This window comes from Gluconobacter sp. P5E10 (assembly GCF_018812145.1).
GTDB lineage: Bacteria > Pseudomonadota > Alphaproteobacteria > Acetobacterales > Acetobacteraceae > Gluconobacter > Gluconobacter cerinus.
This window is the reverse complement of the sequence record NZ_JACRVZ010000003.1, coordinates 403344-459903: the sequence shown is the minus strand read 5'-3', so window position 1 is coordinate 459903 and position 56560 is coordinate 403344. Positions and strand designations below refer to the sequence as shown.

At 56.7% G+C, this 56560-nt stretch carries 55 protein-coding genes, 4 tRNA genes and 1 other RNA gene (2 of these 60 only partly in view); 21 read left to right on the top strand and 39 right to left on the bottom strand.

Annotated elements, in window-relative coordinates; genetic code table 11:
• The 4 genes from leuB to KP707_RS08650 form a co-directional block, all read left to right on the top strand.
• Positions 1–180 carry the final stretch of a 3-isopropylmalate dehydrogenase gene (leuB, locus tag KP707_RS08665; RefSeq protein WP_086633647.1) on the top strand. The gene continues 930 nt to the left of window position 1, outside the view, so the window shows 180 of its 1110 coding nt (coding positions 931–1110); its start codon lies off the left edge, out of view; its stop codon occupies positions 178–180.
• 165 nt (positions 181–345) lie between these two features.
• Positions 346–1548 (top strand): pyridoxal phosphate-dependent aminotransferase, encoded by a 1203-nt coding sequence (locus KP707_RS08660; protein ID WP_211502814.1) that lies wholly within the window; start codon positions 346–348, stop codon positions 1546–1548.
• A complete protein-coding gene (locus tag KP707_RS08655) occupies positions 1545–2756 on the top strand; it encodes a pyridoxal phosphate-dependent aminotransferase (protein ID WP_211502813.1) in 1212 nt (403 codons plus the stop codon). Before KP707_RS08660 ends, KP707_RS08655 begins: the two co-directional genes overlap by 4 nt.
• Positions 2757–2797: 41 nt before the next feature.
• The gene (locus KP707_RS08650) at positions 2798–4486 is read left to right on the top strand and encodes a M3 family oligoendopeptidase (protein ID WP_211502812.1); all 1689 of its coding nucleotides are present in this window, start codon (positions 2798–2800) and stop codon (positions 4484–4486) included.
• A 49-nt stretch (positions 4487–4535) separates the two neighbouring features.
• Here the strand turns inward: KP707_RS08650 and KP707_RS08645 are convergent, their stop codons facing one another.
• The gene (locus KP707_RS08645) at positions 4536–5060 is read right to left on the bottom strand and encodes a thioredoxin family protein (protein ID WP_373687791.1); all 525 of its coding nucleotides are present in this window, start codon (positions 5058–5060) and stop codon (positions 4536–4538) included.
• A 72-nt stretch (positions 5061–5132) separates the two neighbouring features.
• Between KP707_RS08645 and KP707_RS08640 the strand changes: the two genes are divergently transcribed.
• Positions 5133–5471 carry a hypothetical protein gene (locus KP707_RS08640; protein WP_052750061.1) on the top strand — a complete coding sequence of 113 codons (339 nt, stop codon included), beginning with the start codon at positions 5133–5135 and terminating at the stop codon, positions 5469–5471.
• 4 nt (positions 5472–5475) lie between these two features.
• Here KP707_RS08640 and KP707_RS08635 read toward each other — a convergent pair whose 3' ends face one another.
• Positions 5476–5904, bottom strand: coding sequence for a DUF423 domain-containing protein (locus tag KP707_RS08635; protein ID WP_211502810.1), 429 nt, complete (start codon positions 5902–5904; stop codon positions 5476–5478).
• Positions 5905–6020: 116 nt separating this feature from the next.
• On the opposite strand from KP707_RS08635, the gene KP707_RS08630 reads away from it, so the two are divergent.
• The 3 genes from KP707_RS08630 to KP707_RS08620 all read left to right on the top strand — a co-directional run bounded on the left by KP707_RS08630 (position 6021) and on the right by KP707_RS08620 (position 8015).
• Positions 6021–6614, top strand: a complete 594-nt coding sequence (locus tag KP707_RS08630) for a DUF4142 domain-containing protein (RefSeq protein WP_211502809.1) — start codon at positions 6021–6023, stop codon at positions 6612–6614.
• A gap of 16 nt (positions 6615–6630) precedes the next feature.
• On the top strand, positions 6631–7194 hold the full coding sequence (locus tag KP707_RS08625) for a cob(I)yrinic acid a,c-diamide adenosyltransferase (RefSeq protein ID WP_064273085.1): 564 nt from the start codon (positions 6631–6633) through the stop codon (positions 7192–7194).
• Between the two features lie 236 nt (positions 7195–7430).
• Positions 7431–8015: a hypothetical protein gene (locus KP707_RS08620; protein ID WP_203547551.1), complete on the top strand. Its 585-nt coding sequence runs from the start codon at positions 7431–7433 to the stop codon at positions 8013–8015.
• Between the two features lie 3 nt (positions 8016–8018).
• Here KP707_RS08620 and KP707_RS08615 read toward each other — a convergent pair whose 3' ends face one another.
• From KP707_RS08615 to KP707_RS08605, 3 genes are all read right to left on the bottom strand, one after another.
• Entirely contained in the window at positions 8019–9914 is a 1896-nt protein-coding gene (locus KP707_RS08615; RefSeq protein ID WP_211502808.1) for an OPT family oligopeptide transporter, read from the bottom strand.
• Between the two features lie 73 nt (positions 9915–9987).
• The gene (locus KP707_RS08610; RefSeq protein WP_211502807.1) at positions 9988–11688 is read right to left on the bottom strand and encodes an alginate export family protein; all 1701 of its coding nucleotides are present in this window, start codon (positions 11686–11688) and stop codon (positions 9988–9990) included.
• Complete coding sequence (locus KP707_RS08605; protein WP_064273425.1) at positions 11672–12262, bottom strand: hypothetical protein; 591 nt, start codon at positions 12260–12262, stop codon at positions 11672–11674. Before KP707_RS08605 ends, KP707_RS08610 begins: the two co-directional genes overlap by 17 nt.
• Positions 12263–12363: 101 nt before the next feature.
• Here KP707_RS08605 and ispH point away from each other — a divergent pair, with 101 nt between their 5' ends.
• The 4 genes from ispH (at position 12364) to KP707_RS08585 (ending at position 14951) form a co-directional block, all read left to right on the top strand.
• Entirely contained in the window at positions 12364–13365 is a 1002-nt protein-coding gene (gene ispH, locus KP707_RS08600; RefSeq protein WP_046901354.1) for a 4-hydroxy-3-methylbut-2-enyl diphosphate reductase, read from the top strand.
• Positions 13366–13371: 6 nt separating this feature from the next.
• On the top strand, positions 13372–14322 hold the full coding sequence (locus tag KP707_RS08595) for a homoserine kinase (RefSeq protein ID WP_211502806.1): 951 nt from the start codon (positions 13372–13374) through the stop codon (positions 14320–14322).
• On the top strand, positions 14315–14767 hold the full coding sequence (gene rnhA / locus KP707_RS08590) for a ribonuclease HI (protein ID WP_046901356.1): 453 nt from the start codon (positions 14315–14317) through the stop codon (positions 14765–14767). Before KP707_RS08595 ends, rnhA begins: the two co-directional genes overlap by 8 nt.
• Positions 14768–14875: 108 nt before the next feature.
• A tRNA-Asn gene (locus KP707_RS08585) sits at positions 14876–14951 on the top strand.
• A 130-nt stretch (positions 14952–15081) separates the two neighbouring features.
• Here the strand turns inward: KP707_RS08585 and KP707_RS08580 are convergent.
• Positions 15082–16308 (bottom strand): MFS transporter, encoded by a 1227-nt coding sequence (locus tag KP707_RS08580; protein WP_211502805.1) that lies wholly within the window; start codon positions 16306–16308, stop codon positions 15082–15084.
• 61 nt (positions 16309–16369) lie between these two features.
• Here KP707_RS08580 and gpt point away from each other — a divergent pair, with 61 nt between their 5' ends.
• The 3 genes from gpt (at position 16370) to KP707_RS08565 (ending at position 17109) form a co-directional block, all read left to right on the top strand.
• Positions 16370–16885: a xanthine phosphoribosyltransferase gene (gene gpt / locus KP707_RS08575; protein WP_086633629.1), complete on the top strand. Its 516-nt coding sequence runs from the start codon at positions 16370–16372 to the stop codon at positions 16883–16885.
• A 50-nt stretch (positions 16886–16935) separates the two neighbouring features.
• Positions 16936–17012 (top strand) — tRNA-Pro (locus tag KP707_RS08570).
• Between the two features lie 20 nt (positions 17013–17032).
• Positions 17033–17109, top strand: a tRNA-Arg gene (locus KP707_RS08565).
• A 44-nt stretch (positions 17110–17153) separates the two neighbouring features.
• Here KP707_RS08565 and KP707_RS08560 read toward each other — a convergent pair.
• From KP707_RS08560 to rnpB, 24 genes are all read right to left on the bottom strand, one after another.
• Complete coding sequence (locus KP707_RS08560) at positions 17154–17564, bottom strand: Ivy family c-type lysozyme inhibitor (RefSeq protein ID WP_202207291.1); 411 nt, start codon at positions 17562–17564, stop codon at positions 17154–17156.
• Between the two features lie 28 nt (positions 17565–17592).
• Positions 17593–18153 (bottom strand): isochorismatase family protein, encoded by a 561-nt coding sequence (locus tag KP707_RS08555; protein WP_211502804.1) that lies wholly within the window; start codon positions 18151–18153, stop codon positions 17593–17595.
• Between the two features lie 95 nt (positions 18154–18248).
• Positions 18249–19592, bottom strand: coding sequence for a hemolysin family protein (locus KP707_RS08550; RefSeq protein ID WP_046902044.1), 1344 nt, complete (start codon positions 19590–19592; stop codon positions 18249–18251).
• 86 nt (positions 19593–19678) lie between these two features.
• Positions 19679–21715, bottom strand: a complete 2037-nt coding sequence (gene ligA, locus KP707_RS08545) for an NAD-dependent DNA ligase LigA (protein ID WP_211502803.1) — start codon at positions 21713–21715, stop codon at positions 19679–19681.
• The gene (gene recN / locus KP707_RS08540) at positions 21712–23430 is read right to left on the bottom strand and encodes a DNA repair protein RecN (RefSeq protein WP_211502802.1); all 1719 of its coding nucleotides are present in this window, start codon (positions 23428–23430) and stop codon (positions 21712–21714) included. The genes ligA and recN overlap by 4 nt, the downstream gene beginning before the upstream one ends.
• Before the next feature lie 45 nt (positions 23431–23475).
• Positions 23476–24369 (bottom strand): outer membrane protein assembly factor BamD, encoded by an 894-nt coding sequence (locus KP707_RS08535; protein WP_046901363.1) that lies wholly within the window; start codon positions 24367–24369, stop codon positions 23476–23478.
• Positions 24370–24437: 68 nt separating this feature from the next.
• On the bottom strand, positions 24438–25475 hold the full coding sequence (lpxC, locus tag KP707_RS08530; RefSeq protein ID WP_211502801.1) for a UDP-3-O-acyl-N-acetylglucosamine deacetylase: 1038 nt from the start codon (positions 25473–25475) through the stop codon (positions 24438–24440).
• A 135-nt stretch (positions 25476–25610) separates the two neighbouring features.
• A complete protein-coding gene (gene ftsZ, locus KP707_RS08525) occupies positions 25611–27155 on the bottom strand; it encodes a cell division protein FtsZ (protein WP_211502800.1) in 1545 nt (514 codons plus the stop codon).
• Between the two features lie 58 nt (positions 27156–27213).
• Positions 27214–28611 carry a cell division protein FtsA gene (gene ftsA / locus KP707_RS08520; RefSeq protein WP_211502799.1) on the bottom strand — a complete coding sequence of 466 codons (1398 nt, stop codon included), beginning with the start codon at positions 28609–28611 and terminating at the stop codon, positions 27214–27216.
• Entirely contained in the window at positions 28608–29552 is a 945-nt protein-coding gene (locus KP707_RS08515; RefSeq protein ID WP_211502798.1) for a cell division protein FtsQ/DivIB, read from the bottom strand. The genes ftsA and KP707_RS08515 overlap by 4 nt, the downstream gene beginning before the upstream one ends.
• On the bottom strand, positions 29552–30463 hold the full coding sequence (locus KP707_RS08510; protein ID WP_211502797.1) for a D-alanine--D-alanine ligase: 912 nt from the start codon (positions 30461–30463) through the stop codon (positions 29552–29554). The genes KP707_RS08515 and KP707_RS08510 overlap by 1 nt, the downstream gene beginning before the upstream one ends.
• On the bottom strand, positions 30460–31374 hold the full coding sequence (gene murB, locus KP707_RS08505) for a UDP-N-acetylmuramate dehydrogenase (RefSeq protein ID WP_211502796.1): 915 nt from the start codon (positions 31372–31374) through the stop codon (positions 30460–30462). Before murB ends, KP707_RS08510 begins: the two co-directional genes overlap by 4 nt.
• Positions 31371–32807 carry a UDP-N-acetylmuramate--L-alanine ligase gene (gene murC, locus KP707_RS08500; RefSeq protein ID WP_046901369.1) on the bottom strand — a complete coding sequence of 479 codons (1437 nt, stop codon included), beginning with the start codon at positions 32805–32807 and terminating at the stop codon, positions 31371–31373. Before murC ends, murB begins: the two co-directional genes overlap by 4 nt.
• A 40-nt stretch (positions 32808–32847) precedes the next feature.
• A complete protein-coding gene (murG, locus tag KP707_RS08495) occupies positions 32848–33945 on the bottom strand; it encodes an undecaprenyldiphospho-muramoylpentapeptide beta-N-acetylglucosaminyltransferase (protein ID WP_211502795.1) in 1098 nt (365 codons plus the stop codon).
• On the bottom strand, positions 33942–35135 hold the full coding sequence (locus tag KP707_RS08490) for an FtsW/RodA/SpoVE family cell cycle protein (protein ID WP_086633620.1): 1194 nt from the start codon (positions 35133–35135) through the stop codon (positions 33942–33944). Before KP707_RS08490 ends, murG begins: the two co-directional genes overlap by 4 nt.
• A gap of 5 nt (positions 35136–35140) precedes the next feature.
• Positions 35141–36487 carry a UDP-N-acetylmuramoyl-L-alanine--D-glutamate ligase gene (gene murD / locus KP707_RS08485; protein ID WP_211502794.1) on the bottom strand — a complete coding sequence of 449 codons (1347 nt, stop codon included), beginning with the start codon at positions 36485–36487 and terminating at the stop codon, positions 35141–35143.
• Positions 36484–37575 carry a phospho-N-acetylmuramoyl-pentapeptide-transferase gene (gene mraY / locus KP707_RS08480; RefSeq protein ID WP_064273099.1) on the bottom strand — a complete coding sequence of 364 codons (1092 nt, stop codon included), beginning with the start codon at positions 37573–37575 and terminating at the stop codon, positions 36484–36486. Before mraY ends, murD begins: the two co-directional genes overlap by 4 nt.
• Positions 37575–38951: a UDP-N-acetylmuramoyl-tripeptide--D-alanyl-D-alanine ligase gene (gene murF / locus KP707_RS08475; protein ID WP_211502793.1), complete on the bottom strand. Its 1377-nt coding sequence runs from the start codon at positions 38949–38951 to the stop codon at positions 37575–37577. Before murF ends, mraY begins: the two co-directional genes overlap by 1 nt.
• Positions 38948–40399, bottom strand: a complete 1452-nt coding sequence (locus KP707_RS08470) for a UDP-N-acetylmuramoyl-L-alanyl-D-glutamate--2,6-diaminopimelate ligase (protein ID WP_211502792.1) — start codon at positions 40397–40399, stop codon at positions 38948–38950. The genes murF and KP707_RS08470 overlap by 4 nt, the downstream gene beginning before the upstream one ends.
• Positions 40400–40407: 8 nt before the next feature.
• Complete coding sequence (locus KP707_RS08465) at positions 40408–42375, bottom strand: penicillin-binding protein 2 (protein WP_211497253.1); 1968 nt, start codon at positions 42373–42375, stop codon at positions 40408–40410.
• A gap of 85 nt (positions 42376–42460) precedes the next feature.
• Positions 42461–43261: a hypothetical protein gene (locus KP707_RS08460; RefSeq protein ID WP_211502791.1), complete on the bottom strand. Its 801-nt coding sequence runs from the start codon at positions 43259–43261 to the stop codon at positions 42461–42463.
• Positions 43258–44229: a 16S rRNA (cytosine(1402)-N(4))-methyltransferase RsmH gene (rsmH, locus tag KP707_RS08455; RefSeq protein ID WP_046901378.1), complete on the bottom strand. Its 972-nt coding sequence runs from the start codon at positions 44227–44229 to the stop codon at positions 43258–43260. Before rsmH ends, KP707_RS08460 begins: the two co-directional genes overlap by 4 nt.
• The gene (gene mraZ, locus KP707_RS08450; RefSeq protein WP_211502790.1) at positions 44226–44696 is read right to left on the bottom strand and encodes a division/cell wall cluster transcriptional repressor MraZ; all 471 of its coding nucleotides are present in this window, start codon (positions 44694–44696) and stop codon (positions 44226–44228) included. Before mraZ ends, rsmH begins: the two co-directional genes overlap by 4 nt.
• 286 nt (positions 44697–44982) lie before the next feature.
• Positions 44983–45386: RNase P RNA component class A (rnpB, locus tag KP707_RS08445), an RNA gene on the bottom strand.
• A gap of 75 nt (positions 45387–45461) precedes the next feature.
• Between rnpB and KP707_RS08440 the strand changes: the two genes are divergently transcribed.
• A complete protein-coding gene (locus KP707_RS08440; RefSeq protein ID WP_211502789.1) occupies positions 45462–46454 on the top strand; it encodes an alpha/beta hydrolase in 993 nt (330 codons plus the stop codon).
• A gap of 9 nt (positions 46455–46463) precedes the next feature.
• On the opposite strand, the gene KP707_RS08435 is transcribed toward KP707_RS08440, so the two are convergent.
• Both KP707_RS08435 and zwf read right to left on the bottom strand, forming a co-directional pair.
• Positions 46464–46922 (bottom strand): hypothetical protein, encoded by a 459-nt coding sequence (locus tag KP707_RS08435; protein ID WP_046902046.1) that lies wholly within the window; start codon positions 46920–46922, stop codon positions 46464–46466.
• Positions 46923–46928: 6 nt separating this feature from the next.
• Complete coding sequence (gene zwf / locus KP707_RS08430) at positions 46929–48398, bottom strand: glucose-6-phosphate dehydrogenase (protein WP_211502788.1); 1470 nt, start codon at positions 48396–48398, stop codon at positions 46929–46931.
• A gap of 270 nt (positions 48399–48668) precedes the next feature.
• On the opposite strand from zwf, the gene KP707_RS08425 reads away from it, so the two are divergent.
• On the top strand, positions 48669–48935 hold the full coding sequence (locus KP707_RS08425) for a GapR family DNA-binding domain-containing protein (protein ID WP_007283547.1): 267 nt from the start codon (positions 48669–48671) through the stop codon (positions 48933–48935).
• Positions 48936–48993: 58 nt separating this feature from the next.
• Positions 48994–49584, top strand: coding sequence for a hypothetical protein (locus KP707_RS08420; RefSeq protein ID WP_211502787.1), 591 nt, complete (start codon positions 48994–48996; stop codon positions 49582–49584).
• A gap of 24 nt (positions 49585–49608) precedes the next feature.
• Here the strand turns inward: KP707_RS08420 and proB are convergent, their stop codons facing one another.
• The 4 genes from proB to rplU form a co-directional block, all read right to left on the bottom strand.
• Positions 49609–50745 (bottom strand): glutamate 5-kinase, encoded by a 1137-nt coding sequence (gene proB, locus KP707_RS08415; RefSeq protein WP_211502786.1) that lies wholly within the window; start codon positions 50743–50745, stop codon positions 49609–49611.
• Entirely contained in the window at positions 50742–51752 is a 1011-nt protein-coding gene (gene obgE / locus KP707_RS08410) for a GTPase ObgE (RefSeq protein ID WP_064273106.1), read from the bottom strand. The genes proB and obgE overlap by 4 nt, the downstream gene beginning before the upstream one ends.
• Before the next feature lie 77 nt (positions 51753–51829).
• Positions 51830–52096, bottom strand: a complete 267-nt coding sequence (gene rpmA / locus KP707_RS08405; RefSeq protein ID WP_046901385.1) for a 50S ribosomal protein L27 — start codon at positions 52094–52096, stop codon at positions 51830–51832.
• 26 nt (positions 52097–52122) lie between these two features.
• The gene (gene rplU / locus KP707_RS08400; protein WP_046901386.1) at positions 52123–52437 is read right to left on the bottom strand and encodes a 50S ribosomal protein L21; all 315 of its coding nucleotides are present in this window, start codon (positions 52435–52437) and stop codon (positions 52123–52125) included.
• Positions 52438–52723: 286 nt separating this feature from the next.
• Between rplU and KP707_RS08395 the strand changes: the two genes are divergently transcribed.
• A tRNA-Ser gene (locus tag KP707_RS08395) sits at positions 52724–52813 on the top strand.
• 155 nt (positions 52814–52968) lie between these two features.
• A complete protein-coding gene (locus KP707_RS08390) occupies positions 52969–54177 on the top strand; it encodes a phage integrase central domain-containing protein (RefSeq protein WP_211502785.1) in 1209 nt (402 codons plus the stop codon).
• 16 nt (positions 54178–54193) lie between these two features.
• Here KP707_RS08390 and KP707_RS08385 read toward each other — a convergent pair whose 3' ends face one another.
• Entirely contained in the window at positions 54194–54379 is a 186-nt protein-coding gene (locus tag KP707_RS08385) for an AlpA family transcriptional regulator (protein ID WP_211499001.1), read from the bottom strand.
• A gap of 177 nt (positions 54380–54556) precedes the next feature.
• Here KP707_RS08385 and KP707_RS08380 point away from each other — a divergent pair, with 177 nt between their 5' ends.
• A complete protein-coding gene (locus tag KP707_RS08380; protein ID WP_211499000.1) occupies positions 54557–55066 on the top strand; it encodes a hypothetical protein in 510 nt (169 codons plus the stop codon).
• 51 nt (positions 55067–55117) lie between these two features.
• Here the strand turns inward: KP707_RS08380 and KP707_RS08375 are convergent, their stop codons facing one another.
• Both KP707_RS08375 and KP707_RS08370 read right to left on the bottom strand, forming a co-directional pair.
• Positions 55118–55837 carry a hypothetical protein gene (locus KP707_RS08375; protein WP_211507067.1) on the bottom strand — a complete coding sequence of 240 codons (720 nt, stop codon included), beginning with the start codon at positions 55835–55837 and terminating at the stop codon, positions 55118–55120.
• A protein-coding gene (locus tag KP707_RS08370) for an AAA family ATPase (RefSeq protein WP_211502783.1) crosses the window boundary here: on the bottom strand, positions 55834–56560 show its 3' portion. Its footprint extends 92 nt past the window's final position; the window shows 727 of its 819 coding nt (coding positions 93–819); its start codon lies beyond the right edge, outside the window; the stop codon is at positions 55834–55836. The genes KP707_RS08375 and KP707_RS08370 overlap by 4 nt, the downstream gene beginning before the upstream one ends.

Here is a 56560-nt window from a genome sequence, read left to right as displayed (position 1 = left end):
GCGATGCTGCTGCGTTACTCGCTCAACCGGGCTGAAGATGCGGAACTGATTGAAAAGGCAGTGTCCAACGTGCTGGCAAGCGGCCTGCGCACCGCTGACATCATGTCTCCAGGCATGGCTCGCGTTGGTACGGATATGATGGGACAGGCTGTTCTGCGTGAAATGGAAAAGCTGGCCTGATTTTATCTTAAATTGTTTCTGCTTAAGGGCCGGGTAGTTCCATAAAGGAGCTGTCCGGCTTTTTTTGTGCATAAAAAACGTGTCAGTCATGTGCCGATGGGCTGTGGTCAAATGAGGGCGGACGGCGCTAGGGTCTCTGCGCGATAAAGCCACCGGGAACCCATCATGTCTCTCATTGCCGACCGTCTGAACCGTATCCTGCCGAGCCAGACGATTGCGATTACCCAGAAAGCCCGTGCCCTGAAGGCAGAGGGCCGCGATATTATCAGTCTTTCAGCTGGTGAGCCGGATTTTGATACGCCGGATTTCGTCAAGCAGGCCGCCATTCGGGCCATTCAGAATGGCGAGACGAAATATACGGATGTCGCGGGTACGATGCCGCTCCGTGAAGCAGTCGCTGCCCGGCTGAACGCTGATTTCGATCTGGATTACCGCGCCGAGGAAATTTGCGTTTCGACTGGTGGCAAGCAGGTTATTTATAATGTGATGGTTGCAACCCTGAATGCGGGCGATGAAGTCATCATCCCGGCTCCGGCCTGGGTGTCTTACCCTGATATCGTCTCACTGGCCGACGGAACACCTGTCGTAATCCAGACAACGGCTGAGAACGGTTTCCGCCTGACGGCTGACCAGCTTCGCGCTGCCATTACGCCCAAGACGAAATGGCTGATGCTGAACTCGCCCTGTAATCCGACAGGGGCAGCTTATGACGAGCATCATCTCAAGGCGCTGACTGAGGTTCTGTTGGAGCATCCGCATGTGTGGATCCTGACAGACGATATGTACGCCAAGCTGATGTATGAAGGCGCCGTCGCCAAGACGTTTGTGCAGGTCGAACCGCGTCTGCGGGACCGAACGGTGACGATGAATGGCGTGTCCAAGGCTTACGCTATGACGGGCTGGCGGATTGGTTTTTCGGCAGCGCCTGTGGAATTGACGCGCCAGCTGATCAAGCTGCAAGGACAGAGCACGAGCAATCCATGCTCCATTGCTCAGGCTGCGGCCAAGGAGGCTGTTTCAGGCCCGCAGGATTTCATTGGGGAAATGGTGAGCGTTTATGAGCAGCGCCGCAATCTTGTGGTGTCCATGCTCAATGAAGCACCTGGCTTGAGCTGTGCAAAGCCGGAAGGAGCGTTTTACGTCTTCCCATCCATCGAGGGAACGCTTGGAAAAACGAGTAAGGGTGGTTATCTGATCGACAGTGACGAGGCCTTTGTTACGGCTCTTCTTGATGAGACGGGCGTTGCCGCAGTTCACGGAAGTGCTTTCCTGACGCCTGGATATTTCCGGATTTCCTATGCCACCAGCACCGAGCTTCTGAAGGAAGCCTGCACCCGCATTCAGCAGTTCTGTCAGGGCCTGTCATGACGTTTCGTATTGCATCCCGTCTGGTAACACTCCCCAAGCCAGCTACTATTGCTATGGCAGCGCGAGCCCGCGAATTGCGGGCGGAGGGTGAAGACGTCATTTCACTTGCCCTTGGACAGCCGGATTTTCCATCACCGCCAGAAGCCATTGAAGCGGCTTATGCAGCCGGGTTGGCTGGTGATACGGGTTATCCTCCCATTCCGGGCCAAACGGCGCTGATTGACGCCATTATTCATAAGTTCAAGCGGGATAATGATCTGACGGTCACATCTGACCGTATTATGGTGGCCAATGGTGGCAAGCAGGTCATCTATAATGCTTTTGCGGCAACGCTGGATGACGAGGACGAGGTTATCGTTCCTGCGCCTTATTGGGTCAGCTATCCACTGATTGCCCGGATGCTGGGTGGGACGGCTGTTGAAATTCCGTGCCCGGAAGAAAATGGTTTCCGGCCGGATGCAGCGACAATCAAGGCTGCGATAACGCCTAAAACCCGTTGGCTGGTTCTCAATTTTCCGAACAATCCCACCGGTGCCATCCTTGAACGTCATGACCTTGAAGCCATTGCCGATGTCTTGCGCGAGGCGCCGCATGTTCTTGTCATGTCTGATGAAATTTACGAGCACCTGACGTTTGATGGTCGCAGGCATCTGTCCATCTTGCAGGTAGCGCCTGATCTGGCAGACCGCATTCTGGTCATTAACGGTATGGCCAAGGCTTATGCCATGACGGGCTGGCGCGTCGGTTTTGCCTGTGGTCCGGTGCCGCTCATCAAGGCGATGATTGCAGTGCAGGGGAACACAACGTCCGGTGTTTGCACACTTGCTCAGGCAGGCTCTGCCGCCGCGTTGAAAGGTGGGCTGGATCGTATTCAGCAGATGCGCGAAACTTACCAGCGTCGTCGGGATACGATGGTTGAAGCGCTTCAGGCCATTTCAGGACTGACATGTGCCGTTCCGGAAGGCGCTTTCTACGTTTATCCAGGTGTTGGCAGATTGATTGGCGGCACTTCTGCCAGTGGGCGATTGCTGGATACGGATGTGGCATTTGCAGAGGCCTTGCTTGAAGAGGCTCATGTTGCGACCGTTCCGGGAACAGCGTTTGGCTTCAGCCCCTATCTGCGCCTCTCATGCGCGGCGTCCGATGACCAGCTTGCGGAGGCATGTCGCCGCATTGAAGGGTTTGTAAAAGGTATCCGCAAAACCTGAGAAGCATGGACGGAAACGGAGCGGAGTGTCAGAATTGGATCATGACACAGACAATCCCTCCGTTCTCTGCCCTGTCTTTCCCTCGTCCAGACGAAGCGTCTCTTAAGGCGCGCTATGCGGACATTTCGTCGCTGCTTGATCGCGGGCAGCGCGAAGAGGCTCTCAAGGCTTTTGATGCCGTTCGGCGAGAGTATGAATCCTGGGCCTCCCACGTTCATCTCCAGTTTTCCCGCAACACGCAGGACGAGACGGCGAAAACGGACCGTGACTATGCGGATCGCCTCTCGCCTGTTGCGACGGACCATGAAGTCATCATCAAGAAGCGTCTGCTGGGAGACCCTGATCGTGCCGGTCTGGAAGCGCTCCTGACGCCACATGTGGTTCATTTGTGGGAAGCCGACACCACGACGTTTGATCCTCGGATCAGCACGGATCTGGAAGAAGAAGCGCGCCTGACGGGCGAATACACGGCGCTTCTGGCCTCGGCGAAAATTGCCTTTGATGGTAAGGTTCTGAACCTGTCAGGGCTTGTACCATATTTGCAGGGGCCGGATCGGGACGTCCGCCATGCTGCCGAGCAGGCCCGCTGGGCCTTTTTTGAAGAACACGGCGAAGAACTGGATACGCTTTATGGGCGTCTGGTTGAGCTGCGTGACCGGATGGCGAAAACGCTGGGATTCGAGAACTATATCGGGCTGGGTTACCGCCGGATGCGCCGGACAGATTACGGCCCGGAGCAGGTGGCATCCTTCCGGGAAAAGGTTCTTAGTTCAGTTACCCCATTGGTTCAGTCACTGCTGGAACGCCGTCGCCTTAAAATGGGATGGGACAAGGTCTGGGCTTGGGACGAGGCACTGATCGATTTGCAGGGGAATCCGGAGCCAGCAGGAGATCATGATCTGCTCGTGGCTCGGGCAGAGGGCATGTTCCGTGCGCTCGACCCCAAAGGCGAAATGGGTGATTTCTACGTTCAGATGCGGGATCTCGGATATCTTGATCTGAAAAACCGGGATAACAAAGCGGGCGGCGGATTCTGCACGTCATTCCCGACCATTGGCAGCCCTTATATCTTTGCCAATTTCAATGGCACCCATAACGATATTGGCGTGTTTACCCATGAGATGGGGCATGCCTTCCAGAACTGGAAAAGCCGCGATCAGGACTGGGTCGATCAGCTCTGGCCGACCATGGAAGCCGCCGAGATTCATTCCATGGGCTTGGAATTTCTGACCTGGCCGCAGATTGATACGCTGGTCGAAGACGGGGCAGGGGACCGGTATCGCCGGATGCATCTCATCGATGCGCTTTCATTCTTTCCCTACGGTGTCTGTGTCGATCACTTCCAGCATGAAGTATATGCCAATCCGCAAATGACAGCGGCAGAACGGCACGAGACCTGGGCACGCCTGGAGAAAATGTACATGCCCTGGCGGGACTGGGGCGATCTGGCTTATCCGGCAAAAGGTGGCCGCTGGCAGGCCCAGCTCCATATCTATCGTCTGCCATTTTATTACATTGATTATGCTCTGGCTCAGTGCTGTGCACTGCAACTCTGGCTTCGTTCCCGTATGAACCGGGAAGCCACGTTCGAGACATATCGCAAGCTGTGCTCGGAAGGCGGCTCCAAGCCGTTCTCACAGCTTGTGGCTGATGCTGGTCTGGTATCCCCGTTTGAGGAGGATGCTTTGGCGGAAGTCGTTCATGAAGCCGAGCAGGAACTCGGAATCTGAGGCAACGGTTCTGGCTCTGAAGGGTAACTTCAGAGCCAGAATGAACGGTTTATCCGCGGCTGTTCCACTCGGAAATGAGGTCAAGAACGGCCTGTGGGGACATGCTGCGCGCATTTCCGAGAGCTTTGGAGCCGTCGCCGTTCAGGGCCTTTCCATTTGGCGTCACGATGATGACTGTCGGAACAGCCTTGATCGTCACGTCGTATTTCTGGGCCAGATCGAGATTGGTGTTAATGCGCCCGACATTCACCGGGACGATTACAAACTGGCTGTCCAGCCATGCCTTGGCGTCGGGCAGGGCAAAAATGCCGGAGAGCATTTTGCAGTCCGGGCACCAGTTGCCGCCGAAATCGAGAAGCACCTTACGGCCCGTTTTGGCAGCGAGCGCAAAGGCATCGCGCACCTGCTCCTGGGCGACGGACGTGTCTGGATAGGGTGTTGCGACCGGCGGGGCTGATGTTTCCGTCAGTTTGGGCGCAGGCGTACTTGCAGCCTGTGCTGAAAAAGGTGCGGAAAGCGCCAGACCCAGTCCGGCGGCGGCAAGAAGGGAAACGCGCATAAAAAAGGCTTTCATTGATCGAGTGGTCTGCATCACATAACGCAGTGTCACAGCAAAACGATTAAAGCCTACTTCATTCGGAAGGTCATGCTTTTGATAACGCAACACGGTTCACCTTCATCGCCCTCCGCTCAGCAGGGTGCAGAAGTCAGTATTCTGGAGACGCTCCTGAGGACCGTCGTCCTCGTTGGGCTTACCCTGGCACTTGCCGCTATCTTTCGTTTCTGGGAACCTGCCGTAAAGCTTTCTCAGAAGACGGCGGCGACGCATGCCTGGCAGTCGCTTTACAGCGTGTTTCATATTGAAACGGCGCTCGGGCGGGAACAGCTCATTCTTGTGGGTATTATTCTGTTCTGTTTTGCCGTGGCCCTGGTTGTTCAGGTGGCCGGGCTTTTTGCTCTTAAGATGATCAGAAACAGATCCTGAAGTCTCAGGCTGAGCGCCTTCTTAGTCCGGACAATGCTGCAAGAAGCCATGCTAAAATCAGCAAGGTACCGCCATAGGGGGCTATGCGGGCTACTGAGAGTGTCCCGATTTTCAGATCAAAAAGCGCGAAAAGCGTGACGGAGACACAGAAGAGCAGCGTGCCTGCCAGCATCGTCAGACATGCAAGACGTGCCAGGCGTAGCGTCAGAAAGCGCGCTCCTAGTGAAAGCGCGCAGAGTGCGATGGCGTGCCACATGAGGATGTCCACCCCGGAGTGCAGAACAGCACGGCCATTGGGGATGGCAAACATATGGTCCGGGAGGTGAGAGGCAAGCGCCCCGAGAACCACTCCGGATGCGCCTTCGACAGCTCCTGCAATGAAACAGAAGCGGAAGGGACCGGAAAAATCATGCGTGCTAGAATTTGCGGACATGGCCTGAATGTATCATGAGTGGTGCCGAACATGAATGGACCGCTTGAAGCCGGGACCATTCAGCCAGAGTGGCTGGGACATTGTCCTGGTCTCGCAGATGGAAGGAATGTCTCTTCATGACAGTTACTGCACGCTTCGCAGCTCTTGCCTCGATTGCCATGCTGGCAGGCCTGAGCGCCTGTAATGCTCCGGATGCACCGCCAGCACCAGCGCTGCCGTCTGCTGCATCAACCTATACGCTTTCGACGGCGGATGCCGCATTTCTTCAGCAGGTCGATGCCATGGATCTGACGCAGGTGAGCATTGCGACCCTGGCTGCAACGCATAGCAACAGCGATGTTGTGAAGGCTTTCGCTGCAACGGTGGTTAGTGATCACACGACCAACCGCAAGGCTGTTGCCAAGGTGGCGAGCGACGCCAACCTGACCGTCACTGACAAGCTGAATGCTGGCGACGAGGCGCACGTTGCATCCTTCGGTCATCTGTATGGCGCTGCTTTTGATCGTGTTTTCCTGCGTGAAATCGTGAGCGTTCAGACGCCTGCTCTCAGCAGTGCTCTGATAACGGCATCGCAGTCTGGCGGAACGGCCGATATCAAGACGCTGGCATCAGACACCACGAAGATGCTCAAGGACCATACGACTCGTGCGCAGGACCTGAGCGGCGCGAAGACTGTTAAAGGTCATCATCATCACTTCGGTCGTCACTGAGCTTTAGAGGGCAATTATGACGGGTGTTCGGCTTGATCGTATTGTAACGCGTGGCGGCGACTCAGGGCAGACTTCACTGGGAGACGGAACGCGTGTCTCAAAAGCCTGTCCGAGAATTGAGGCCATGGGGACGGTCGATGAGCTGAACGCTCTTCTTGGTTTGCTCGATTGCTCTCTAAGATCAGAGGAAAGTATACGAGACCTTTCCTCTGATATTCGGAAGATACAGTCCTGCCTTTTTGATTTAGGGGCAGATTTATGTATTCCGGACAAAGAACGTCCTCAGAGTCTTACAGTAAAGGCTGTTAGTTGGCTGGAAGAACGCATTGAAGACATGCGCCTTCAGCAGCCGGCGCTTAAAAGCTTTATTCTGCCTGGCGGTTCTCTTGTTTCTGCACATGCTCACATGGCCCGGACTGTTGCGCGGCGCGCGGAGCGGCGGATTGTGATTTTGGAGCATGGTCCTCAGGAAGGGCTCAGGTTTCTAAACCGTCTTTCTGATTATTTCTTCGTTCTTGCACGTCATGCCAATGCTCACGGAGCAGATGACATTCTCTGGCAACCGGGTCAGTGGCAGTAAAAGAAAGATGAATACAGTCTTATTGTGTTGATGACAGGACATATAAGATCTGATAAAAGAATTCAGTCTGACACACCGGAATGAGTTAGAAACCCGGCAGTGTCGACTTTCATTTCCTTGTCAGGACATGCTTTTTTCTGATCGGCTTTACGCCTTTCAGAGCCTCCGTCATTCTAGGTGGGCATTCTGATCAGGTGACATAGAACAAATTTTATAATTGGTTGAAAAAACGAAGAATGCAGGACGATCAGCAGGTTAGTGAAGACAAACTGCGAGAGGCGCTTGCTCGTCTGGGATCAGGATCTTCCCGTCCCCAGAAGGCGCGTCCCATCACGCCAACAACAGAACGTCGCCGTCGCTTTGTGCGAGATGGTCAGGTTGTTGTTGAGCATCAGGCCAGCCGTGGATTTGCACAGCGTAGCAATGCTCCGAGCCAGGACGACCAGGACGAAATTGAACGTCTTCGCCAGTCTGTAAAGCGTGAGCAGCGTCGCTGGGAAGAAGCAGAGCGTTATCTGGCTGAAGCCCGCACGCAACTCAAAACATATGAAACGCGTGAAGCTCACGCCAAAATCCAGATTACGGAACTCAACCGTCATCTGCGTGAACATCAGGACCAAATTCAGTCTCTGAAAGCACAGCTTCACCAGTCCCGTGAGCAGGCTGCTGAAGCAGCCCGCCGTTCGCCGCGTCCTGTTGGACGTCCGCGTAAGGAAGTGCAGGACGAAGCTGTAGTGAAAAAAGTCGAGAAGGCCGCTGTTGAGGCCCCGGCTGTTCTTCTCGATGAGCCGGAACCTGTTCAGTGGTGGGTAAAGGCCTGAAGTTCAGGCTGTCGGGCGTCTTACAGAGCGCCCGAACCATATCATGATGCCTAAAAACACAGCCCAGCCTAATCCTGACCGAACCATGTCAGGAATGGGCAGGGCCAGTGTTTCCGTGCTGCCTGTGGCACCTACAAGGGCTGCCACGGCTACACCAACCAGACTTTCTCCCACAATAAAGCCCGATGCGATCATTGTACCCTGTTCTTTAGGGGACTTGCGCAGCAGCCAGCCGAGGCCTGCTCCAATCGCGATCGTCACGGACACGTTGGCCGGCAGGTAAATTCCCATACCAACGGCTAGAGGCGGCAGAGCGAGATTACGTCGCTTCAGAAGAATATCCGCAATAACCAGTACAATCCCGATCACCGCCCCGATTTCCAGCATCAGCCAGTCGAGGTTGTGTGAGAGAATGCCTGTCGCGATGGCAGCCATGAGCGCGGGTTGTGGTGCTGCGAGAGCTCGGGTCGGATCCATATCCGCGCGGGGCATCGCTCCAACAAATCCATAGGCCTGATAAAGTGTCTGCAAGACCCATGGAATAACCACAGCACCGACAGCGCATCCTATGAGGAGAGCAACTTCCTGCTTCCAGGGAGACGCACCGACCAACTGTCCGGTCTTGAGGTCCTGCAGGTTATCATTCGATACGGCAGCAGACGCCGTGATGGCAGACAGTACGAATAGTCCGAATGCAATAACCGTTGGGCGTTGGTCGGGTGAAAGAACGCCGCCACTTTCCAGTCCCCAGAGTGTGACGGAAATGGCAATGATCGCGATAATTCCGACGCCCGAAATCGGGGAAGACGATGATCCGATAATGCCCGCCATATAACCGCAGGCACTCGCGACCAGAAAGCCGAGACCGAAACAGGCGCCCAACCCCAGAACAACGAGCGTCACAAGGGATGCACCGTGTGGCATTGCGGGCCATAGGAACTGGGTAAACAGTCCAGAAAGAACGAGAGCCAGCCCGATGCTCAGGCCGATCAACGTGCGCGGCGCGAGATCCAGGTCGCTCTCATCCTGTGACGCGCGATGCTTAACGGACAGAGATTCTTTCAGTCCGATCGCAACAGGTTTGGCCAGTGCGAGCAGCGTCCAGATTGCGGCAACGGCAATTGTTCCGGCGCCGATGAAGCGCACTTTATGAAGCCACAAACCTGTCGCCGCGGCCATAGGGTCAGCGGCCGGGTTCAGATGTCCCAGGATGGGAACCATAACGCCCCAGCCCATCAGAACACCCAGCAGCATGGCAATGCCACCGCCGATGCCGACAAGATAACCTGTTCCTAGAAGTGCGAGGGAGAAGCTAATATCCAGACGAAACACGGACGCGCCGAAGCTCGTAGCGGCTGAAACGCCGTCGGACAGTAGCCTGAGCCCTGATGTCGCCAAAGCAACGGCAGCGGAGACAAGGCTTCCTTTTGTCAGGGAACGCAGGCTCTCGGCATCGCCTTCCGGAGAAGAGGCTCTCAGGATTTCAGCGCAGGCTGTGCCTTCCGGATACGGGAGGTCAGAATTCTTCACCAATGCCCGACGCAGCGGGATCGTGAAGATGACGCCGGTCATGCCTCCTGCAAGTGTTAGGAGGAGTGAGACAAAATATGGAAATTCGTGCCAATACCCGACCATGATGAGGCCAGGCAGCGCTGCGAAGACGCAGGAGAGTGTTCCTGCCGCAGAAGCCTGCGTCTGCACCATATTGTTTTCGAGCATCGTCCCGCCGCCCATCAGGCGGAGTACGGCCATTGAAATGATGGTCGCGGGAATAGAGGAGCCAAAGGTCAGGCCGATCTTCAATCCCAGATAGACATTTGCTGCCGTGAAGACGACGGTAATCAGGGCACCCAGAATAATGCCCCGCAAGGTCAGTTCGCGGCTGTCCATAAGTTTCATGGTGGGGCGATCCTGTGATGTCGCGTTGTTTTTTCGGGCATTACGCTGCGGAGGCCCGCACCGCAACCATTCATCAAAAAGCAAATGACAGGCTGGACTGATAATAGAGCCCGCTTTTTGCCCCGGCATTTTTCAGATCATGCGATGCCGCAAACCACGCGACGACATGTGTCCAGTTCCAGTGTCGAGATACGGCCCATGTCAGCAGACCATTAGGGGCTACGCCTATGAAGTGGCTGCGAAACCTGGGGAAATTATAAGCCGAACTGATTGAATAGACGGAAGACGCTGTGGTCTCCCTCCATAGAATCGGGACTTTGATCCGCAAAGACACCTTACCGTAGGACCCCACGACAATGGGGGATAGATTGATCAGGTTCGCTGCGCCAATGTAGCCCGTGTAGTCCAGATACGGATTCTGCGGGGCAAAAGGCGCACTGTAAGTCCCGACTGTTCCGGTACGACGGTTTTCATTGCCGCCGGAATAGACGTCCGTCTGAATTCCGAAGAAGGGTTTGAGAGGCAGATTGGAACGTCTGTATCCCAATGTCGTATTCACGGAATAAGCAGAGACCTGGCGCCGGGCAGTGGTTCCGTATTGGGTGAAATTGCCTTGCTGCCACAGGACGCCAATGGCGTATTCCAGTTGCTGGGCTGTGCCGTACCACCGAAAACCGAAATTGTTACGATTTGTCGCGCCCGTTACGGAGCTGATTTTACTCGCACTGACCAATGGGACAGAGCCTGTCTTTCCACCAAGATGGAAGCCAATCCAGAACAAATCGAGATAGGACTGAACACGCTGTTGCCCTAGATGAAACGCTGGGACGTCAAAGGTTGTGTTGAAACCATAGAGGCGAGTGTTCCAGTCCTGCGTGTCGTGGAACATGGCTGTTGGTGTGATGTCCGTCGCAACGAAGTCATAGAGATCGAACCGGACATGCGGGAAAATCGCGTAAGCGCGCGGTCCGTTCCAGGTAATCTGGATATTCGGGGGCTCCCGGTCATACAGGACATAGGATGGCGCATCGAGAAACTGCTGCCTTCCAAACATCAGGCCCGTCTTTGCTGTGCCAATCGTGCGTTTGTATTCGATAAAGGCCTGATGCAGGTCCAGACGCTTACGGTAAGTGCCACCATAGCCATATCCGTTCCAGCCTGCGGCCGTACCGTTTACGAGCTGCGCGAAGATACGCCAGTGTTCTCCGATATGGAGGTCGGCCCCCAACATATTGCGCGTAACAAAGCGGCCTGATCCGGAATGGGTATTCGTCCCCAGCATCGGATAGTCATTGTACCAGTTGCGGAGGCGGGTGCGTTCGGACAGGGACAGCCAGATTGTGCGTTCATTATTCAGAGCAATGAACTTCAATGGATCGAAAATGTCGCTCTGGTGGCGCTTGTCACGCAGGTATGACCAGTCTTCCGCCCATGGCGCGACACCATAGCGTCCGACAGGCCCAAAGCCCGCACCTTCGCCGTTGCCGCGATTGAATCCACCCCATCGGGGCTGGCGTCCGATCGGCGCAACATTCTGGCTCGGCGTCAGGCGGCGTGGCTGTTCCAGGAACCCTGCATGGGGAAAGTTCTGGATTTCCGGACGTTCTGCGTGATGGACCTTGATCCTTTCTTCTTTCGATGCCGAAACGTCAGGAGTCGCAGAAAAGGCTGAAGACCCAAAGCCTGCCAGGCAAGCCAGGGTCGTTTTCAGCGTAATCCGGATTTTGACGTCAGGTGAAAGAGAAGGAAAAAGGCCCTTACTGCGTCCGGCCACGGAACTTTACGACGGGGAGGTGCTGCTGATTGTAAGTCAGCTCATCCTTGGTCAGCTGATAGCCGATTTCGAGCGTGTAGGGATTTTCCTGAATATTTTTGGATGCAGGAAGATCAACAAGGCGCAGATCCGTACGAACAGACTGGTTGCTGACATTCGGTTCCAGCTTGAATGTGTCCGTGAAGACCTTCTTATCCACGATTTTTCCGTCACGCATGATGACGATGAAATAGGGGACGTCGATGGTGCCGGTCTTGGAGGCAGGTCCTCGCGTCAGGTTCATTGCCAGACTGACGCGGGTACGAATCATCTGCTGGTCTTTGGGACCTTTGGGGCCACGTTCGCAGTCCCCTGAAATGGCGGTGAGCTGTGCATGGCTGACCAGATTTCCGATGTCCGGATCTTTTCCGTCATAGACAAACCGGTCTGCTGCGGCGCTGGGAATATCCGTGACCGGGCATGTGGGGGCAAAGAAGCCCGGATTGGATTCGTCACATCCCGCGAGTGTTGAAATCGCGACGACGGCAAAAGCCGGGACAAACAGGGACGTGGCAAGGCGCCGAAAGGCTGGCATCTGCTGTAGAAACTCCCACAAAGCGGCCCGGACGTTGCGACATGCGTCAATCCGGTCGATACTGGTCCTACATATCGAACTCCGCCCGCTTGGGGAACACCATGTCAGATCAGACAACTCTTGCACCTGAAGGTGCTGCACACCAGAAGACGCTCCGCGTCCTGCTGGCCGGGCCTCGCGGCTTCTGCGCCGGTGTGGATCGTGCCATCCGTGTCGTTGAAGAAGCGCTGCGCCGCTATGGCGCGCCCGTCTATGTGCGTCACGAAATCGTCCATAACCGCACTGTGGTTGAAGGACTGGAGGCCAAGGGCGCCATTTTCGTTGAGGAACTCGACGAAGTGCCGCCCGACGGGCATGTCGTTTTCTCAGCGCATGGCGTGCCGAAGTCAGTTCCAGCCGAAGCGCAGCGCCGCAATCTGCTTTACCTAGATGCAACGTGCCCGCTGGTCTCAAAGGTGCACCGTGAGGCAGAGCGTCACTTTGCAGGCGGTGGCCCAGAGCAACTCCATATTCTGATGATCGGTCATGCCGGCCATCCGGAAGTAGTGGGCACAATGGGCCAGCTTCCGCCGGGCGCTGTCACGCTCATCAACGATGCTGAAGAAGCCCGTACGATCCAGCCAAAGGATCCGGCGAAGCTGGCCTTCATCACGCAGACGACGCTGTCCGTGGATGATACGGCTGAGATCGTTGATATTCTGCGGACTCGCTTCCCGCTGATTGAAGGCCCGAAGCGCGAAGACATCTGCTACGCGACGACCAATCGTCAGGAAGCTGTGAAGGCCATTGCGCCGGAAAGCGATCTGGTGATCGTGATCGGTTCGCCAAACTCTTCCAACTCGCAGCGTCTGCGGGAAGTGGCCGAGCGTTCTGGTGCCCGCCGCGCACTTCTGGTGCCGAAGCTGGAAAATCTGGACTGGTCTGTGCTGGAAGGCGTTGAAACGCTCGGCATCAGTGCAGGTGCGTCCGCTCCGGAAAGCCTCGTGCAGGAAATGGTGACGGCGCTTGCTGCGAAGTACACGCTGAAGATCGAAGAGCGAATCATGAAGGAGGAAAACATCAATTTCCGTCTTCCAGGTCCGCTTGCTGGTGAGGACAACTGAGTCTTCATGGCCGTCTATACTGAACTGGCGGCCGAGGCGCTTGAAGCGTTTCTTGGCACATATGACATCGGTGCCCTGGTTTCTTTCCAGGGCATTGCCGAAGGCGTCGAAAACAGCAACTTCCTCCTCCAGACCACGGAAGGGAAGTTCATCCTCACGCTCTTTGAACGGCGGGTCAAAGCGTCTGACCTTCCATGGTTTCTGGGGCTGATGCAGCATCTGTCGGGGAAGGGCATGAACTGCCCGCAGCCCGTACAGGCAAAAGACGGAATCGCTCTCAGGGTATTGGCAGATCGGCCTGCGGCGATCACCACGTTCCTTCCGGGGCAAGCTGTCCTTCAGATTACGGCATCTGCCTGTCATGCACTGGGACAGGTCCTCGCGACATTCCATAAGCTAGGGCAGGGCTACACAGCGGAACGCCCTAATGGGCTGTCTGTGGAAGCCTGGCGCCCACTCCTTGAGAGCTGTCAGGGCAGTGGGGATGACCTGCTGCCGGGTCTCACGCAGGAACTGTCCGATGCACTGTCACGGATTGAAAAGTCTTGGCCTGCTGCGGGCAGTTTGCCTCGTGGGCAGATCCATGCAGACCTCTTTCCCGATAATGTCTTCTTTCAGGGCGATCAGGTCTCTGGGCTGATCGATTTCTATTTCGCCTGCACGGACCTCTTTGCTTACGATCTGGCAATCTGTCTGAACGCCTGGTGCTTTCGCGATGAGAAGGTTTTCGAACCTGCTTTCGCTCACGCCATGATCGAAGGTTACGAAAGTGTCCGCAATTTAGAGGTGGCTGAAAAGGAAGCTTTGCCAGTTCTGTGTCAGGGGGCTTCAATCCGGTTTCTGCTGACGCGCCTCTATGACTGGATCAATACCCCGGCTGATGCACTGGTGACCCGCAAGGATCCACTGGCCTATCTGGGGCGTCTCCGACATTTTTCAGGTGTCGCCCATGTCTGATGCGAGCGCGGATCAGCTTCCGGTGGAGATCTGGACGGATGGTGGATGCAAACCCAATCCCGGCCCAGGGGGTTGGGGAGCACTGCTTTGCTTTAAGGGCAAGGAGAAGGAGCTATGGGGCGGCCATCCGGAGACGACCAATAACCGCATGGAACTGACGGCTGCGGCTGAGGCTCTGGAAGCTCTGAAGCGGCCGTGTCGGGTCACGTTGCATACAGATAGTGAATACCTCCGGAACGGTATCACGCGGTGGCACAGTGGTTGGGTACGGCGGAACTGGCGTAATTCAGCTGGTGATCCTGTTGCCAACATGGATCTGTGGCAGCGCATTCTCGATGCAGCCAAACCTCATGAAATCGAATGGCTCTGGGTGAGGGGACATTCTGGTGATGTGAACAATGAACGTGTGGATGTATTGGCAACCCGGGGACGGGAAGAGCTCTGAAAAAGTCATGTTTTCTGCGGGTTACTGAAGAAAGTTCAGAAAAATGCAGAAATATGAAAAAAGGGGCTTTACCGACCCCGGCGGTTGGACTAAATACCTCCTCACCGGTCCCGAATAGCTCAGTTGGTAGAGCAAGCGACTGTTAATCGCTGGGTCGTAGGTTCGAGTCCTACTTCGGGAGCCACTCTTTCTTCTTGAAAGATTTGGTTCGGTACAGTGAAAAGCCCCTTACGGGGCTTTTTTCATATCTACTGTACTGATTGACCATCACCGGACGCTTGATGCCGTTCCGGTGATGAGTTCGTGGGATTTGCTCAGAGTTCTTCTGGTCTGACGTCTTCCAGGCGATCAAGTGCCCACAGGCTGGGAAAGAGGCGAATCCATGTTGCCGCGACAAGAATTGTTCCTACGCCGCCTGCGATAACAGCTGCTTCTGGCCCGATGGCTGTTCCCAGCATTCCGCTCTCAAATTCGCCCAGCTGGTTGCTGGAGCCGATGAATAGCGAATTTACAGCGGAGACCCTTCCGCGCATGGCGTCTGGTGTAGCCAGCTGAATGAGTGACGACCGGACGACAACACTGATGACGTCTGCTGCTCCTAGAACAATCAGGGCGACGACTGAAATCCATGTGATGTGCGAAGCGCCGAATACGATGGTCGCGATTCCAAAAACAATCACGGAAACAAACATCGTAATTCCAGCACGGCCCCCAAGTGGATGGCGAGACAGCCAGGCCGATGTAAAGAGCGCTCCGAGGGCGGGGGCTGCGCGCAGAAAGCCTAGCCCTATTGGTCCCACATGGAGAACGCTATCCGCATAGACTGGGAGCATGGCAGTGGCGCCGCCAAGAAGAACGGCAAACAGATCCAGGGAAATTGCACCAAGAAGGTCGCGGCGTCTGTTTAGAAAACCAAGACCCGCAAATACAGAGGCGAACGTTACAGGTTCTTTTGATGCGACCTTATGGCGCAATTTCAGAGCCAGCGTTCCTAGAAACGCCAATGCGAATCCAAGCGTTGCAAGGCTGTAGCAGATGACTGATCCGAGCCCGTAGAGAAGGCCGCCCAGGCTGGGTCCCACAATGGATGCCGTCATGAACAGCGAAGACATCAGGGCCTGCGCTCTGGGCAGAAGCTGAGGGGGGACAATCGCTGGAAGAAACGCCTGCTGGCACGGCATCTCGAAGCTGCGTAGCGTGCCGTAGAACGCTGCAAAAGCGTACACATAGGCCGGGGTCAGGCAATGCATGGCTGCGATGGCGGCAAGGGCACCCGTGCTGAGCACTTCCAAAATTTGGCAGATCAGCACCACGCTGCGACGATTAAAACGGTCCGCGACATGTCCGGAGATGAATGTCAGGGGAACCATCGGTAGAAACTGTGCAAGGCCCAGATAGCCCAGCGATGATACGCTATGGGTCAGGGCGTACATCTGCCAGCCGATGGCAATTGTCAGCGTCGTAGCAGAAAGCTGGGAACAGATTCGGCTGATAATCAGTGGGCCGAGGCCGGGAAGGGCCCGTAATGCTGGTTCAATCATTCAGGCACATTAGTCACTTCCGGCGTGCAAGTTTATTGCAAAATTCCGAGCCGGAAGGCAGATGAGAGACATGAATGCTACATCCACACCCAAACCCGTAACGTACGCAACCGTCACCTGGGACCAACTCCATCGTGACGCCCGTACTCTTGCTGCGACGCTCATGGAAAAGCACGGTCCGTTCCGCGGTATCGTGGCGATTACGCGTGGTGGCCTGATCCCCGCAGCTATTCTCGGTCGTGAAATGGGCTGCCGCCTGATCGAAAGCGTTTCTGTCATCAGCTACGCTGGTGAAGAAGGCACGCAGCACCAGCCGAAGGTTGTGAAAGCACCAACCGCCGCAGGTGATGGTGAAGGCTTCCTGATCGTCGATGATCTGGTTGATTCCGGCATTACGGCTCAGTTCGTGCGTGAAATGCTGCCCAAGGCTGTTTTTGCCTGCCTGTATGCCAAACCAGACGGAAAACCGCTGACCGATCACTATGTCACGGAAGTCGCTCAGGACACCTGGGTGCTGTTTCCGTGGGATACGGCACCACTTTTTGTGCCTCCGCTCGTAAGAAATGAAAAAGATTGAAAAAACCCTATTGCGTCCGGAACTTATACCACCTAAGTTCCGCCTCGGTTCGGGGCGTGGCGCAGCCTGGTAGCGCGCCTGTTTTGGGTACAGGAGGCCCCCGGTTCGAGTCCGGGCGCCCCGACCAGTCTTTGAGGTTTCTTTACTGCGCCCTTAGCTCAGTTGGATAGAGCAACAGCCTTCTAAGCTGTGGGTCGCTGGTTCGAATCCAGCAGGGCGCGCCAGCCTGCTTAACAGCAGCGCCGCGCGCCTAGCAATTTTCAAAAAATTAGTTGGCAGGATTATTCTTGCTATAGGCATCTCGAAGAACCTTTTCCATTGCGGGTTCTGGTGATCCGAGAAGAGTCTGCTTCAAGGCGCTGTTAGCCTTGATCGACAAAAGCCCCCATGCCCCTGAATGGTCGTTTGCCATGACGATTTCGAGCTGCTGCGCCGCACAGTCGTGGGGTTTGCACATGTGACCCAGCGCATAGCGTTTTCCATCCTGAGAAAAATATTCCACAGGCGTTGATGTGCCCTGTCCTGATACGACCCAGGCCGGCAATGTAATCATGCTTTTATAGGCCTCCTTGAAGCCCGAACGGCTCAGGAGCTCCTGTGTCGTTGGAACTTCTGCAGACGCAAGTGAGGTGGAGAGTGCGATAAGGGGTAACATCGCTGCGAATAATTTCAGTTTCATATGTAGTGTCCTCTCCAGCCGAGATCGTTCAGTCAGACAAAGTGATTCCGTTGCTCCTCAGTTTCTGGAGGAGGGCGCTTTGGTCCGCGTTGATGCCACGGCAGGCCTCAAGCGCGATGTCTGTCCTAAAGCCACAGCGCATGGCATCCTCAGCAGTTGCCGCGACACAGAAATCAAGCGCCAGGCCACAGATCACAACATGGTTGATGGAAAGGCCGCTGAGGAGCGCATTCAGGCCGGTAGAGGTGACATGGTCATTGTCGAAGAACGCTGAGTAGCTATCCCGATTCTGCGCCATTCCTTTGTGAATGATATGGCTGATCGGGCTAAGATCTAGGGACTTTGGAAAATCGGCACCTGACGACGCTGCAACACAATGTTCGGGCCAAGGTCCGCCGTGTGACGCGAAAGAGCAGTGATCTGCGGGATGCCAGTCCTGAGTGGCAATTACAGCCCCAAAGCCAAGATGGGACAGGGCATTAACCTGGGCAATGATTTCATCACCTCTAGGAACAGCCAAGGCTCCATGAGGCAAAAAATCATTCTGGACGTCGACGATAATCAGAGCTGAGTGCTGAAAATCAGGCAAAGGAGCAATCTTCCGAAGCTGAGGCAGGAGCCATGTCCTGCAGAACGCATTGCGCGATCTTAATCAGCCTCCATGCTTGGAAGAAAGGTTTCTCGTTAGAGGCGTGTCACCAGAAGCTGGTTAATCCGGAAGCCTTCAACGTCCACAACTTCGAATCGGAAGCCTGAAGATTCGACGCTATCGGCCTTTCGGGCCATGCGACGCAGCCGATTCATGACGAAGCCACCAACAGTATCGAAATTCTGGGCATCATCGAAAATCGGGATATCCAGTTCGCGAATAACGTCACCGATCGGTGCTGCGCCATCGATGAGCCAGGAGTTGGCATCGCGGCGAACAATGGCCTGCTCCTCAAATGGGCTGACGAGACCATCCATCAGAGCGCCCATGATATCCTTGTAGGTGATGAGGCCCACGACCAGACCATATTCATTCACAATCAGTGCAAAGCCTGCGGAATGAGCGTCGAATTGGGCAAGAGTTTCCCAGAGGTTCAGTGTGTCCGGCAGGGACAAGACATCCCGGCGCATCTTGAAGATCTGGCTGGCGACGGGCGTCAGGCTCTCCTTGGATTGTGGCTCATCCACAACCGCAACCAGAACGTCTTCTGCGCGAATAGACCCGATCACGCGATCCAGTCCGCCATCGCAAAGGGGATAACGGGAGTAGGGACGCACGCGAACCTTGTCCCGCTGGCTCTCTGGTGTCTCCTGAACGTCCAGAAAGACGATCTCATCACGCGGGGTCATGGCGGACGTCACGGAACGATCCTGAAGGCCCAGAACATTCTGAATCATCTGATGTTCTTGCTCCAGCAGGATACCAGAGGCTGTGCCTGCAGCGAGAATAGCGCGCAGATCTTCAGGCGTTACAGGCTCGACGGTGGCCGCGGCTGGGATTTTCATAACGCGCAGAAGCACATCCGATACGCGCGAAAAGACCCAGACCGCAGGATACAGAACCTTCAGCGCCAAGGCAGGGAACCACCCAACCTTAAGAGCGATCCGATCCGGTGCATTCATTGCAATCCGCTTGGGAAGCAGATCCGCGAACAGGACGAAAAGTCCCGTAATAAGAATGAAGGAGCAGGCCGAGCCGCCCTTGGCCGAAAGAGACGGCGAAAAGCCCATGAGCTGAAAGCCGTCTGCGATGGGCTCGCTCAACATCGATTCGCTGATGATACCGCCAAGAACGCCAACGGCATTCAGGCAGATCTGCAGGACGGTAATGACCTGCCCGCTGTTGCGACGGAGCTTCAGAAAGGCAACGGCTCGTGGATCGCCGGCTTCTGCTTTCGAGCGAAGCCTGACGTCACGAGCTGCGGCGAAGGAGATCTCTGAAAGAGAGATCAGGATGGAGACCGCGATCAGGACGACGGTCGCGAGAAGGCCCAGCAGGAGAAGAACAATCATGTGCTGGGTGTAAGAAGAAACTTGCATGCAGGCGGCATCATACTCCGAAGACACCAGAACACGCCAATTATCTTCGGGTGGCAGCCATGCAGGTCCTCAATGTCTTAAAACTGTCAAATCCCTGCCAATGTTCTCCAACCGGCTTCATCAACAGTTTCGAGCCCCAGATCAGCAGCCTTCTTTGCTTTTGATCCTGCTTTTTCTCCCAGAACAACCAGAGACGTCTTTTTGGAAACACTATCGGTTACCTGTGCCCCAAGCCGCTCCGCGATCGCTTTTGCTTCAGGGCGCGTCATTGTGGTCAGGGTGCCGGTGAAGACGATGGTTTTGCCCGAGAGGTGGCCTTCGGACGGTGCTTCTTCTGCTTCAATTGTGTGAAGTTGCTGCCGCAGATCATCAAGAGTTTCGACGTTGTGGGCTTCTGAAAAGAATGCGACCAGTTCGTCTGCAATCGCACCACCAACGCCCATGATGGAATCTAATGCTTCCCGCTCTTCGCTGCCCGCGTTTGCGGCTACCATTGCGTCGCGCCAGGCTTCAAAGGTGCCGTAATGCCGCGCAAGAAGCTGGGCGTTACGCTCCCCGATCCGGCGAATTCCAAGACCGAAAATGAGCCTCGCCAGAGATATGGTCCGTCGCTCATCAATTGCCTGAAGGAGATTCCTGACCGAGAGCTCTCCCCAGCCGTCCCGTTTTTGAAGTTCATCCTGATGTGCGCTCAGGCGAAAAATATCTCCTGGGCGCAGGACGTAGCCGGCGGCATGAAATTCTCGGATGCTGCGGTCTCCGAGACCGTCAATGTCGAACGCGCCCCGTGACACCATATGAATGAGGCGTTCCACGACCTGTGCCTCACAGGTCAGTCCGCCGGTACAGCGGCGCACTGCTTCTCCATGAACACGCTCAGCCAGTGATCCGCAGACCGGGCAATGATTAGGGAAGACATATCGCGGGCTGCGTGGCTCATCGCTTTCCACAACGCCCAAAATTTGTGGAATGACGTCTCCGGCACGTTGAAGGCGAACCAGATCGCCATCACGAACGTCCTTACGAGCGATTTCGTCTTCGTTGTGCAGGGTTGCGCGCGAAACAATCACGCCACCAACATTAACGGGCTCCAGATGAGCCACAGGGGTCAACGCGCCAGTTCGTCCGACCTGAATTTCAATCCGCAGCAGCCGGGTGATGGCCTGTTCAGCCGGGAACTTCCAGGCGATGGCCCAGCGCGGTGCACGACCTGCAAACCCCAGCCGGTTCTGGAGGGCTATATCGTTCAGTTTGAAAACAATGCCATCGATATCATAATCGAGGCCGGAGCGATCGAGAGCGAGCCTGTCCACATACGCGGGGATATCCCGGGCATGTTCGATCAGTTTGGACAGAGGATTAACCGTGAAGCCCCAGCGTGTCAGGGCCTCAAGATATCCTGAATGGGTTTCGCTTACAGCGGACGATGCGTAACCCTGAGCGTAGGCGAACAGGGACAAGGGTCGGCTGCGTGTGATTTCCGGGTCTAGCTGCCGCAGAGATCCTGCTGCGGCATTTCGCGGATTGGCGAACGGTTTGATTCCGCGCTCTGCCTGTTGCTCATTCAGGGTCAGGAAGTTCTTCTTTGAGAGGAAAACTTCACCACGGATTTCTATGACATCTGGCGCATCATCAGGGAGAGTGTGCGGAATATCCTTGAGCGTCAGCAGATTAGCCGTGACGTCTTCACCCTCAATACCGTTTCCGCGCGTGACGCCCCGGACGAATTTTCGATTTTCATACGTCAGATTGATAGAGAGGCCGTCAATTTTGGGCTCGGCGACAAATTGAAGAGCCTGAATGCCGTCGTCATCCAGTCCCAGAAAGCGACCGGCTCGGGAAACAAATCCTTCAAATCCGTCCGCCCCAAAGACGTTATCCAGAGACAGCATCGGAACAAGGTGACGGTGCTTTCCAAAAGCCGAATCGGGTAGGGCGCCTACGCGATCGCTCGCTCCTCCCTCACGGCGAAGCTCAGGGTTGGCGTCTTCCAGTTCCAGAAGCTCACGCCGGGCAGCGTCATATTCTGCGTCAGAAACCTCCGGATCGTCCTTGCCGTGATAGGCCTCGTCCCATCGGGCGAGCAGGGTCTCAAGTTCGGCGTGACGATCGGCAGAATTCATGCGGTCTGTTCCAGAAGGCTATCTGCGGCGCCGCGTGCCGCATCAGTAATGACGTCACCCGCAAGCATCCGGGCAATTTCTTCGCGGCGGGCTTCACGGGAAAGAGGCTCTGCAAGTGTTTCAGTGCGCTCGTTGCGGATGCGCTTGGCAATGCGCAGGTGATGGTCACCTCGTGCGGCAACCTGCGGGCTATGCGTTACGACCAGGACCTGTACGTCCTGTGCGACCTTGTGCAGCCGGTCGCCGATTGATGATGCGGTTGCGCCGCCAACGCCAGAATCTACCTCGTCAAAGACCAGTGTTCCAACATCAGAGCGCTGGGCCAGCACAACCTTCAGCGCCAGCATCAGACGCGACAGTTCACCGCCAGAGGCCACTTTGGCCAAAGGACCGGGCGCCTGACCGGGGTTTGCCGCGATAAGAAAAGAGGATTGCTCCATGCCGCGGCTGTTCCATTGTTCGGGTGCGAGCGGGAGCAGGGAGACAATGAAACGGGCACGTTCAAGTTTGACCGGCTTCAACTCACGGCTGACGGCCTGCTCAAGTTTCTGAGCAGAGTGTTCGCGCGCCTTGGACAGAGCTCTCGCAGCTTCTTCATAGGCCAGTCGAGCTTCTGTCAAAGCGATTTCAAGTCGTGACAGTTCGGCGTTACCCGAATCCAGCGCAGCCAAACGGCTTTTCAGGGACGCCAGAAAGGACGGCAGTTCAGCGACCGAGACGTTATGTTTTCTGGCTTCGGCCCGCAGGGAGAAAAGACGCTCTTCTGTCTCTTCCAGCAGCCGTGGGTCGCTCTCCGTATCGGCTGCAAGACGCGTTAGCAGCATTTCTGCTTCTGCTAACGCTTCCTCGGCTTTTTCCAGCGCATCCAAAGCTTCCTGAGCCTGCGCCTGATGAGTGGAGGTGCTGCCCTCAGTTTCTGCAGAAGACGGCAGTAGCCGGACCAATGCTCTACTGGCAGACCGCAAAGCTGCGGAAGGGTTTGATGAGCGTCGGTCACGCGGCGTGAGTTCAGAAAGGGCTGCGGCAACAGCCTCTCCGCGACGTTCATCTTGCTGAAGACTGACACGTAGCGCGGCAAGCGACTCTTCTTCGCCTTCCTGAGGAGCCAAAGTCGAGAGGTCATCAACAGTTGCGCGTAGCCATTCTTCCTCGCGCGCAGCAGCATCCATTTCGGAGCGTGCCTTTGCGAGGGCTGTGCGAGCATTGGCCCATTGATGAAATGTTGCGGCAGTTCGCGCCAGAAGGTCCCGTTTGACGCCGAATGCATCCAGCAAATTCAGGTGAGTGCTCTGATCGGCGAGGCCCATCTGCTCGTGCTGGCCCTGGATTTCCACGAGTTGAGACGCGATACGCCGCAGCAGGCTAATTCCGACAGGCTGATCCGAGACATAAGCGCGTGAGCGTCCATCAGGCGTGACGATGCGGCGCAGCACCAGAGGCTCCGAAGCTTCTTCCAGTGCGATTCCCTGTTCACTCAGGAGAGTAAAAACAGGATGCCCGGACGGAACTTCAAAGATGGCAGCCACACTGGCTTGCGCTGCCCCGGAGCGGATCAGTCCAGCATTGGCACGGTCTCCGAGGGCAAGGCCAAGGCTATCGAGCAGGATGGATTTACCAGCACCGGTCTCGCCCGTCAGAACGGTGAGACCTGCGGCCAGGGTCAGATCGAGCTTTTCGATCAGAACGACGTCACGGATCGAGAGATGGGTCAGCATGACGGGAATGTTGTGTGTAGTGAGGCGTGTTTCAAACGCCTCACATCAGAATACGCTATGCCAGGCGCGGGAAAAGAATCCACGCGGCTTGCTGGACGTCTTGGTCGGCTGCTTGAACTCACTGGACAGCAGCTTGTTATCCCGCAGATTTGCATAGGCATAGCGGTACCACTGACTGTCTGGATAGTTGTAACCCAGCACGGATGCCGTCTGTCTGGCCTGATCCTTGAGACCGAGAGCCAAATAGACTTCCACAAGACGCTCCAGCGCTTCAGCCACGTGGTTCGTGGTCTGGAAATCCTGCACGACACGCTGATAACGCGTCATCGCGGCTTCATAGTTGCGCTGCTGCTGATACCAGCGGCCAACCAGCATTTCCTTACCTGCAAGATGATCACGGCAAAGATCAATCTTCAGCTGGGCATCACGTGCATAAGCTGTCTGCGGGAAGCGGGTAATAACCTCTTCCAGAGCATCAAGGGCTTCAACCGTTCCCTGCTGGTCACGCTGCACGTCAGCGATCTGCTCATAATAGCAAAGCGCGCGCAGATAGAAGGCATAGGCCGCATCAGGGCTGGTCGGGTGGAGCTGGAGATAACGCTCAAGCTGCTGAACCGAAAGCGCATACTCACCTTGCAGGTAGTAGGCATAGCCTTCCATCAGCTCGGCATTGCCGGTGAAGCCGGAATACGGATAGTTCTGCTGAAGCAGCTCGAATTCGCCGCCCGCCAGTTCATATCGGCCGGAATGAAGAGCATCGATACCGTAATTATACAGCGTCTCTGCGTCAGCAGCCTTTGGAATGACCGGCTTCTCATGCTTGTGAGAAAGCAATGAACAGCCTGACAGAAGCAGCAAACCGCTTACGGCCGCAGCCTTCAGAACAAGACCCCGTCCGTTCCAGGACACTTCGAAATGATGCTGAGTGCTGCTTGCCATACCTGCTCTTCCCGTGAAGCCCGTCTTATATCACGGGAATGCGGGGACGAAAGACCCGCCATTTAACCTTAGGCTGCGACGCGTGTGCGACGATGGCCGCGTGCCGAAACGGTAGGGGTCTCTGCTTCAAAACGCCAGTTTTTCTGATCTGAAAAAACGCTGCGCAGAAGCTCGTTATTGATCTTGTGACCAGACTTATGGCCGATAAATCCCGCTTTCAGGCGATGCCCGCAGCAATAGAGATCACCGATAGCATCCAGAAGCTTATGCCGGGCAAATTCCCGCTCGATTTTCAAGCCCGCTGGATTAAGGATGGTCTTGCCGTCCACTACAACAGCATTGTCGAGAGACCCGCCACGGGCGAGGCCGATACTTTGAAGATACTCAATGTCTTTGCGGTTCACAAAAGTACGGCAGAAAGACACTTCTTCCAGAAAACGCGCCGGATCGAGCTGCATGGCATAGCGCTGACACCCAATGGCTTCAGCATCAAAATTTAACGAAATTGCAAGAGAGAGACCGCGTTGAGCCGGGCGTAGCTCGGCAAAAGCCCCGTTGTCGCCCTCAACTCTCACGTTTCGAAGAATTTCAATAATTTTTCGTGGCGTATTCAGCGTTTTCTTGCCCGCGCATCGCAAGAGGAAGGCAAAGGCATCTGCCGAACCATCCAGAACAGGCAGTTCCGGCCCGCTGACTGAAATGAGCGCATTATCAATTTCCATGGCGTTAAGCGCCGCCATCAAATGCTCAATGGTCGCTACACGTAAAGCAGGATCGTCTTTGCATGCGACAACAGTCGAGAGTTTGGTGTCGATAATCCGGTCATAGAGAGCGGGAAACGAAGGAGAGCCGGGGTAATCGCTCCGCTGAAAGCGAATACCTGTATCCGCTTCGGCTGGAGAAATTTCCAGATCGACATCAAGGCCACTGTGAAGGGCGATGCCTCGGCAGGATATGGGAGAATGAAGGGTTGTCTGCAGGTTCTTCAAATCGGGACGCTCAGAGAAAAGAGGCGTCTGCGTGCTGTCAGACGCGCTGGAAAGTAGCGGGCGGACCTTTCGATCTGCTGGAACCGACTTTCCATGATGCGCTGGCGTAACCTGCATGAATCCCCCGACGATTTAGACTGGCTTATAATAAAACCCAGTCATCGCCGGAGTGCCATTCAATGATTGTTGCCGGATATTACCTGACTGCTTTCCTGCGATGCGCAAGATTTTGCAGGAAAGCAGTTTGCTTATTCAGCGACGGAGATAGGTGGGAATATCGAGCGTGGAATCATCGCTACCGTCAGACGGCGCTTGGTTATGGCGCTGGTCGGAGGGGTTATGATGATCCGTCTGCTGATATGCGTCACGGCTGTTCTGTTCCGTGCGCGGTGCTTGCGGGGCTACTTGCTGCGGAGCCGGACGGCTCCGGAAAGCGCCTGTCATAAGGCCGAAAATGCTGCGTGGGGCTTCTGGAGCTGGTGCACGTGGCGGCTCGGAAAACAGGCCAGCGCGCGGGGAGCGAGGTGCTGCATCGTCCTGCGGGGCTGCGACGTGCGGCTGCTGAGGGGCCGCATGTGGCGGTGGTGCAACCGGGCTTTCTGCTGCTGGTGGGGGCGATGCAGGCTGCTGTGACGCGTTCGGGTCAAGGTTGAAGTTCGGGCGTGGCGGCCCACCTGCGTAGGTTGATCCCGGCTGAAACGTCTGGGGTGCCTGGCGGCTTTGAGCAGACGTATCACGTGGAGCCGAGGCAGATGGGGCCTGCTGCGGAGGCGACGCAGGGGTTGTTTCTGTGTTGCCCGGATCGTTTCTGGACTGGGTGTCGATGCCCGTTGCCACAACGGACACGCGAATACGTCCGTTCATGTTTTCATCGATCAGAGCACCAAAGATGATGTTGGCTTCTTCGGCAACTTCTTCACGAATGCGGTCGGCAGCTGCGTTCACTTCGTAAAGTGTCAGATCTTCGCCACCTGTGATGTTGATCAGCAGACCGCGGGCGCCAGCCATGGACGCATCTTCAAGCAGTGGGTTGGAGATGGCGCGCTCCGCAGCGGCAACGGCGCGATCTTCACCATCATCTTCCGTGGTGGCTTCACCGGTGCCCATCATGGCCTTGCCCATCTCTTCCATCACGGCCTTCACGTCCGCAAAGTCGAGATTGATGAGGCCCGGAGAGACCATCAGGTCCGTAATGCCGCGAACACCCATGTTCAGGACGTTGTCAGCCATTTTAAAGGCTTCACGGAACGTCGTGTTCTGGTTTGCGGAATTGAACAGGTTCTGGTTCGGAATAACAATCAGGGTGTCGACGTGCTTTTGAAGCTCGGCGATACCGGATTCAGCAGCCAGCGTGCGGCGGCGACCTTCAAAGTTGAAGGGCTTCGACACCACACCAACTGTCAGAACGCCACGTTCACGGGCCATGCGCGCGATAACCGGGGCCGCACCCGTACCCGTACCACCGCCCATACCGGCTGTGATGAAGACCAGATTCGCCCCTTCGAGCTGACGCTCGATTTCCTGTGCAGCTTCTTCAGCAGCTTCGCGGCCGATTTCCGGCTTGGCACCTGCGCCGAGGCCGCGTGTCAGATGGGGGCCAAGCTGGACGCGGCGTTCAGCCTTGGAATGGGCGAGCTGCTGCGCATCCGTGTTGGCAACAACGAACTCGACGCCCTTGAGCTCCGAATCGATCATGTTGTTGACGGCATTCGTGCCACCACCACCAACACCGACGACGGTAATGCGCGGGGCCAGTTCAACGTGAGAGTTCGGGGTCGGGGTAAGGTTCAAAGTCATGATCAGGTCCGGAACTGCGAGGAAGCAACGGAAAAAAGGGCGTTATTTTCTGTGTAGCTCATCCACGGTCGCGGATGAACCCCACGAGACGTTTCAGAAGGCTGCCAGATCGAGGTTCCGGGGTTGAAATGTCCCCAAAGTCACGATCTGCGCCCGCTGCCCAGGCCAGAAGCCCCGCAGCGGTGGAAAAACCGGCCGAAGCTGCAGCAGTCTCCGGCAGGCCATGAACGTTTAGCGGTTTGCCCATGCGAACCGGCCGGGCAAGAATGCGTGTTGCGACAGGCACGATGCCTTCCATCAGGGAAGCTCCGCCTGTCAGAACGACACGCCCGTTGGCGAGACGTCCCAGGCCTGCATTGTCCAGAGCATGGCGCACAAGTTCAAGTGTCTCTTCAACGCGAGGCTGAATAACGGAGATCACTTTCGAGCGCGGAATACGGGCCAAACGGTCCCGGCCTTCCCCAATGAGGGGCACGGACAGGATTTCGCGTTGATCATCGGATCCAAGTTGTGCCGCACCATACATGGTTTTCAGGCGCTCTGCAGTTTCCAGAGACGTCGAAAGAACGCCCGCAATATCACGGGTAACATGAAGGCCACCAACAGGGATTTGTGCCGTATGGATCAGTCGGCCTTCACAGAAAACTGCGAGAGAGGTGGTTCCTCCTCCCATTTCCACGACGGTAACGCCCAGATCACGTTCTTCGTCAGCCAGTACGGCAACGCCAGAGGCAAAGGGGCTGGAAACCAGTCCGTCGAGTTTGAGCTCTGAATGCTGGAGAACGGTATCCAGTGTGCGGAGAGCACTGGAGTTCATGTCAACAACATGCAGTTTCGTCGCCAGCTGTTCACACTGATGACCACGCGGATCAGCAATACCAGGCATGGAGTCAACGACATACCCGATGGGAAGGGTATGGATGACGTCCCGACCTTCTGACCATGCGCGGGCCTGACCGTCCGTGATCAGGCGCTGCACATCGCCATCCGTCACTTCACGGCCACCGGTGGGCATGTGGGCATCGATCAGGCGGCTTCGGGGATGACCGCAGGACAGATTGACGACCAGTGAGTCCATTCGTCGCTCTGCGGCTTCCTCTGCCTGACCAACGGTGGCGCGAATAGCAGCTTCGGCTTCACGAATATCCACGATCGACCCAGATCGAATTCCGTGGGAGCGCCGCCAGCCATAACCCAGAACCTGAATGGAACCATCCGGCTCACCCTTGCCAATGAGGCAGGTCATTTTCGTTGTGCCGATATCCAGCGCACCGAAAACGCCATTGCGCCAGACGCGAGGTTTGGATGTCTCTTCCGGAGGCAGCGGCAGGATTTCACGTGATGCGCGGTTCAGCGCAACTTCGCGTTCGCCGCCTACAGGGATCAGGGACCGGCCCCGCAGACCACCCCGGCGGCGAAAGGCCGGAAGATCGGACGTTGGTGTAAGATCGGTCATGGCTGCTGTGTCGTCTGGCTGCTGTCAGAAGGAGGGGCGGGTGTGTCGGTTTTGGCTGCGTCAGGAGGAGGAGTGGGCGCAGGTGTCTGATGAATGACCATCCGATCTGGAAGGCGCATGTCAATCGAGACGACAGGACGATCCAGCAGGTTCATGCTTGTCTGGTATTGCGCGAGACGTGCAAACGCTGCGGCCTCTTCGCCTTCGGGGAGCATGACAGTTGTCCCGTCTTTCAGGGTCACATTCCAGCGCCTGTTTCCCACACGAATGAGAGCGGTCACACGGGATTTGACATCCGGCTGTTTGGCTAAAGCGTCAATGACGACGGACGCGGCAGTATTGGCACCATCGCCAACGACAAGCGGTAGCTGAAGGAATGCCTGAGCATTCTTGCCTGTCATGCCCTGATCGGGAACTTCTTCGCCGGCCTGATTAATGAGCGAAAAATGCCCATGCGTTTGCCAGACGGCGATGGGTGTACGTTCGGTCAGGTTAATGATGATCGTATCCGGCATCCGCCGCTCGACGGTCGCATGATCCACGAAGGGAAGTTCATCAATGCGCTGGCGTGCGGCTTCAACAGAAAAACCGAAAATTGGGTGGCCAGTGCTTGTTCCCAAGGCTTCGTAAATTGATGCCTCGCTGGTCATGCCGCGACCGTTGATGACGACGTGCCGAATAGGCAGCGGCTCCATGGCAACAAGTTTGGCTCTTAGCGGAGCAAAACGCTCCTCCGACGCTGCGTCATACAGGAGGCGCGCTCCTACTCCTCCCAGTCCGACCACGACAAGGAACACGATTCCGGGGCGAATCAGTTTCCGTTGACGGCGCAGGAACAGTTTCGTCCGTGACGGCCGGTCCTCGTAAGGCGGCATCGGCGCCGGGCGGAAAGCCGGGTCACGTCGGAAATCGGGTTCCTGAGGGCGGGAGTCCCTGCGCATCAGCGGGTCAGTGCCTCCTGAACCAGCCAGTCACAAAGATCCGGATAGGAGATACCGCAATACGCAGCCTGTTCCGGCAGCAATGAGGTCGGGGTCATGCCGGGCTGCGTGTTAACCTCGAGAACGATCAGAGTGTCTGTCTCGTCATCGTAGCGGAAATCCGTTCTGCTGGCGCCAGAACATCCCAAAATCTGATGAGCACGCAGAGCATAATCCAGTGCACGCTCCGTCACGCTTTCTGGCAGCTCTGCCGGGACGACGTGCCTGGAGCCACCAGCTTTGTACTTTGCTTCGAAATCGTAGAATGCAGCCGTTTCGGCAGGCAGAATGTCGGTTACCGCCAGAGTACGATCACCCATAACGCCCGCAGTCAGCTCACGGCCCGGCACGAAGGCTTCAACAAGAGCTTCTTTGCCAAAGCGCCAGTTTTTTGCGATTTCGGCACGACGGTTATCACCCTGGCGGATGATTTCAACGCCGACCGACGATCCTTCCGCGACAGGCTTCACAACGTACGGCACGGGCAGCGGGTCTGCTTCCGCCAGTTCTTCAGGCGTGATGACACGGCCTTCCGCAATGGGAAGCCCCGCGGCCGCGAGCAGCATGCGGGTTGCTCCCTTGTCCATTGCGACGGCAGAGGCGCGGATGCCGGAGTGTGTGTAAGGAAGTCCCATCCATTCCAGCACACCCTGAATGGCGCCATCTTCGCCTTTTGGGCCATGCAATGCATTGAAGACGACGTCAGGGGCGGCCGAATTCAAAGCCTGAATGGTGACGGCAATATCGGCGCCGACATCGACTGGCGTTACCTCATGACCTTTCTCGCGCAGCGCGGAGATGGCTGCATTGCCACTGACAAGGCTGACAGGTCGCTCGCTGGACGTACCGCCATATAAAACTGCGACCTTCATACTGTCTTCTCTCCTACGTCACGACGACCAATGCGTCTGATCTCCCAGTGCAGGTCAATTCCGCTGAGGTCCAGAACTTTCTTGCGAACAGTTTCCCCAAGCGTTTCAAGCTGTTCGCTACTGGCATCACCAATGTTCAGCAGGAAGTTGCAATGCTTCTCACTGACCTGAGCACCACCCAGCGTCAGGCCACGGCAACCTGCTTCATCAATCAGCGCCCAGGCTTTGTGACTCTCCGGGTTACGAAACGTTGAGCCACCAGTGCGGGCACGAACAGGCTGGGACGCTTCGCGAGAGGCACGAATTTCTGCAAGGCGTTCTCGAATGGCATCTGGTGCTTCCGGTGTGCCACGCAGTCTGGCCCGGATGACAATAGCACCTTCCGGCAAATCCGAATGACGGTACGCAAAGCCCAGTTCTTCACAGGTGAGGCGACGCAACTCGCCATCTGACGTGAGAATATCCGCCCAATCGAGAACGGCATTGATGTCCGAACCATAAGCGCCAGCATTCATGCGCACAGCGCCGCCGATGGACCCGGGAATGCCGACAAGAAATTCCAGTCCAGCCAGGCCTGCAGCGGCACTGTGCTCGGCCACCGTAACATCCAGAGCTGCGGCGCCCACTACCAGGCCCTCAGTCTGGACTTCAATGTCCGAGAAACCACGGGCCAGCCGGACCACCACGCCTTCAATACCACCATCGCGGATGATGACATTTGAGCATGCGCCCAGAACTGTCAGGGGCATGTCGACGGGGCGGTTCCGCAGCAGATCAGCTAGATCATCGGCGTCTTCTGGCACGAACAGCCAGTCAGCCGGGCCGCCAGTGCGGAACCAGGCGCGGGCTCCCAGCGGTGCATTGGCCGTCAGACGTCCGCGAAGGCCCTGAACTGGAAAGTTGTTGCTCATACAGCGCTTTCCGGCGCCGGGCTCTTGGTGTTCAGAGCTTCCAGCTCTTGCGGAAGGGTCTGTGCCCACTGGGTGATTGTTCCGGCACCGAGGCAGACAACATAGTCGCCGGGCTTTGCGATCGCATTCACCATTTCAGGAAGAAGCTCAGGTGAGGGCAATGGCACGACAGACCGATGTCCACGATCCCGCAGGCCTTCGACCAGAGCATCACGATCTGCGCCTTCAATCGGGCTTTCACCAGCCGCATACACGTCAGCCACGATAACGGTGTCAGCGTCGTTCATGCAGGTGCAGAATTCGCCGAACAGGCCTTTCAGGCGGGAATAACGATGCGGCTGCACCACGGCGATGACGTTCTTTGCGCCTGCCTGACGTGCAGCTTTCAGGACAGCCGCAATCTCGACCGGGTGATGACCATAATCGTCAATGATTGACACGCCATTGAATTCACCCGTCCGCGTGAAACGACGCTTTACGCCCTTGAAGGACGCCAAGCCGGAGGCGATGACGGAATCACTGATTTCCATTTCCAGCGCCACTGCAATGGCTGCCAGAGAGTTCAGAACATTATGATGCCCCAGCATTGGCAGGCGGAACGGACCGGCACGACGCGTGCGGTTGCGGGCGCGGTTCGTGACCACAACCTCGAATGTTGCGCCACGCTTGTCCATCACGACCTTCTCAGCGCGAACATCGGCTTGCGGGCTGAAACCGTAAGTGATGATGCGGTGATCGGACAGGCGCGGGATCATCTGCTGAACCTGCGGGTGATCTACGCACAGCACCGCAAAGCCATAGAACGGAATGTTGGAGACGAACTGGTCATAGCCCGCCTGCATGGCTTCTTCCGTACCCCAGTGATCCAGATGCTCGGGGTCCATGTTCGTGATGACCGCAATGACAGCTGGAAGGCGGAGGAATGATCCGTCGCTTTCGTCGGCCTCAACAACCATCCAGTCACCAGAGCCCATACGGGTGTTGGTTCCGTATGCCTCGATGATGCCGCCGTTGATGACGGTCGGGTCCAGCTTCGCATGCTCCAGAACACACGCCACAAGGCTTGTCGTCGTGGTCTTACCGTGTGTGCCGCCGATCGCGACAGACCAGCGCAGACGCATCAGTTCTGCCAGCATTTCCGCACGACGAACGACCGGGATCAGCTTCGCTCTCGCCGCAACAACCTCAGGGTTGTCTTTCTTGACGGCTGTAGAGGTCACGACAACCTGGGCGTCACCCAGATTGGAGGCATCATGTCCGATGTGGATCTGTATGCCAGCGTGTCGCAGACGCTGAACATTCGAGCTTTCCGCAATATCTGAGCCCTGAACCCGGTAGCCCAGCATGTGCAGGACTTCTGCAATGCCGGACATTCCGATACCGCCGATACCGACGAAATGAATGGTTCCGATGTTCAGGGGCAGGGCGCGCATGGGGCAGATACTCTTGAGGTAATAGGGTAAAAAGAGATGATCAGGACCGAAGGCCAGCTTCGATCAGGTCTGCTACCTTTGCGGCAGCATGAGGGCGAGCAAACTGACGTGCAGCTTCAGCAGCAGCGGACAGACGCTCAGGATGGGTAATCAGGTCAGCGACATGAGCTGTGAGAGCGGCAGATGTGAAATCCGGCTGACGAACCATCCAGGCAGCGCCCGCATCCTGTAACGCTTTGCCGTTCGCGCCCTGTTCGTCAGAGGCTGCGATGGGCAGAGGTACAAGAATGGATGGCAGTCCGGCCATCGCCAGTTCCGCGACAGAAGATCCGCCTGCGCGACCAATAACCAGATGTGCTGATTTCAGTCGTTCGGGAACATCGTTGAAAAAAGGTTCAACCTCAACCGCAATACCAGCATCTTCATAGATGGCACGAACGCGATCGGTGTCTTCCGCACGAACCTGTTGCGTGACATGCAGACGTGTCCGGAAGCCAACCGGCAAAGCAGCCAGAGCCTGGGGCACAACATCTGAAAATACGCGGGCACCGAGAGAGCCACCCCAGACCAAAAGCCGAACAGTCTCTGTCGGGGCGGTATAGGGTTGTCCGAACAGGACTTCGATCCCGGCCCGAACGGGCATGCCCGTCAAAGTGATGCGGGCGCCCTGTGGGAGGCGCGCAACGCTGTCATAAGACGTAGCGATGAGCGGAGAAAAGCGCGACAGAAAGGCGTTTGCTTGCCCGAGAACCGCGTTTCCCTCGTGAATAACCATTTCCGGACGCTGCGATTTTGGCAACATGCGAGAGGCCAGAAGCGGCGGAATGGACGGATATCCACCAAAACCCACAACAGCGGCGGCATCGAGCGTTTTGAGGATCCGGCGTGCTTCGAGCATGCCTCGGAAAAGTGCGGTAATACCACGCACTTTCCCCCCAAGGCCTTTGCCAGCCACGCCAGCACCGTCCAGCACATACTGCGGCCGATCCTTGAACAGGCCGGCCTCGCGTCGTCCATGTCGGGCGTCCGTCATAAGAACAAGGTCATGCCCACGTTCTGCCAAGACAGTGGCAACAGCTTCAGCCGGGAAAAAGTGCCCTCCGGTTCCACCGGCAGCAACGACAATCGGACGTTTCATGGGGTGTTTCTCTCAAGAAGGGAACCGGGGGTGTAAGGGGTGGCGACACGCTGGGCAATCTTGCCCGGGCCAACGTGATGGCGCGTCAGGGCAAGGACCATTCCCATGGTCAGAGCAATGGACATGGCCGAACTTCCACCATACGAAATGAATGGCAGCGTCATGCCCTTTGTTGGGATGAGGTGAAGTGTTGACCCCATGTTGACGAAAGCCTGTAGCCCAAACCCTGTCACCAGGCCTGCCGCGGAGACAATCACAAAAGGATCTTCTTCCCGCATCAGTTTCAGCAGGGTGCGGAGAACGATAATGCCGAACACGGTGATAATACCGAAGCAGAGCAACAGGCCGTACTCTTCGCCAGCAACGGCGAAAACAAAGTCGGCATGAGCATCAGGCAGCAGATCCTTGACGCGTCCTTCACCCGGCCCACGTCCGAGCAGCCCCCCATTTCCGAAAGCACGAAGCGCCGTGTCGATCTGATAGTGATCGCCAACGTCCGGATGCAGGAACCGCTCAACACGGGAGCGCACGTGCGGGAACATGACGAACGCCATGCCGAACGCACCAATCATGCCTGCAACACAAAGCCCTACCCAATATAGACGCAGTCCGTCGACGAAGAGCTGCGTCATGAAAACCATGGTGATGACGGACAACATTCCAATGTCCGGCTGGGACTTGAGGAGCGCCAGAATGACGCCAAAGCATGCGAAGGCGATCAGCATCCCGGGGAACGCTATGTTCCCTCGCAGAACGACCGTCCGGCGTGCGGAGAGGAGCCAGCCCGTCATGACGGCGAAGCAGGGTTTAAGGAATTCTGAAGGCTGCACGGACATCATGGGCAGGGCGATCCAGCGGCGCGCGCCTTTGATCTCCATCCCGTGCACCAGTGTCATGGCTGTGGCGGCGAGGGCAAGAATACCCCCGATAAAGGCCAGCTTTTTGACGCCCGCTCGCGAAAGATAGGACACACCAAGCACGATCGCCCCAGCCAGCGCCAGGAAGATCACCTGCTTGAGGATGAACATGTTGCGGGACGCGCCAATTCTCGAAGCCACGGCAGGGCTGGCCGCGAGCATCAGCACGTAACCCAGGCCGATCAGAATTCCGACACAGGCGAGCGTGACCCGGTCGGTATTGCGCCACCAGCGGGCGATTGCCGATGAATCGACACGGGAGGAGCCCGCCATGACCGTCAACCTTCCTGTTCTGCTTTGAGCATTTCGCCCGAATGGCCTGATTTCACAATATTATCGCAAATCTGGAGAAAGTGTGACCCACGATCCTCAAAACTGCGAAACTGATCAAAACTTGCACAGGCCGGAGACAGAAGAATAGTTTTGACACCAGCCGTCACGGCTGCGTCAAACGCTGCGGGAACTGCGCGATCCAGCGTGTCACACATCGTGTAAGGAACGCGATTGGCTTGAAGCGTTTCAGCAAGAACAGAGGCATCTCGGCCAATGAGGAACGCGTGGGCAATGCGGTCAAACCACGGGACAAGCATCTCGATGCCTCCCGCCTTAGCCGTTCCCCCCGCAATCCACATCACACGGTCGTAGGACCCAAGCGCCTTGGACGCAGCTTCGGCATTAGTTGCTTTGCTATCGTTGATGAACGCGACACCATCCCGCTCGGCTACCTTTTGCAGCCGATGCTCCAGACCGGGAAATGAGGCCAATCCGTCATGAATAGCCGCGTCGCTCAAACCAAGATGCTTTGCCATCGCCCAAGCCGCGGCGACGTTCTGACGGTTGTGCCGTCCGGGAAGTGCCGGGCCGTCAAAAGATGGAACCGCATCCGGCGCCAGCATCGTGACGGGGATTCCTCGTGACGCAATTTTCTCGGCGATCGTCAGGCACCATGGATCGTCTTCGCCGATAGCGGCCAGATCTTCAGACGTCATGTTGTCGAAGACATGCGCTTTCGCTGCCGCGTATCCATCCATGTCTCCATGACGATCAAGATGGTCCGGTGTAATGTTCAGCAGGCAGGCAGTTGCAGCGTGGAACTGGTCCAGCCGTTCCAGCATGTATGACGACATCTCAATAACGTAAACGCCGGTATCAGCCAGAAGAGGCAGTGCCAGAGACGCAGTGCCAAGATTGCCGCCCGCGACACAGGGAACCCCGGCGGATTGCAGGAGATGCGCCAGCAGAGCTGTTGTTGTGGATTTTCCGTTAGTACCGGTTATGGCTGCAAAATGCGCTTTGGACCCGGCTTTGCGAACATTGCGATAAAGCAATTCTGCATCTGACAGGATCTGCACATTCTGAGCGCGAGCCAGTTCGGCCACGGGATGCGGCTTAGGCAGAATATGCGGAATACCAGGAGACAGGACGAGCGCTGTCATGCCGGAAAGGTCTGTCAGTGGCGCAAGTGTCAGTCGCTCATGAGGGGGCAGAGACGGGGCATTATCATCCCATGCCTGAACCTCTGCACCCATGTTCAGCAACGCGTTGACTACGGCCGCCCCGTTACGACCAAGACCGCAAACCGCATAGTGCTCGCCTGCGAGAAGATCTGTCGGAAAGCCTGTCATCTCAATTTCAGCGTGGCCAGACCACACAGCCCCAGAACAATGGAGACAATCCAGAATCGTACGACGATCTTCGGTTCCTGCCAGCCCTTCTTTTCAAAGTGATGGTGCAACGGTGCCATGAGGAACACACGTCGGCCTGTACGCTTGAACCAGAAAATCTGGATCACGACGGAGAGTGTTTCTGCGACGAACACGCCGCCAACAATGCATAGAACGAGCTCATGCTTGACGGCAACTGCAACCGCACCCAGTGCGCCGCCGAGGGACAGGGAGCCTGTATCACCCATAAAAACGGCAGCCGGGGGTGCATTGAACCATAGGAAGCCAAGCCCCGCTCCAATCAGTGCGGCGCAGAACACAGCCAGTTCTCCGGTGCCCGGAACAGGATGAAGCTGGAGGTAATCAGCAAAAACATGATTGCCGACGAGATAGGCAATCAGCGCAAAGACGAGCGCTGCAATTACGACAGGAACAATCGCCAGGCCATCCAGACCGTCAGTGAAGTTCACGGCATTGCCGAAGCCTGTGATCGTAATCATCGCAAAAAGTGGGAAGGCATAACCGAGCGGAAGGAGGATATCCTTCACGAAGGGGAACGCGACGGCATTACGGAGTTCCGGCGGCGTCAGATGCTGGAGCCAGATGCCTGCGATGAGAGAGGCTGCAAACTCACATCCCAGTCGTACACGCTTGGACACACCTTTCGTATTCCGGCGGGAGAGCTTCAGATAGTCGTCTGCAAAGCCAACGGCACCGAATGCGGCAGTCGTGAGCATAACGGCCCAGACGAAACCGTTTGTCAGGTCTGCCCACAAGAGCGTCGCGGAGAACAGCGCGATCAGGATCAGCATCCCGCCCATCGTTGGCGTGCCAGCCTTTTCCAGAATATGCCGTTCCGGACCAAGCGTGCGGATAGGTTGCCCCTCACGCTGGATCCGTTTGAGCTGTGCAATGAAGGGGTTGCCAAGCGCCAGCGAGATCACCAGCGCCGTCAGGCATGCACAACCCGAGCGGAACGTCAGATAATGGAAGAGGTTGAAGAACCCACCATGCGATGAGGCATGAGAGGCGACGAGATTGAACAGCATTAGGCAGAGACCGGGTTGGAGGCGTTATCGAGGGCCGCAATGACATCGCGCATCCGGCTGCCCAAACTGCCTTTGACAAGCAGAAGGTCACCGGGGCGGAGAGCATCACACAGAAAGGGAGCGAGGGAAGACGCGTCAGGGGCATAACCACCCCGCACGGTTTCGGGAAGAGCTTCGTAAAGCGCGTGCATGTGGGTGCCACAGCAGAAAGCCAGTGCATCTGCTGCGATTACGGCATCCGCGAGAGAACGATGTTCTGCCTCTGCGAATTCGCCAAGTTCACGGATGTCTCCCAGAGCGACCACGCGGCGTTTGGCGGGAAGAAGCGAGAGAGTCTCTAACGCCGAACGAATGCTGGTCGTGGAGGCATTGTAGCTTTCATCAAGCAACTGAACGCCGTTCAGCACAGTACGTATCTGTCCGCGGCCTGCTCCTGGAACAAACCCGGTCAACGCTTTAGCCGCATCCTGCACATTTTCGCCAAGCGCTGCGACAGCTCCGAGAGCCAGCGCGGCATTTCGCGCCAGATGTCGGCCGGGAGCTGTTAATCTGATGGACACGCTCGGAGCATTAGGGAATGTCAGGGTAAAAGTGCTGCCTTCCGCGGTGCAGACCAGGTTTTCTAACCGGACTTGGGCGGCAGCAGAAAAGCCACTTAACCAAAGAGATGCATGGTCAGGGAGAGCTGCCTGAAACAGGTCTTGCCCCACAGCATCGTCCGGAGCAATGGCCGTCCCATGTGGTGCTAATGCGCTGAAGAGCCGGGATTTTTCACGCGCGATTTCTTTCACGCTTCCCATGTGGCCCAGATGTGCTGTTCCGATAGTGGTAATGATCCCAACATCCGGACGAACCTGCGCAGCCAACGGGGCAATTTCCCCCACATGGTTCATGCCAATCTCACTCACGCAAAAACGTGCGTCGCGGGGGAGGCGCGCTAAGGTGAGAGGGACGCCCCAGTGATTATTGTATGAGGCAATGGCAGCATGTGTCGGTCCGAGCGCAGAAAGTGCGGTGCGGAGCATGTCTTTCGTCGTGGTCTTGCCGACGCTGCCAGTAATCGCAACGACTTTTCCATCAAAGCGTACGCGTGCGAAGCGTCCCAGTGCTTCCAGACCCGTCATCGTATTGGCAACGATCAGGAGGCGTGGATCTGTCAGGCCTCTGGTGTCATGCACCATCACACACGCTGCCCCGGCATCGAGGGCTTGCGTAATGTGAGCGTGGCCATCACTGGCTTCGCCCTTAAGTGCGATGAACAGGTCGCCAGATTTCAGTGTCCGCGTATCTATGGAAATTCCGGTGACGGAAACGTCGGCTTCAAGGCGGCCATTTGTCGCATCACGAAGCTCTTCGGATGTCCAGAGAACGCTCATGCTGCACCTGCGAGTTCACGGATAACGCTGCGGTCATCGAACGGAAGAACGGTTTGACCAACAATCTGTCCCTGCTCATGCCCCTTGCCGGCAACAACCAGAATGTCCCCTGGCTGAAGCGCGTCCAATCCTGCGGCGATCGCAGATCTCCGGTCCCCGATTTCATGTGCTTCCGGGCAGGCCGCATGGATGGCGGAACGAATACTCTGCGGATCTTCCGTGCGCGGGTTATCATCTGTGACAATCGCCAGGTCCGCCATGCGTGCTGCAACTTCGCCCATCAGTGGGCGCTTGCCACGATCGCGATCTCCGCCCGCACCAAACACGACGACCAGTCGTCCCTGAGTATGTGGACGCAGGCTGGCGAGAACGCGTTCCAGTGCATCCGGCGTGTGGGCATAATCGACGTAGGCGGCTGCTCCATTGGAGAGCTCAGCTGCACGCTCACATCGTCCGCGTACACCAGTCAATTGCGGCAGGTATTCGACAACGCTTCGTGCTTCGCTTTCATCCTGCCAGCACATTGCAGCTGCCAGCATGGCATTATCAGCCTGGAACAGGCCAGGTAATGCCAAAGTCATTTCCGGAAGCTTTTCTCCATAGAGGGAAAGCCGAACGATCTGACCGGTCGGTGTGGGTGTGGTTTCAAGGAGGCGTAGGGCCGTCCCTGTCTTGCCCACTGTACGGAGTGTCATACCGCGCTGGGCTGCTAATGCCTTCAGGGCGTTGAATGTCTCCGGATCCATATCCGCATTGACCGCGGCGATGCCGTCTGCCGGCAAAAGGTCTTCAAAGAGACGCAGCTTGGCTTCACGATAAGCTGAGATGGTGCCGTGGTAATCCAGATGGTCGCGCGTCAGGTTTGAGAAGCCCGCTGCGTTCAGTGTAACGCCATCGAGGCGATGCTGTTCCAGTCCGTGGGAGGATGCTTCAAGCGCAACATGATCCACACCATACTGTGCCAGAGAGGCAAGCGTTTTGGCCAAAGACACGGGATCGGGCGTTGTGAGCGACGGTGGGGGCGGGACGTCAACGTTAGCGATCAGTCCAAGCGTTCCAAGGCTGGCAGCCTTGAAGCCCTGAAGCGTCCAGATCTGGCGGAGAAACTCTGCCGTGCTGCTTTTGCCGTTTGTTCCCGTGACCGCGGCGATACAGGTCGGCTGCGGACCAGCAAGAGTTACAGCGGTCAACGCGAGCAGGCGCTTGGCATCAGGGGTGAGCAGAACAGGAATATCGGCTTGCGCCGGATGATCAGCAATAACGGCAGCCGCACCATTCGCGACCGCTTGTGGGATGAAAGCTGCTCCGTCCTGTTTTGCGCCACGAAGAGCGAAAAACAGCGTGCCCGGCCGGACCTGTCTGCTGTCTGCTGTGACCGCGCAGATTTCAGGGTCAACGGAAGGCGACAGAACGGAACCATTCTGCCGGAGGAGTTCAGAGAGACGCATGGGCAGGCTCAGTGCTGTGTCTTGGGAGTGTGCGCCTGATTGCGCGGATCCCCAGGGTCGTTACCAGGGCCAAGGGCACGATAGCCCGCAGGCACGGACGGATTCATGGGGATGGCGAGAGATGCATCAATGGCGTCCTTGTTGGCTGTATCCGGGAACTGGTTCAGGATAGGTCCAACACGGGAAATGATTTTCTTGACGGTCGGCGCTGCGTTCCATGCGGCAGTGGTCCAGCCATGTGTGGCCGCAGTGCCCTGTGGGCTATCGAGCATGACATACACCGCGTAATGCGGGTTGTTCATCGGGAAAACACTGGTGAAAGCCGAGACGTTGACGTGTTTCAGGTATCCACCATGAGCACCGATTTTTTCAGCCGTGCCTGTTTTGCCACCCACGTAATAGCCCGGAACTTCAGCCGATTTGCCGCTTCCCAGGGTAACGTCAAGACGCAGCAGTTTGCGCAGCAGGGCAGACGTCTTCTCTGACAGAACCCGCGTTCCGACAGGTGTCTGTGCGCCAATGTCATCGCCGCTATCTGCCTCGTCGGGCTTGTAAACAACAGGACGCACCTTGGCATCAGGTGTCTGGCTTTCGTCCTGCTGATCCCGGGCCACCAGTGTGGGCTTTAAAAGAATACCGCCATTCACAGTGGCCGCCGTGCCACGGACAATGGCCAGCGGAGGCTCAGCCACACCATGGCCGAAGCCGACAGTCATGACAGTGGAGAGGCCCCAGTTTTTTGATGCAGGCACAAGGGGGCGTCCGGCTTCCGGAAGCTCTACCGGGACGCGGTTGAAGAAGCCCATGCTCCGCAGCCAGTCCTGCTGACGCTGGGCGCCGACGTCCAGCGCAATATGAGCCGCAGCCGGGTTGGATGAATAGGCCAGCACACCCGGCAGAGACAGCCATGGTGCAAAGTGATCAGTCTTCATATCGCGGATGGTGAAGCGGCCGACACGAATGGGAATGGTCGAAAACCGATCCCAGATATGAACCACACCAAGCTGAAGACCCATTGCGGCTGTCTGGAGCTTGAATGTCGAGCCAGGCTCGTACATGCCTGTCACGGCACGGTTGAAGCGCGCGTCGTTCGGTGCGTGGTTGAAATCATTGGCGTCATAGTCAGGGAGGCTGACCATGGCCAGAATTTCACCCGTTCGAACATCCATGACAATGGCCGAAGCACCAATGGCCGAGAACTCGTCCTTGGCTGCCATCAACTCATCATGCGCGACAGCCTGAACGCGAACGTCCAAAGACAGGCGTAGAGGCGTGCGATCCGAGTTCAGGCGCTGATCAAAAAATCGCTCCACGCCAGCAATGCCATGATCATCGATATCCACGCTGCCCATGATCTGAGCGGCAGTCCGGCCAAGCGGATAATGACGGCGCTCACCGGCTTCAAAATAAATACCGGGAATACCAAGATTATTGATCGCGATTTCCTGCACAGGGGAAATATCACGAGCGATGTAAACGAACTGCTTCTTCAGTGAAAGACGACGAACAGTTTCGGCTTCATCCAGCTTGGGCAGAACGGTTTTAAGCTTCTTTGTCGCGTCCTCTGGATCAATCAGTTCCATCGGGTTGGCATAAACCTGCGCGACGGGAAGAGACAGCGCCAGGGCCTGCCCGTTACGATCAGTAATGGTGGCCCGTTTGACTGTAGGCAGGACAAAATCGCCTGCCATTTCACCACGTGGATCGCTTTTCGGAATTTCTGGAACCTGAGGTGCGATCTGGCGCTTCTCAGGCTCCATAGGCATCAGCACCGTTGCGAACGTGGCTTTGAGGGCAACTGCGCCATAAATGGCCAGAAAACCCATGCCAACGCCCAGAAGGCGACTATGCATCTGATCCAGATTAAGACGGCGGGAAGGCGTTCGCACTGCCGTCTGTGAGTCGCGCCGCTCTGCCCGTTTGCCCGGGCGCGCTGCGCGACGCGAACCTGATGGGGGTGGCACGTCCTGGGGCATCGTGCGGCGTTGCGTCCTGTCTAAGGTGCTCGCCCGAAGCTATCCGGAAAATACTGAACGAGCAGTTAATAAAGAAGAGAGGGTCTCAGTTAGCCAACGGAACTGGCGGGGGCAATGCGTCTTCGTCATTTCCCAGCGCAGAGCTGGCATGATGATGCGGGCGTGGGCGTTCTTCCGCAACGCGGGTCAAAGACGCCTCACGAACCTGATGGACGGGTTGCGTATGCCACGCCGCCGCGACCAGCGGTGTCGGGCGTGCGCCATGATAGCTCACAAGACGAACGGTTGGCGTCACGTCCGAACGGGTTGTCGCGCTGACATGCGGCGTTACGGGACGAGCAGAGGCCAGATCCATGTCTGGGGAATGGACAATCCGGTCAGCATGGGGGTGAGCAACATGCGTCGTGACGGTATGGGCTGTCATGACATGAGGTGTGGGAGCCGCAGGCGTGGCTGAAGCAATAACCGGAGCATGCTGAACAGGCGCAACTGGGTGAACAACCGGAGGAGCCGGGAGCGGAAGATGTGCCTCGGTCGCCGCACGGTTGACGACTTCATGCAGGCTTTCGCGCGGATCTGTTGGAACCGGACGCGAGCCCGGGTTTGGAAGGCGTGCTTCAAGACTGGCCATGCGGATGAACTGATCCGGGGCCATAGGGTGAAGGTCGGGAAGAAAGCGCGCTGCCAGGGTGTTCAGGCGATCCGGCTGGTTCAACAGGGCCCATTCCGTGCGCATCATGGCTGTCTGCGCGCGGACTTTCTGCGTTTCCTGGACCACCTTGGTGATCTTCTGGTCGAGGACCGTCGTCTCATGCTTCTTGGTGTAGAGAAACAGGCCAGACCCTGCGGCGAGAACAGCGCAGGCGATGGTGAAGGGCCGGATCATGCTCGGTTTCCTGAGGCGGGCGGTTGTGGGGCGGAATTACGAACCAGGGCGCGCAACCGGGCGCTGCGTGCTCTGGGGTTATCCCGCGCTTCCTCTTCCGTGGCAGGCAGGGGGCGGGAATACAGGAGAGAAAAAGCCGAAGGCTCTTTCCGGACAGGCGCCGGGTCATAGCGGGACGGATTGGCAGTGCGACCTGCCAGTTCCGCCATGGCGCGCTTGGCCAGACGATCTTCAAGGGAATGGAAGGTCACAACAACGAACACGCCGCCGGGAGCCAGAAGGCGAGGGGCTGCTTCTAGCGCGCGTTCCAGTTCGCCCAGCTCGTCGTTCACAGCAATCCGGAGGCCCTGAAAGCTGCGTGTAGCCGGATCGATCTTGGAGCGGTCTTTGGGGACGCAGGACCGAACGATATGTGCGAGGCGGCCCGTGGTCGTAATGGGTTCTTCCGCGCGGGCTGCCACAATGGCGCGTGCGATGCGACGGGACAGCTTCTCTTCGCCATAACGATAGAGAACATCCGCCAGATCACCTTCCTTCATGGAATTCACCAGATCGGCAGCAGAGGGGCCGTCGCCCCCCATGCGCATATCCAGCGGACCATCATTACGGAAAGAAAAGCCGCGTTCAGCCTGATCAATCTGGAATGAAGAAACGCCGAGATCCAGAACGATGCCGTCAAACGGTCCGTCCTGGCCCACAAGCGCTTCCATGTCCCCGAATGTTCCCTGATGCATGAACAGTCGACCATTGGCCTGCTCGGCCATGGCTTCACCACGGGCAATCGCAGTCGGGTCACGGTCAATGCCGTGCAGGGTGCAATCTGCGCTGTTGAGTATGGCACGGGCGTAACCGCCGCCGCCAAATGTTCCATCCAGATACCGGCCGCCTTCACGCGGGGAAAGTGCTTCGAGCACCTCCTTCAGCATGACGGGAACATGTCCTTGATGGACGAGCGTGATTGCGTTCATGCCGCATCTCCGGTGGCCGGTTTGCGGCTGCTGGTAAGTTCTTTTGCCCGTGCGCGGGCCTGGTGACGACGTTCTGCTGCTGCTGCCGGATTCCAGATCTGGAAAACGCGACCCAGTCCCATGAAGGACACTTCGTCGTTTAACGATGCATGGGCGCGCAGAACATCGGGAAGAATGATCCGGCCTTCCTTGTCGCTGTCGAGCGGATACGCATCTGCGTAAAGGCTGGCAGCCAGATCTTCGTGGTCTTCAGAGAACGGATCGTATTCGTCCAGAGGCTGCGCCAGGGAGGCGAAAGCGGCGGACGTCCAGGCTTCGATGCACGGATGAAGATGTGAGGGCCGAAGAATGACCAGCGCTTCGCCAGGCTGAGCCTGCGTTCTGAGAGCGGATCGGAAGGGGGCCGGAATGGAAACACGTCCCTTGGCGTCAAAGCGGTTCTGATGTGTGCCGAGGAACATGCTCATTGATGATGTGCCTCCCTTCACTTCAGGACTTGCGCAAGGTGATCAGGTATTTCTCTGTTCTTTCTTGGGATACCATGGGATTTCATGGGACGTCAAACATATATCTGCGAAAAACCGCAGAAAACTGCGGCTATTTTCATGGTGGAAATTGTGACGCGATTTTTTGCTGTTTGTTAGGAATTATCAGGGATAATCGCACGGCGAGATCTATACCTGCCGTTATTTGTTCCCTTTATGTTCTCATGGCGTAGCTTTTGAGAATTACTGGAGAACGTTTTTCATCAGAGGTGCCAGACGGCCTGTAAGCCGGGTTCTGTCCGCCAAAGGCGGGACGATCATTCCTCTGGGACATGCATCGCTGCATGCCTCACGCAACCAACCCGAACGACGGAGTGAGACGCTCCCGGCTGCCTTGCGACAGCCTGCCGTTCCTATTCGGTTTTGCTCCCGGTAGGGTTTACCGTGACCGACGCCGTTGCCGGCATCGCGGTGTGCTTTTACCACACCGTTTCGCCCTTACCCGCGACGTATTCCAAGAAGGAACAGTCCGGCGGGCGGTCTGTTTTCTGTGGCACTGTCCCTAGGGTCGCCCCCGCCGGCTGTTAGCCGGTACCGTTGTCCCATGGAGCCCGGACTTTCCTCCATGACGGGGATCCTCATCCCAGTCACAGCGACCGTCCAGCCGTCTGGCGGTGCGGACCTTGCGCCGGGAGCGTTTGCGGGTCAAGGGCAGACTTTGTTCTGGTTTCGCTGCATGATGCTGGAATGAAACCAGTATTTGCCCTGAGGCTGTTTCTTGCATGGCTCGCATGGCAGGCCCGTCGTCGAGGTGTTGTACGGCCGGCAGTGCTTGTTGAGGTGGTTCCAGAGATCCCCGGTCCGGTCCCGTCGCTGGAGGTGCTGAAGCAGATACGGAAGATCACCGGGCGCCCCAGCTTTCCGCAATGCCTGTCATCGCTGCGGATCCGCAAATGGGTAGACATCAGGGTTCCGGGCGGAGAAGACCTGCGACCTGCACGCCTGTATCGGCCAAGAGGAAGCGTATCGGGCGTGGTGCTGTTCCTGCACGGTGGCGGATTCGTACATTGCGATACGACGTCACATCATGGGATCTGTTGCCGTCTGGCTGAATCTTCAGGTGCGATGGTCCTGTCTCTCGATTACCGTCTGGCACCGGAGCATCGCTTCCCAGCAGGTTTAAGAGACGCGCAGGCAGCCCTTAAGTGGCTTAAACTCACGGCGCCGGATCTGCCGATTGCTGTGGCAGGGGATAGTGCTGGTGGAAATCTGTCAGCTGTTTTGGCGCAATGGAGTCGCTCACAGCCTGATCTGCGACTGGCTGCCCAGCTTCTTTATTACCCAGCCCTGAGCGGCCCGGTCATTCCTTTATCCCGGCATGATTACGCTGAGGGTTACATGCTGACGACAGACCTTCTGTATTGGTACTGTTCTCAGACGCTCTCATCGCCCGATCAACTGTTCGATCCGGAATTTTCGCCTGTTTTTGCGGATCATCTCAGGGATCTTCCTCAAGCGATGATCGTAACGGCCGGCTTTGACCCTTTGCGTGGAGAAGGTGAACTTTACACGCGATTGCTCAGGGAGGCTGGAGGAACCGTCAAATACCGGGTGTTTCCACGCATGATCCATGGCTTTCTGAACGGGTATGCCCTGTTCAGGGATGGGCGGACGGCATTGCGGGAAGGGGGCGTATTTTTACGGGAGGCTTTCAGGAAGGCCGGATCACGACCTTCCTGAGTGGAAGCTTTAGAGCCGCAGTTCGTGGAACGTGCCAGGCGTTCCTGCATCGGTTTGAATCGTGCGCTCACTGCGATCAACCTTCAGGCTGAACAGTTTGTCAGCTGACGGCTTGTCTCCGGGGCAGCCATTACCGTGGCGTCCCAAGACATCAATGTCCGGATTATTCTCGGCAGCATTGCCATTCACAACGAACACGAGACAACGCTTGGGCATGTCCGTCAGTCCGTCGTTGGTCACGACAAGTCGTAGATGTTCCACAAGGGCTGTATTATCGAACCAGCTCAGCTTGTTGAACGTGAACTTGTCGTAGGAAAAATCCAAAAGTCCGGAACGAACGACCACGAACATCAGCAGAAACGCCGGCACCACAATCAGGAGCCGGCGCATCAGGTGCTGTTTGAGTGTACGGGGCGGACGCCGTGTGCCCCGTGTAAAACGGGGCTTCGCGTTCGCGGGGTCAGTCAAAAGCAATTACTCCATGTCTTCGTGCCACTTGTCGCCCTTGTCGGCTAGCAGCGCTGCAGATTTCTCCGGACCGTAAGACCCGGCGCTATAAGTCTGCATCGGCACCTTGTTCTCGCTCCAGGCCTTGAGCACAGGTTCGGCCCAGCGCCATGCCGCTTCAACTTCGTCACGGCGAATGAACAGAACCGGATTCCCACGCACCGCGTCAAGCAGAAGGCGCTCATACGAGTCCGGGAAAGGCAGGCCGCCTTCCATGCGGATTGTCGTGTCGAGATCCGCCGTACGCAGGGTATAGGCGTCCAGAGCCGGGTTCTTGACGTTCAGCTGTAGCTCAACACCCTCATTCGGCTGAATGCGAATAACCAGCCGGTTTCCCGATGGCGTTGCGCCAAACAAAGCTGTCGGCGCAGCACGGAAGCGAATAACGATCTCGCTAACCTTGCGCGCAGAGCGCTTGGCCGTCCGGATATAGAAAGGAACGCCTTTCCAGCGTGGGGTATCAACCCAGGCACGCACTGCGGCGTATGTTTCCGTGTTGCTCGGCTGTCCAAGCTCTTCCAGATAGCCCGGAACGCTCTGGCCACCAACAACGCCAGCAGTGTACTGCGCGCGGACGGTCTCAGAAGCGACAGTCTCATCCGTAATGGGGCGGAGTGCGTTCAGCACGGCCAGCTTGGCATTACGGACGGTATCGGCTTCCAGGGAATCAGGCGCTTCCATCGCGACCAGACACAACACCTGCAGGAGATGATTTTGGATCATGTCCCGCATGGCGCCTGAGGTGTCGTAGTAAGATGCGCGACCTTCAACCCCGACGGTTTCAGCAGCCGTGATCTGAACGCTCTCGATCTGCTCGGCAGACCAGACGGCGTTCATGATCGGATTGGCAAAGCGAAGAGCCAAAACGTTCTGGACCGTCTCTTTCCCGAGATAATGGTCAATACGATAGACCTGATTCTCGGGGAAATACTGGCCCACGCCGTCATTGATGGCTGTCGCAGTCGCCATATCCGTGCCGATCGGCTTTTCCAGCACGACGCGCGAATGCGGCGATACGAGATTGTGGCTGTGAAGATTTTCGCAAATTCTTCCGTACAGCTGAGGCGCCGTCGCGAAATAATAGACGCGGATCCGGTCAGCCGGGGCTTCGGAGAGAATGGAGGACAGGGCGCTCCATTCACTGTCGGCCTTCGTGCCATCAAGTGTGACGTAGTGTAAAAGTCCGAGAAAACGGTCTACGAGGACCGGAGATCGGACATCATCGGGAATGAAGCGTTCCAGCGCCTCTTTGGCGCGGGCAACATAGCCGTCCCGGTCGATATCCGTACGGGCGGTACCAATGATGCGGGCATCGTCTGGTATCTGTCCCATGCGGAGACGGTTATAAAGCGCAGGCAGAAGCTTGCGCATTGTGAGATCGCCGGTGGCGCCAAAGATAACATAGTCGAATGGTTCGACTTGCTGGACGTGTTCCATGGGTGCTCTCTGACCTCTCGAACCCGGATTGTCGGGGGAAAAGGGTTTAGGGTTCAGGCCTTTGCAGGCAGGGTCTAGTTCCGCTCTGGGGGGCTTTATGTCAAGGGAACGGGCATGCACGACATCGGGAGGAGGCATCACGGAAACGCGTGCGTTCCCTAAATGTGCACATAATTCCGTTGACCTCCCAAGCCTTGGCGCGATAAGCCGCGCGGCTGGTGTCGCATCTCTGCGATGCCCCGGACTTATGCCTGAAAAAGGAAAATGAACATGGACGCAGAAAGCAAAATCGAAGGCGCCGCAACGGGTGGCATTGCTGCTGACCGCCTGCGCTCCATCATTGAGCGGGTCGAGCGTCTGGAGGAAGAACGCAAGGCTCTGGCGGGTGACATCAAGGATATTTTCTCTGAAGCGAAGTCTGCCGGTTTTGACGTGAAGGTGATCAAGCAGATCATCAAGCTGCGCAAGCAGGAGCCTGCGGAAGTGGAAGAGCAGGAAACGCTTCTTGATATCTATCGCCGCGCTCTTGGCATGTAATCCGGCGTCTCCGGATCGAACCCGCATTGTCTGGCTCTCTTAATATCCGGACCGGAGCATGATGCCCGATATTTCATGGTTGCCCGCATGGGCATTGATGTCTCTGCTGATCATTGCCGGCCTGTTCGCGCTGGCTCTGGTCTGCATGCCGTTTGCCGTTTTCGGTGTTAAGCCACGGTTGCAGGAACTCGAGTTCCAGATTGGAGAACTGCGTGCAGAGCTTCAATCCCTGTCCCTGCGTATGACGGCCCCGCCGTCGGACCGGATGGTTGCCGCCGGGCGCCCTGCTGATGAGGAAAGCCGGACTGCCGGTGTTCGTGCGCCTGTTCAGAAAACGCCCTCCGTTGAGCGCGTACCTTCGGAGCCAGCAGATTATTTTGAGCCTGCCGCTGTCGTGCGTGCTGAGGGACCGTCCTATGAGGACGGCCCGTTGGTGGCTGACCCTGATGCTCTGCGCAGAGTAGCCAAGAAGCCTGAGGCCTCTAAAAAAAGCTGGTCCCGCGCTCCTTGGGAGGGTGAGCAGACGCGACAGAGCGCTGCGCGGGAGCGGGAAGAGCTTGCCCCTCGGTCTGTATCTGCTCGAAGTGACGATGATGAGGCTTTCAGAGCCCGTGCGGAGCCGAAGCTCCGGTGGCCTCCAAGGGGCTAGACACAACTTTGTGCTGGAGTGGCTTTAGTGCTGATCCAGCACAAGGTCATCGCGATGAATCAGAACATCGCGACCACGATAGCCTAAAAGCTGCTCCATTTCCTCGGAGCGATGGCCGATAAGCTTTGTGCACTCTTTGGCTGTGTAGGACGCCAGGCCGCGACCCAGCACATCTCCCTGCTCATCTTTGATCAGCACTAGATCTCCGCGCTCGAAGTGCCCGTCAATCGCGGTAACGCCGGCAGGCAGGAGTGACGCGCCCACAATCAGGGCATTTCGCGCTCCAGCGTCAACTACAAGAGTTCCCTTGGGATGCAGGCTGCTTCCGATCCAACGTTTGCGAGCAGAACCGGTATCCGTCTGGGGAAGGAACCAGGTGCACAAACCACCGTCCAGGAGCTTCTGAATGGGATTTTGTGCCTGTCCTGCCGCAATGACCATGGATGCGCCTGCACGGTTGGCAATGCGGGCTGCCATAAGTTTCGTGCGCATTCCACCAGACGAATAGCCAGGTGGAGGCTCGCCCCCCATCGCCATGATGTCGTCCGTCACTTGCTCAATGACCGGAATATGACGCGCCGCTGGATCCGTGCGCGGGTCTGCCGTGTAAAGACCGTCAATGTCGGAAAGGAGGACAAGACAGTCCGCTTCAATCATCTGGGCCACACGAGCACCTAGGCGATCATTGTCACCAAAGCGGATTTCCGAGGTGGCGATGGCATCATTTTCATTGATGACGGGAATGCAGCCCAAGTCCAGCAGTGTCTGGAGTGTGGCGCGAGCATTCAGATGGCGCTCACGGCTTTCTGTATCGTCGGGCGTGAGAAGTAACTGCCCGGCAACAAGTCCATGCTGGGCGAGGGCATCACTCCAGCCCTGAGCAAGACCAATCTGCCCGACAGTAGCAAGCGCCTGCTTCTCGTCGAGGCGCAGGCGGCGGTTCATCAGGCCCAGTTGATGTCTTGCAAGTGAAATTGCCCCTGAGGATACGACAACGACTTCTGTGCCCGCTTTCTTTAGCCTGGCGATGTCCTCACAGACACTGCGCAGCCAATCGGCCCGCAGCGCTGCCTGTGCGCCATCAACAAGAAGAGCGCTTCCAACCTTGATAACAATCCGGCGCGCCTGCGCCAGTTGAGGGGCAGGGGCCTTGGCGGTCATGCCAGCTTGCTTTCCTTCGCTGCATTAACACGATCCTGAAGGAGCCGGAGTAACTCGGGCAGGCCTTCGCCTGTCACCCCGGAGAGTGTCAGTACTTCTGCACCAGATGCTTTTGCAAGAGCCCGTTTTTTGGCTGACTTCTGTTCGGCGGTCAGAGAATCGCACTTGTTGAGCACAATGATCTCAGGCTTGGCGGCCAAGACCGGATCATACGCTTCAAGCTCATTCCGGATCAGGCGCCAGTGCTTCACGATTTGCGACTCTGTTCCATCAATCAGATGAAGCAGCGTTGCGCATCGCTCAACGTGACCCAGGAAGCGATCGCCGAGGCCTGCGCCTTCGCTTGCGCCTTCGATCAGTCCCGGAATATCCGCAATTACGAACTCTTCAGTCGTATTCAGGCGTACGACACCAAGCTGCGGATGCAGCGTGGTAAACGGGTAGTCTGCAATCTTTGGTCGTGCACGGGATGCCACGGAAAGAAGCGTAGATTTGCCTGCATTCGGGAGGCCAACAAGGCCAACATCCGCAATGAGTTTCAGGCGAAGCCAGACCCAACGCTCTTCGCCCGGCCAACCCTTGTCGGCACGGCGTGGCGCACGGTTGGTGCTGGTCTTGTAATGGGCATTGCCTCTGCCACCATCACCGCCGCGACACAGGAGGATCTCCTTGCCGTCTTCATCCAGATCCGCAAGGAGTGTCTCGCGGTCTTCATCGAAGATCTGCGTGCCGACGGGCACATTGATGATAACGTTTTCCGCAGCTGCACCGGTTCTATCGGAACCTGCGCCGTTGCCGCCTTTACGGGCCTTGAAATGCTGTGTGTATCGGAAGTCGATCAGCGTATTGAGGGCAGGGACGGCGCGGAAAAGAACATCGCCACCACGTCCGCCGTTACCACCGTCAGGGCCACCGAATTCGACGTACTTTTCCCGACGGAAGGCGATCACGCCGTCACCGCCATCGCCGGAACGTACATAGATCTTGGCCTGGTCGAGAAATTTCATCGTATTATCCGCAACATATGAAAAAGGCCGGCCCTTGGGAGGACCGGCCCTTCCGCTCGCGCTTGGGGCGCGGTGACTTACTCGGCGGCTTCCGGCAGCGCCACGGAAACGTGGACGCGGCCTTCGGCGCGACGCTGGAACTTCACATGTCCGTCCACAAGGGCGAACAGTGTGTGATCGCGACCAATGCCGACATTGCTGCCAGCCTTCATCTTGGTTCCACGCTGACGGACAATGATGTTGCCTGCCAGAACGCTCTCGCCGCCGAACTTCTTGACGCCGAGACGGCGACCGGCGCTATCGCGCCCGTTACGACTGGAACCGCCTGCCTTTTTTTGTGCCATGGCTGTGTATCCTTCCTAGTGCGGCTTCAGGCCGCGTTGATCGCGTCGATGCGCAGCACGGTAACGTGCTGGCGGTGGCCATTCTTACGACGGCTGTTCTGACGGCGACGCTTCTTGAAGATGATGACCTTGGCCAGACGATCCTGTGCGACCACGGTGGCCGTCACGGTTGCGCCAGCAACCAGCGGCGCGCCAACGGTCACGCTGCCTTCGCTGCCGACCATCAGGACGTCGGAGAAGGTCACGGTGCTACCGGCTTCAGCCTCAAGCTTTTCAACCTTCAGGATGCTCTCAGGAGCAACACGGTACTGTTTTCCGCCTGTGCGGATGACTGCAAACATTCTGGAAACTCTCGCTGTTCCGATCTCTTGGCCGCTTTTGCCGGGGTATTCCCGGTCTGGCGCAGCCCAGTCGCTTCTTATCGTTGGTTCCTGACCGACCACATGGGACGGCTAGAACAGGCGGGTCGATACAAGGAGACAGTCTTCCAGTCAATCAAAAACAGCAAATTGTGAGTAGGTCATGCCATCTTTAATTAGGGAAAGAGTGGTGGCTCCCTCTTGCATTATGCTGAAAAGCCAGTCATAAGCCGCGCCATCGATCAGGTCTACTTTATGTAGGCCGTACGGAGAGGTGCCAGAGTGGTCGATTGGGGCGGTCTCGAAAACCGTTGTGCCTTCGCGGGTACCGTGGGTTCGAATCCCACCCTCTCCGCCATTCTATATATCCCATAACAATTCACAGCGCTTTTAGTGTCGTAGAGCTGGCGGTTTTCTGCTGTTTATGTACTCTATAACGCTCTGTGATGGTCCTTCAAGCTCATGCAGCATCGGGGTATATATGGGGGTATCATTTTACGCGTGGGGGTATCGATGCTGACGGATGTTCAGCTGCGTCGCCTTACGCCAGCAGAAAAACCTTACAAACGTGCGGATACGGGGGGCTTGTTCATTCTCGTACAGCCCAATGGCTCGCGACTATGGCGCATGAAGTATCGCGTCGGCGGTCGCGAAAAACTGCTCTCTTTTGGTGCTTATCCGGAAGTCAGTCTAGCAGCGGCCCGCGATGCTCGGGACGCAGCCAGAAGCGAGCTCCGAGCCGATCGCGATCCTGCTCTGACCAGGAAGCAGCGTCAGGCTGAAGCAGAGCGAGCAGACCGGCAGCTACAAAGTGTCGGAGAAAAGTGGATCTCGATTCAATGCACTCAGTGGACGGAGCGCCATAGAGACGATGTGGCAACCAGCCTGCAACGTTTCGTATGGCCGACACTTGGCCGGATCAATCTTGATGACATCACACCTCCCATGGTGCTGGAGGTCATCCGTCGGATCGAGGCCGCACGTGCAAAAGAAACGGCACGGCGGGTTCGGCAAAGACTAAGTGCCATCTTTGTTTTTGGGATGGCCCATGGGTTGGGAAGTCACGATCCTGCCGCTATTATCAAAGGAGCGCTCGCTCCTTTGAAAAAGGGACGCCAACCCGCGCTGATCAACCTCGATGAACTTCGGACGCTGTTTCGGGATGTCGAAGCGATCCCCGCGCATCCCGTGACCCTTCTCGCCATGAGATTTCTGGCATTGACGGTTGTGCGGCCCGGAGAAGTGCATGCCATGGCCTGGCATGAAGTTTCAGAAGATCGACGTATATGGATCATCCCCGCGGAGCGGATGAAGATGCGGCGGGAGCATGTCGTGCCCCTCTCGACCCAGGCACAGGATATTCTAGGTGCCGTCTCGACGGTGACAGGTCGGGGACCACTGGTCTTCCCAAACGCCCGTTGGGCTCATCGTCCAATGAGCGAAAACGCACTGGGATATCTCCTGCAGCGGGCCGGGTATGCTGGACGGCAGGTGCCCCATGGATTTCGCGCGTCTTTTTCATCCATCATGAACGAACGTTTTCCCGGTGACCGCCAAATCATCGATCTCATGTTGGCTCATATCAATAAAGACCGGGTGGAAGGAGCTTATAATCGCGCTCTTCATATGGAGCGTCGAAGAGTGCTGGCCCAGATCTGGGCGGATCTCTTAATGGAGGGACTAAAGGATACCGCCGCCCTTTTGCAGCACAGAAAACGTTAGGCCTGACTGTTTCTCTTTACGTTTCAGAACAGTGTTTCTCGATCCAGTCGTTGATGCTGCTTTCGCTCCAGCGAACGGCACGCGCCCCAAAAACATGGGAGGGACGTGGAAATTTTCCCTGTTGAATCAGCTTGCGCACATAAGAGGGGGAGAGCGACACGCGTGCGCAGACCATCGCAAGTGTGAGTAATTTTTCAGGCATGGTTTTTATCCTTTTCTCTATACACACGGATCATATTTCTTCATTTTTTGTTTGTACAAGCGAAAAAATCTCTGTTCGGTATACCGTACAAAGCGTAGAAAAAAATCAAAGGGAATTCCCTGGGAGTTTTTCTCTCATTTTTTTTTGAGAAGGATGATCTGCCGTATGCGGAAAAGTATGTCGGGCCCTGAAACAACGATTCTAACACCGGCTGACTGCCGGGTGGCTCGAGCGATTCTCCGATGGTCCCAGGCCGAACTCGCAGAGCGGAGTGATGTTCTCCGCGTTACGATCGCCCGCCTTGAACAATCCAGCGTATTGCCAGAAGAGAAGACACTCGAAATGCTCCGCCGGGTCTTTGAGGATGCTGGCCTCGTTTTTTGCACAGATGCTCGGGGAAATCGCAGCGTTGTCGATTGGACGCGCTGGGTCGTCCTGATCTCAGCTCCGCACCTCTCCCTTGAAGTCGGCAGCACGATCTCTCTGCTGCAAGATCATGATGGCACGCTGAAATGTGCGGACCTTACACGGGGGGCACTAATACAAGCCGCAGAGCCGCCGCGTTACGGCCAATGGACCTATAACTACGGCCAGGTTGGGGATCAGGGAATTGTAACGCTAATAAAGTCGCAGGAGGATAAGCGACGCGGCAGTGTCAGCGAGGTCACCTATCGTCTGTTGCCGTGAACGAGCAGACTCTGGCGGTGCCTTCACATCGGGGCACCGCCAAGGGCCTCTTCAGTCATTGTTTCCTGTGCCTGTGGCAGGCGTGGGCGCATCAAGATAGATTATTGGTCGACAATAACGCCTAAGAGATGAAGCCTCCATACCTGTTGTTTGGCTACACGTTGTCATAAATTCGTGGCCGTTCAGAATATTGTCTTTGGCGACAACTTTTGCCGTTTTAATCTGTTCTGGGTGGGCAGACAAATAGGCATCAAGGTCCGCAAGGTCCACGTTATGTTGATGCGACAACTGTTCTTTCTGTGTCAAAGCCGCGTCTTTGAACTGTAGCTGGCTTTGTAAATGATGATGATCCCAAACCATCACTACTCCGAGGATAATCACCACCCCCAGAAGCTGGCGCTGCCACTCCCGTAAAATACGCCAGAAAAGCGCAACAACGTCGTCGAGCAAACCAGGTGGCTGCGCTTCACTCGCAATTTTTTTTGGGTCTTCCTGAGCCGGTTCTGACGGTGAGGCTATCTGTTGACGAGCCCGCTCAATACAAGCGACCATCAACTGGTGATGCCCTGATATATGGCTTTCGTGCGCACCCAGCCGAGCATCAAAATCTTCGACAAGTCTGCCAATTTCGATCAACACCTGCGTAATAGGCTCCCCATGTCGAAAGCCTGCCTGCAAAATACTCTTTTCATACGCACTGAGCGTATTTTGCAGGAATTGTCTCTCCTTCGATTTCAGTCCATGCGCCGACCGCACGTTTTGTGTTGTCATAACAGGAGACCTTCTGGTGCGGGGAGCCAGGGAAGCCAGTCTGAGAATTCGGCGAACTGGTTTTCGAGATCCTCCAACCATATCCCCAATTCCGCCCTGTCGAATGGCGACAGCGCAGGTGGTCGACCTGTCTCGATACCATCTTGACCCGCATAAGCTTCGTAAAACATTAGTCGATGACGGTCGATGTGATGAGCACACGGCAGATCAGGCAGTACTACGAATTTTGCCCCGCGACTTATCGCTGCGCGAAATATTTCATGAGGCTTGATGGTTTGCTCGAAAGCTGCAGTTACTGATAAGCGCTGGGGCTTTACATGGGCATTCAGAACCAAAATTGTAGCTTCAGGCGCCAAAAGTTCTCCATCTTCGAAATATTTCATGAAGGAGAGATAATCAGGGTCCGCGCCGAAATGATGAACCATGACCGGACGAATGCCATAAGATTCAAAAAGACGGACAAGTCTGGCGCGCTTGGCGAGGGCTTTTAGAATGAGGTCACCACCGCCAAAATCGACGATCAGATGATGACGTTTTGCCGTCTGCTCATTAATAGCCTTCTGTAGGAAGTCCATCACGTCGTTATCGTCAGCGCTTGGTGGCCGATCTGTGCGTTCAGGAAAAAAGGCACTGAACGTTGCATTTGTGCGGTCCAGATCAAGGATCCGGAAATCAATTTCCTGCTGGATGGCCCATTCCGCATGAAGACGCGCGAGTGTCGTT

Coding starts and splice junctions, on each gene's coding strand:
- KP707_RS08660 (WP_211502814.1), top strand. CDS start 346: ATGTCTCTCATTGCCGACCGTCTGAACCGTATCCTGCCGAGCCAGACG.
- KP707_RS08655 (WP_211502813.1), top strand. CDS start 1,545: ATGACGTTTCGTATTGCATCCCGTCTGGTAACACTCCCCAAGCCAGCT.
- KP707_RS08650 (WP_211502812.1), top strand. CDS start 2,798: ATGACACAGACAATCCCTCCGTTCTCTGCCCTGTCTTTCCCTCGTCCA.
- KP707_RS08645 (WP_373687791.1), bottom strand. CDS start 5,060: ATGAAAGCCTTTTTTATGCGCGTTTCCCTTCTTGCCGCCGCCGGACTG.
- KP707_RS08640 (WP_052750061.1), top strand. CDS start 5,133: ATGCTTTTGATAACGCAACACGGTTCACCTTCATCGCCCTCCGCTCAG.
- KP707_RS08635 (WP_211502810.1), bottom strand. CDS start 5,904: ATGTCCGCAAATTCTAGCACGCATGATTTTTCCGGTCCCTTCCGCTTC.
- KP707_RS08630 (WP_211502809.1), top strand. CDS start 6,021: ATGACAGTTACTGCACGCTTCGCAGCTCTTGCCTCGATTGCCATGCTG.
- KP707_RS08625 (WP_064273085.1), top strand. CDS start 6,631: ATGACGGGTGTTCGGCTTGATCGTATTGTAACGCGTGGCGGCGACTCA.
- KP707_RS08620 (WP_203547551.1), top strand. CDS start 7,431: ATGCAGGACGATCAGCAGGTTAGTGAAGACAAACTGCGAGAGGCGCTT.
- KP707_RS08615 (WP_211502808.1), bottom strand. CDS start 9,914: ATGAAACTTATGGACAGCCGCGAACTGACCTTGCGGGGCATTATTCTG.
- KP707_RS08605 (WP_064273425.1), bottom strand. CDS start 12,262: ATGCCAGCCTTTCGGCGCCTTGCCACGTCCCTGTTTGTCCCGGCTTTT.
- ispH (WP_046901354.1), top strand. CDS start 12,364: ATGTCAGATCAGACAACTCTTGCACCTGAAGGTGCTGCACACCAGAAG.
- KP707_RS08595 (WP_211502806.1), top strand. CDS start 13,372: ATGGCCGTCTATACTGAACTGGCGGCCGAGGCGCTTGAAGCGTTTCTT.
- rnhA (WP_046901356.1), top strand. CDS start 14,315: ATGTCTGATGCGAGCGCGGATCAGCTTCCGGTGGAGATCTGGACGGAT.
- KP707_RS08580 (WP_211502805.1), bottom strand. CDS start 16,308: ATGATTGAACCAGCATTACGGGCCCTTCCCGGCCTCGGCCCACTGATT.
- gpt (WP_086633629.1), top strand. CDS start 16,370: ATGAGAGACATGAATGCTACATCCACACCCAAACCCGTAACGTACGCA.
- KP707_RS08560 (WP_202207291.1), bottom strand. CDS start 17,564: ATGAAACTGAAATTATTCGCAGCGATGTTACCCCTTATCGCACTCTCC.
- KP707_RS08550 (WP_046902044.1), bottom strand. CDS start 19,592: ATGCAAGTTTCTTCTTACACCCAGCACATGATTGTTCTTCTCCTGCTG.
- ligA (WP_211502803.1), bottom strand. CDS start 21,715: ATGAATTCTGCCGATCGTCACGCCGAACTTGAGACCCTGCTCGCCCGA.
- recN (WP_211502802.1), bottom strand. CDS start 23,430: ATGCTGACCCATCTCTCGATCCGTGACGTCGTTCTGATCGAAAAGCTC.
- KP707_RS08535 (WP_046901363.1), bottom strand. CDS start 24,369: ATGGCAAGCAGCACTCAGCATCATTTCGAAGTGTCCTGGAACGGACGG.
- lpxC (WP_211502801.1), bottom strand. CDS start 25,475: ATGCAGGTTACGCCAGCGCATCATGGAAAGTCGGTTCCAGCAGATCGA.
- ftsZ (WP_211502800.1), bottom strand. CDS start 27,155: ATGACTTTGAACCTTACCCCGACCCCGAACTCTCACGTTGAACTGGCC.
- ftsA (WP_211502799.1), bottom strand. CDS start 28,611: ATGACCGATCTTACACCAACGTCCGATCTTCCGGCCTTTCGCCGCCGG.
- KP707_RS08515 (WP_211502798.1), bottom strand. CDS start 29,552: ATGCGCAGGGACTCCCGCCCTCAGGAACCCGATTTCCGACGTGACCCG.
- KP707_RS08510 (WP_211502797.1), bottom strand. CDS start 30,463: ATGAAGGTCGCAGTTTTATATGGCGGTACGTCCAGCGAGCGACCTGTC.
- murB (WP_211502796.1), bottom strand. CDS start 31,374: ATGAGCAACAACTTTCCAGTTCAGGGCCTTCGCGGACGTCTGACGGCC.
- murC (WP_046901369.1), bottom strand. CDS start 32,807: ATGCGCGCCCTGCCCCTGAACATCGGAACCATTCATTTCGTCGGTATC.
- murG (WP_211502795.1), bottom strand. CDS start 33,945: ATGAAACGTCCGATTGTCGTTGCTGCCGGTGGAACCGGAGGGCACTTT.
- KP707_RS08490 (WP_086633620.1), bottom strand. CDS start 35,135: ATGGCGGGCTCCTCCCGTGTCGATTCATCGGCAATCGCCCGCTGGTGG.
- murD (WP_211502794.1), bottom strand. CDS start 36,487: ATGACAGGCTTTCCGACAGATCTTCTCGCAGGCGAGCACTATGCGGTT.
- mraY (WP_064273099.1), bottom strand. CDS start 37,575: ATGCTGTTCAATCTCGTCGCCTCTCATGCCTCATCGCATGGTGGGTTC.
- murF (WP_211502793.1), bottom strand. CDS start 38,951: ATGAGCGTTCTCTGGACATCCGAAGAGCTTCGTGATGCGACAAATGGC.
- KP707_RS08470 (WP_211502792.1), bottom strand. CDS start 40,399: ATGCGTCTCTCTGAACTCCTCCGGCAGAATGGTTCCGTTCTGTCGCCT.
- KP707_RS08465 (WP_211497253.1), bottom strand. CDS start 42,375: ATGCCCCAGGACGTGCCACCCCCATCAGGTTCGCGTCGCGCAGCGCGC.
- KP707_RS08460 (WP_211502791.1), bottom strand. CDS start 43,261: ATGATCCGGCCCTTCACCATCGCCTGCGCTGTTCTCGCCGCAGGGTCT.
- rsmH (WP_046901378.1), bottom strand. CDS start 44,229: ATGAACGCAATCACGCTCGTCCATCAAGGACATGTTCCCGTCATGCTG.
- mraZ (WP_211502790.1), bottom strand. CDS start 44,696: ATGAGCATGTTCCTCGGCACACATCAGAACCGCTTTGACGCCAAGGGA.
- KP707_RS08440 (WP_211502789.1), top strand. CDS start 45,462: ATGAAACCAGTATTTGCCCTGAGGCTGTTTCTTGCATGGCTCGCATGG.
- zwf (WP_211502788.1), bottom strand. CDS start 48,398: ATGGAACACGTCCAGCAAGTCGAACCATTCGACTATGTTATCTTTGGC.
- KP707_RS08425 (WP_007283547.1), top strand. CDS start 48,669: ATGGACGCAGAAAGCAAAATCGAAGGCGCCGCAACGGGTGGCATTGCT.
- KP707_RS08420 (WP_211502787.1), top strand. CDS start 48,994: ATGATGCCCGATATTTCATGGTTGCCCGCATGGGCATTGATGTCTCTG.
- proB (WP_211502786.1), bottom strand. CDS start 50,745: ATGACCGCCAAGGCCCCTGCCCCTCAACTGGCGCAGGCGCGCCGGATT.
- obgE (WP_064273106.1), bottom strand. CDS start 51,752: ATGAAATTTCTCGACCAGGCCAAGATCTATGTACGTTCCGGCGATGGC.
- rpmA (WP_046901385.1), bottom strand. CDS start 52,096: ATGGCACAAAAAAAGGCAGGCGGTTCCAGTCGTAACGGGCGCGATAGC.
- rplU (WP_046901386.1), bottom strand. CDS start 52,437: ATGTTTGCAGTCATCCGCACAGGCGGAAAACAGTACCGTGTTGCTCCT.
- KP707_RS08390 (WP_211502785.1), top strand. CDS start 52,969: ATGCTGACGGATGTTCAGCTGCGTCGCCTTACGCCAGCAGAAAAACCT.
- KP707_RS08385 (WP_211499001.1), bottom strand. CDS start 54,379: ATGCCTGAAAAATTACTCACACTTGCGATGGTCTGCGCACGCGTGTCG.
- KP707_RS08380 (WP_211499000.1), top strand. CDS start 54,557: ATGTCGGGCCCTGAAACAACGATTCTAACACCGGCTGACTGCCGGGTG.
- KP707_RS08375 (WP_211507067.1), bottom strand. CDS start 55,837: ATGACAACACAAAACGTGCGGTCGGCGCATGGACTGAAATCGAAGGAG.